The sequence below is a fragment of the Pseudomonas sp. RIT-PI-r genome (genome assembly GCF_001297015.1).
Taxonomy (GTDB): Bacteria; Pseudomonadota; Gammaproteobacteria; order Pseudomonadales; family Pseudomonadaceae; genus Aquipseudomonas.
Window position 1 is genome coordinate 167,972 of record NZ_LIGE01000047.1, and the last position, 57,070, is coordinate 225,041.

The following is a 57,070-nucleotide window of genomic DNA, read 5'->3' on the forward strand; positions in this document are numbered from 1 at the left end:
CAGGCCGGCGCCCTGACGACTGGCGACGATCACTTGCGGCTGAAAATCGCTGATCCCGTTCTGCGCGTTATAGAACGCTTGCGCCGCGTGGCTCTGGGCCAGAAGCAGAACGTCGTCACCGAGGTTCTGCCCCAGCAGCGAGGGGATCAACGAGCCATACAGGGGCCGTTTTTGCCGGGTGCCCAGCGGCGTAGTCAGGGCCCGGCTCGCGCGCTGCACAAACTGCAGCCAGTCGTCGACCGTGGCCCCGCTGTCTCTATCGATTCCGATCATGGGAGGCTCTTGAATCAGGGGCTGATAACGCGGCCCTGGTGATCGACCAATGGGCCGCTGAAGTGCACGCCCGAGGCGTCGATAGTCAGGCCGACGGCACCGAGTTGCAGGGTGATCAGTTGGGGTGTCATCGCTAACCGGGCCAGGCCGATGCTCAGCTCCAGCGAATCGCGTGAACCGCTGAAGGCTGCCGGGCCGTTTTGCCAGTGCAGAGTGTGCGAGGCGTCGTCGTAACCGCTTTCGCTGCCGTCCTGATGTACTCGACGGGTCAGCGTTGGCACGGTGGAGGCTGGCGGAAAGCGGTCGCTGTTCAAGCCGAACAACGCCACGCTCTGTGCGCCGCTTTCGCCGCTGCCGTAGTTGAACAACAGACACTGCTCACCCACGGTCGGAATCCGCGACTCACTCTGCGCACCGGCACTCGGATTGAAAAACTTGATGGCTGGCGTGAGCAAGCCACCGTGACTGACCTGACAGGTGTTGCTCGCAGCGTCGACGGTCTGGCAAATGCCGATGCGGCAGAAGCTTTCGGCGCGGCGGTGCAGGTCGTCGATTTCGGCTTCCATTTCGGCCAGGCGCTCGATGATCGGACCCAGTTGCATGCGCAGTAATGCATCGAACATTGGTCAGGCCTCCAGCGCGGTGTACTGGTCGGGGTCGTCGATGTTGCTGACTTCCCAGGTGCGAGCGAATTTCGGCGTACCCAGCGGATCATCGAGCAAGGTCGGGCCGAGGTAGAGGGTCTGGTTGAACGTCAGGGTCCAGGCCTTGTATTGCTGGTCGGCGCGGATGAGCAATGACGGCAAGCCATCGATGTTCATTGGCAGATCGCACTGGTCGCCGGGCAAGTTCCAAGCGTTGTCGGTGATCAGGTTTTTCAACACAGCGATCAGATCGCATGCTGCAAATGCGCTGGCGGCAAAGGCCGGGATAACTTGCAGCGACAACGTCATGACATGAGCTATGCGCCCATCAGCGGCGCGCACTCCGCTTGCATTGCGATCGAAGTCGATCAACACCCAGGCTTGATCGCCCGCGGCAGTGAAATCGTCGTGATTGCCGACATTGAGGTTGAGCCCGGCGGTGTTGCGCAGCGTCGTCGCGATGGCGGTGAACAGTTGCGACGGCTGCTGGATCGGTGTGGGCATACATGACCTCCTTTTCAATCGTCCACGCGAAACCCTGCCGCCAAAATGGCGGCACGGAGAATTGGTGTTGGTTAAGGTTGGTCGCGAGGCGGGACTTCGCAGACGCCGATGCGCTTCGCGGCCCAGCGCTCGTACAAGCCGATGGCGACGTCGGCGCCAGCCATCGCTGTCAGGCAACCAAACGCGCCAGCCGCCCAGATCGACATGCCAGCGGCATACAGCAGCATGATCGCCGACACGCCGCAGATCATGCAGGCGCCGGAGCGCAGGGCCAGACGGCGCAGCAGCGGCCAGCCACGTGCGCCCTCCTTGTCGGCGCGCCACATTTCGCCGGACACTCCGCCCACTACGGCGAGGAGGATGACCAGCCAGATTGGCATATCGGCCAATGCTTGTTGCTCGGTTGTCATGTCACGCCTCCTGAGAGCGTTGATGAATGAGGGGGTTGTGAGGATGCGACACCGTAACGGTGTCGCCTTTCACGCTTGGATAAAACGCCGTGGATCCACGGCGGTCGGAGTTACAAACGCTCAACAATGACGTTGTCGATAAAGGCAAAGTTGGCATACGGATTCTGCTCGTTGAAAAACGCCAACGTCGTCTGTGGAGTGATTGCAGTGAATTCGTAAGTGATGGTGTTCCACTCAACCGCGACGCCTTTGGCGGACGGTGTGTTAAAGGTGGCGGTCTGGCCGGCCACTTTCACTTGAATGAGACCATCACCGGAGCGGCTGGCGTAACGCGAGTTACCCGCGCTGAAGGTCAATCGGTACTTGGCGCCCACGGTGGTGGCGAAGTTCTGCTGAATCCCTCCCCCATTGCCGTAAACGTAGTTGGCCAGGTCAACGATCACCACGCCGTCCGCTGCCGCGGAACCACCAATCGAAGCCGGCATGTTGAAGTATTCGGCCCCGGACAGAAACGTCGTCCAACCGGTGATGAAATTGGCTTTCGCCGGGGTGTCCAGAATGCAGCTGCCGCTGCAGCCGGGCTGCTCAAAGCTGCCGTTGACCAACAGGTTAGCGGCAACCGCGCTACCGCCATTACCCAGCAGTGCAGCAGCGATCAGAAACGGTGCTGCGTATTTCTTCAAAGTGTTCATTTCTCTACCTATGAGTGGATTGATCAGGGTGTGCTGGCGATGCAGCACTCAAGTCGCTCACAGGCGATCGTTCGGGGCTCCTGGCCCTCACATGATTCAATGTTCCACATCGGGAACATTTGATCTGGAACTCGGTGTACTCACCCATCCGGGCGAGCAGTCTTTTGCACTTTCCACATCTGCAATCTTTCAACATCTGCAATGCCTTTTTGATGTCTGCCGACAACTTCCGTTGTGGGCGGGTCAAGCGATGAATCTGCAGACAGGTTCGATCTGCAAGCTGGAGGGCAGGCATTCCAAAAAGCCCGGCGACGATGCACCGGGCTTTTCAGTAATGCGCTCCTTCGCCTTCCTTCAAATCCTGTGTTCAAGAAGGAAGCTGACTTTTCGGCGCTACTGGCGCGGTACGAGTCCATTCAAATTGTTTTTCCGACCGCGGTCCCTGCCCGCCGGATAACTGCTTCTGGTGCTTTACGCTGCACACCCGGGTCAGTTGCCAACCCTCTGAACCGTTGAGGCCGGTTCATCGCTGCCTGTTCTTGTGGAACTAAAGAGCTTGTCTTGCCAGCCGCTTTGTCGAGCGGCTTGGTGGCAAGAATATGCATGGATGCATATACAGTCAATGCATAAATGCATTTATTTATGCACTGGAAATGCACGGATGCATGGAGGCCCCGTCCAGAAAGGCTTTGAGGGTTTTCTGCAGGCGAAAAAAAACCCGCCGGGAGGGCGGGTTTCATTTCAAGTCGATCAGATCAGCGGGCGTACATGCCCCACCAGAAGACGTGACCAAGGATGACGATTTGCTCTTCCTGGATTTCCTGGAAGCTGTAGTCCTCGTCCGGATGCTCATCGCGATTGAAGCTGCGCAGACGAATGCCGGTAGGCAAGCGGTAAAGCTGCTTTACGCGTAACTGGCCGTTGTGATTGATCGCGTACAGGTCGCCATCGATGATGTCGCCGATGCCGCACTTGCCCGCGTTGACGCCAACAGTGGCGCCATCACGCAACACCGGCAACATGCTGTTGCCGCGTACAGTCACGCATTTGGCCTGGTCGAACTGCACACCATTATGGCGCAGGCTGCGCTTGCCGAAGCGCAGGCTAGAGCGCTCGCTCTCTTCGATGACGAATCTTCCTGATCCTGCTGCCAATTCAACCTCGCGAAGGAACGGCACCGACACCTCGTCATCATCGACAGGCGTATCGTCGTCCCACAGCATTATGTCCTTGAGCTCCGCGTGCACGTCATCACGCACGGCACCGGCCGACGGCGTGACATCCGCGCGCCCGCGCAATTGATCGGTGCTCACGGCGAAGTACTCGGCGATCTTCGAGATGTGTTTATCCGAGGGATCGACGATCTTCCCGCTGAGAATTCGCGAGAGAGTTGATTGAGGCACGCCGGTGCGACGGTGGAGCTCCGTGGGGGAGATCCCGTGCTGGTCGAGCAGTGCTCTTAAGACGGAGGCTACGTTGCGTTTTTGCATAACGCGCATAGTGCTTGAAGTTATTCGTTAAGACAAATGCTGATTTGCATAATTAACGCATAAATATGAATTCAGCTGCAAAACGATATTGCCGGGCCATCATTCTGCATTGAATAACGGCCCAGCTCCAACGTGTGGTCAGCCTTTGACGCGACGTGCGGCAGCATTGGCTTTTTTAAGTCGATCGGTTCTGGCCTTCCTGTCGTAATCGTCCTTGGCGCCCATGATTCCCCCGGCAGCGTGCACCCAGTCGGTGGCGGTGCAGCCAGAGATCAGCACAGCAGAAGTAAAGACTGAAGAAAAGATAAGGATGTTTTTCATATTCGATTTCCCGGCGTCACTGATGAACACGTTGAATTGCAGGGTTGAAGAAAGAGCACCCCCTGCGAATCTTTGGCGGTGATTGACTCTTTACTCATCCATAAGCCTTTGCAGTTTTGTCTGAGCCCGTTCGAGCCTGGCTTCCTGTTTCTTGATGACTTTCACATCACCGTACTGACGCGCGGACTCCAGAAAGTTCTGTCTGCGTCGCACTTCGGCTGCGGCCTTTTGGATGGCGCTTGAACGGTCATCTTGCGCGGAGGGTTCTTGGCAATGGCGCTCGACATTGGCAAGTGCCTGCTGTAGACCGGACTTTCGATAAACATTGTCCGCCGCCTCAGCGCGCTCAATCTGCAACAAAAGTTCGGTACGCCGCTGCGCGCAACTTTCTCGCACACCAGCCCATGCACTATCGATGATTAAAACGCTAACAATCAGCAGAGACAGATTGCAAAAAAGATTCGATCTCACGAGACAAATCCCAGATAATTTTTTTCTCCAGCACGGCCACGGAAGTTGCTCACCCGAGACCATGCATTACGGCAACCTAACGTTTCTTGTACGCCAGAAAGTGCCGCCATCATCATGTCGCGACAGCGAGCTCTACACGTTGGAAAATGCTTGACCATCCACGCCACTGGTACGTAAACATGATCGAAACACAGCAGAACAGGAGTGCGATCACACAATGTGAAAAGACTCACATCCTTTTCTTTTCCAGCAATCACCGCTGGCACAAACACAATACCTTCCCGGTTAATTGCAATTGATCGCTTCCAGGCGGGAGACTTGGTTCCATGAGAACTGCGCAGGCAAAACCAGAGCATCTATAACGTTCCTCAACAGCCTAAACATCGTCATGTTATTCAAGGCAACTAATAGCCAAACTGCGCTGACTCTCCGGCAGTCGCAGGGGCTGTTGGCCTGACTCGAATCACATTAACAACGCAGGAGCGCTGAGGCCTTACTGGCGTCTTACTCAGTCTTACTTAATCGCCCAGAGGCCTTGCACCCCGGGGATTCTCCCTAGCGAGGGACGTGGCATACGCCGTTGATCAGGTTATTAATGTTGTAATAGTACTCGGTATCGGAGAAGTAATTGAATGTCACCATACCACCTTGAAAACCTCTTTCCATAAACGGAAGCTCATCGCCGGCGGTGTCCGCATCAAACTTTACAATCGAGCGGGTCTTGAACAGAAACCTGGAAGTATCCAGATGCGTTAGTACAATTTCGAACTTACGATCATAAGTATAGACTTTGCCTTCAGGGGTCTTAACGACGTAGTGCACATAGAGAGCGCCTTCCCTTGGGTCGATCGTCATTTCCCCAACGCCATGCCAACGAACTTTGTGATCATAAGTATGGACAAAATCGATGGATGCAAAACAAGGTGCCCCTGGAATATCGCGACTGAGCAAATAAAAATGCTTTACAACCAGAATACCGAAGATAAATACCGACAAAGCAGCAATCACTGCGATTATTTTTTTCCAACGAGTTGGTAGTTCACGCATATGGCCTCCCCCTTGCTTTCCGGCTTGATGCACTTGACCAGTAATTGGGAGAGCGGTTTTCGCACGTAGTAGTTAATATCGGATAATACAATGGGTGGTTCGAACTCGCTGAGCGCTTTGACAATATCCTCTTTGGACATTCTTTCACTTTCTTCTACATACAATTTCGCTTCACCTTCTTGCCAGATGAGTTTCCACTCCTCCAGATCAGCAGGTTTTTTAACCACCAGATAAGCGTAAAAGACCGGAAGAGCAATCGCTGGCACCAGGATTGTCGGCAAAAGGAAGCGCCAGTAACGACTGAATGGCTTTTTCACCGTGGGAGCGTAGACGATGAAGGGTTCATCATCATTTACCAGCGCTGGCGGCGACTCAGAGGCTTGAGTCTGCGCGCTAACCAACCGAATTTCACACAACAGCACCACGCCACGGCGAGGCAAGGTCTTAAGACTGTCCCGAGGTAACCCGACGTCAGCGAAATGCGCGCGGAGCATGTGCAGCGTTTTGTAATAACTGCTGTCGGAAATCACCAGCCCCCGCTCCCCCCAGACCCTGGAGATGAGCTGTTCCTTATCGGTCACGCCGGCTATCAGCGCCAACAGCAGGTCGCTTTCATTGCTGCCCAGCACCGCTGCCTGCCGCGCCCGGCTGAGGGTCATTTTTTCTGCATCGTAGTAACAATCGCTCGCTGACGCTTGTGAGCCGATGCCCTCTGATTGTTCCAAGCTGCATCCTCAACTGATCTGCAATCCTCGAATTCCGATCATTCGATAGCTTTTCGGCACTATAGGACACAATGCCAACCCAAGCGGCCGCGCGTTGCTGCATCCACCTCAAAAAAACTTCATACTCAGCCCCACTGAATCAACCCACGGGCCGCATCGCTGGCAAACACTCGCCATTTCGTAGATGCAAACGACCCCGTTTTTGCCTTGTCACTTTTTCCGGTAAAGCTAAACCCCTGATGAATAAAGCTATTTCAGACCTGTCCTCCCACACTCCGATGATGCAGCAGTACTGGCGCCTGAAGAATCAGCACCCGGATCAGCTGATGTTCTACCGCATGGGCGACTTCTACGAGATCTTCTACGAAGACGCGAAGAAGGCCGCCAAGTTGCTCGACATCACGTTGACGGCACGCGGGCAGTCGGCGGGACAGGCGATTCCGATGTGCGGGATTCCTTATCACGCGGCGGAAGGTTATCTGGCCAAACTGGTCAAGCTTGGCGAGTCGGTGGTGATCTGCGAGCAGGTCGGCGACCCGGCGACCAGCAAAGGCCCGGTTGAGCGTCAGGTCGTACGGATCCTTACGCCAGGTACGGTCAGTGATGAGGCGTTGCTCGATGAGCGCCGCGACAATCTGATCGCTGCGTTGCTGGGTGACGAGCGTCTGTTCGGCCTGGCCGTGCTGGACATCACCAGCGGCAGTTTCAGCGTGTCGGAAATCAAAGGCTGGGAGAATCTGCTGGCGGAACTGGAGCGGATCAATCCGGTGGAGTTGCTGATCCCGGATGACTGGCCAAGGGACCTGCCGGCGGAAAAACGCCGTGGCGTCAGTCGTCGTGCGCCGTGGGATTTCGAGCGTGATTCGGCGTTGAAAAGCCTTTGCCAGCAGTTCTCCACCCAAGACCTGAAGGGCTTTGGCTGCGAGAACCTGACCCTGGCCATCGGCGCCGCGGGTTGCCTGTTGGCCTACGCCAAGGAAACCCAGCGCACCGCCCTGCCCCATCTGCGCAGCCTGCGCCACGAACGCCTGGATGACACCGTGGTGCTGGATGGCGCTAGCCGCCGCAACCTCGAGCTCGACACCAACCTCGCCGGTGGCCGCGACAATACCCTGCAATCGGTGGTCGATCGTTGCCAGACCGCCATGGGCAGCCGTTTGCTGACCCGCTGGCTAAATCGCCCGTTGCGCGATCTGACGGTATTGCTGGCGCGCCAGACCTCGATCACTTGCCTGCTCGATCGCTATCGTTTCGAAAAGCTGCAACCACAGCTCAAGGAAATCGGCGACATCGAGCGAATTCTCGCGCGGATCGGCCTGCGCAACGCGCGGCCTCGTGACCTTGCCCGGCTGCGCGACGCCCTTGGCGCACTGCCTGAACTGCAAGTGGCGATGACCGATCTGGAAGCGCCGCACCTGCAAGGTCTGGCGACCATCACCAGCACCTACCCGGAACTGGCGGCGTTGCTGGATACAGCCATCATCGACAATCCGCCGGCGGTGATCCGTGACGGCGGCGTGCTGAAAACCGGCTATGACAGCGAACTCGACGAACTGCAGTCGCTGAGCGAAAACGCCGGCCAGTTCCTCATCGATCTGGAAGCCCGTGAGAAAGCCCGCACCGGTCTGAGCCATCTGAAAGTCGGCTACAACCGCATTCACGGCTACTTCATCGAATTGCCGAGCAAGCAGGCCGAGTCGGCGCCAGCGGATTACATCCGTCGCCAGACACTGAAAGGTGCGGAACGCTTCATCACGCCTGAGCTGAAGGAATTCGAAGACAAGGCGCTGTCGGCCAAGAGCCGCGCCCTCGCCCGAGAAAAGATGCTTTACGAAGCGCTGCTGGAGGACCTGATCAGCCAGTTGCCACCGTTGCAGGATACCGCTGGCGCGCTGGCCGAACTGGACGTGCTGAGCAACCTTGCCGAGCGCGCGCTCAACCTTGATTTGAACTGCCCGCGCTTCGTCAGCGAGCCGTGCATGCGCATCTCCCAGGGTCGTCACCCGGTGGTCGAGCAAGTGCTGACAACGCCGTTCGTGGCCAACGACCTGAGCCTCGATGACAACACGCGCATGCTGGTGATCACCGGCCCGAACATGGGCGGTAAATCCACCTACATGCGGCAAACCGCTTTGATCGTGCTGCTGGCGCATATCGGCAGCTTCGTACCGGCGGCCAGTTGCGAACTGTCGCTGGTGGATCGCATCTTCACCCGAATCGGTTCAAGCGATGACCTGGCCGGCGGCCGTTCGACCTTCATGGTCGAAATGAGTGAAACCGCCAACATTCTGCACAACGCTACCGAACGCAGCCTGGTGCTGATGGACGAAGTCGGTCGCGGCACCAGCACCTTCGACGGTCTGTCGCTGGCATGGGCTGCGGCGGAGCGCCTGGCACACCTGCGTGCCTATACGCTGTTCGCTACGCACTACTTCGAACTGACCGTGTTGCCGGAAGCCGAGCCATTGGTGGCCAACGTCCACCTTAACGCCACCGAGCACAATGAACGCATCGTCTTCCTGCACCACGTGCTGCCCGGCCCTGCCAGCCAGAGCTACGGTCTGGCAGTGGCGCAATTGGCCGGTGTGCCGAGCGAAGTGATCGTACGTGCCCGCGAGCACCTGAGCCGACTGGAAGAAACCGCTTTGCCGCATGAAGCACCGAAACCGGTCGCCAAGGGCAAACCGGCAACGCCACAACAAAGCGACATGTTCGCCAGCCTGCCGCATCCAGTACTCGATGAACTGGCTAAACTTGATCTGGATGACCTGACGCCACGCCGTGCGCTCGAAATGCTCTATGCACTGAAGAACCGGATATAAGCACTGAAGAAGCGGATATAACGCAAACCGCTTCAAGCTGTTAGAATCTCGCGCGGTTTGGGATGCTGCTGGCTAATAGCCTGGCCAGCAGGTATCGCTCCCGAACCTGGCGACCCCAACCGTGAAGGGGCAACGCTGCCGCCGCCTGAGGAGAAAATTAGAAATGACCTTCGTCGTCACCGACAACTGCATCAAGTGCAAGTACACCGACTGCGTAGAAGTCTGTCCGGTGGACTGCTTTTACGAAGGCCCGAATTTCCTGGTGATTCACCCGGATGAGTGCATCGACTGCGCCCTGTGCGAACCGGAATGCCCCGCTGTGGCAATTTTCTCCGAGGACGAAGTCCCAGAGGACATGCAGGAATTCATTCAACTGAACGTTGATCTCGCAGAAATCTGGCCAAACATCACCGAGAAGAAAGAATCGCTGCCGGATGCCGAAGAGTGGGATGGCGTCAAAGGCAAGATCAAAGACCTCGAACGCTGATCTGTCTCGCGTTCGACAAAAAGGCCCTTAGGGGCCTTTTTTTGTCGCGCAATGCCTCCGACAGAGACGCCAAGCTGCGCATGCTGACTTTTCTACGGGCAAAAAAAAGGGGCGGTATGACCCGCCCACATTTTTTCCCTATTCCCTGTATTCCTTTTCATCGTCCTGATGAATCGCGTCCTGCGATGTCCGTTCCCCTCTTCCTTGAAGGGCGTGTCTGTCCGTCGACACAATTCAGATACTAGAGAGTTCTGCGGCGGGAGCAATCGACCATTGGCGCCGAAATCGTTTGTCATAACCGCTTCATATTTAAAATTAAGCTTATTTATCAGTCGGTTATTTCTAGTCGACTGACTGAGTAGTCGTCTACCGAAGTGTAAAAATAACGAACACCTACGGAAGAGTAAGCCAAGGCTTACAGCACAAGACTACAAACCCTCCCGTGCAGGAGCTGCCGAAGGCTGCGATCTTTTGATCTTGAACCAGGATCAAAAGGTCGCAGCCTTCGGCAGCTCCTGCACAAGCAACAGCACCGACATCAAAAGCAGCAGGCAACAAAAAGCCCCGAACCAGTCGGGGCTTTTTGCGGGCGGTCGTCCGAGGCGCTTACTGGAACAGCGACTCGCTCGACAGGCCATTCTTCTCGAGGATCTCGCGAAGGCGCTTGAGGCCCTCCACCTGGATCTGCCGCACCCGCTCCCGGGTCAGGCCGATCTCCAGGCCTACATCTTCCAGCGTGCTGCTCTCGTGGCCGCGCAGGCCAAAGCGGCGAATAACCACCTCGCGCTGCTTGTCGGTCAGCTCCGACAGCCATTGATCGATGCTCTGCGACAGGTCGTCATCCTGCAGCAGCTCGCAGGGATCGGTCGGACGATCATCGGTGAGGGTGTCCAGCAGGGTTTTATCCGAATCCGGACCCAGCGAGACGTCGACCGAAGAAACCCGTTCGTTCAGGCCCAGCATGCGCTTGACCTCACCCACCGGTTTTTCCAGCAGGTTGGCGATTTCTTCGGGTGAAGGTTCGTGGTCGAGCTTTTGCGTCAGCTCCCGTGCAGCCCGCAGGTACACGTTGAGCTCCTTGACCACATGGATCGGCAACCGGATGGTCCGGGTCTGATTCATGATCGCGCGCTCGATGGTCTGACGAATCCACCAGGTCGCGTAGGTCGAGAAGCGGAAGCCGCGCTCGGGATCGAACTTTTCCACTGCGCGGATCAATCCAAGGTTGCCCTCTTCGATCAGATCCAGCAGCGACAGACCCCGATTGACGTAGCGCCGGGCGATTTTCACCACCAGCCGCAGGTTACTTTCAATCATGCGCTTGCGCCCGGCGGGATCGCCACTTTGCGACAAGCGCGCAAAATGAACTTCTTCCTCCGGGGAGAGCAGTGGGGAAAAGCCGATTTCGTTGAGATACAACTGCGTGGCATCAAGTGCCCGCGTGTAATCGATGTACTTGTGTTGTTTAAGTGACGCAGATTGTTTGGATTTGGAACGAACGGAAGGTGGAGCAGCCCCTTCATCATTCGACATCGAAGAATCCGAATCGATGCCGGCCTCCATAAGGAGAACCTCATCGTCGATGTCAAACTCCGGCACTTCTTTACTGAGAGCCATTGTTATAGTCCTTTGGTGAGTTCGACCCCAAGCTCAAGCGACGCCTTTATCCTTGGCAGCGCTGGAGCCTGTCCCCTCTACGCGACGGAACAGGCTGGCTTACAAATCAACGTCTTGGCAGGAACTGCAGCGGATCCACAGGTTTACCTTGGCGGCGAATCTCAAAATGCAGTTTCACCCGGTCTGTACCCGTTGACCCCATTTCGGCAATTGTCTGTCCGACCTTGACCTGCTGTCCCTCCCGAACCAAAAGCCTGCGGTTATGGCCGTAGGCACTGACGTAGGTTTCGCTGTGTTTGATGATGACTAATTCGCCGTAGCCCCTTAAGCCACTCCCGGCGTAAACCACCGTCCCATCAGACGCAGCTAAAACAGGCTGTCCCAAATCTCCGGCGATATCAATTCCTTTATTCAAACTACCGTTTGAAGAGAATTTTCCAATCAGAATGCCATTAGATGGCCATCCCCAGCCGGTCGGGGCCGGGCCTGCGGGAGGCAGTGGAGCAGGCGCTGACTTGTTGCCGACGGACGGTGCAGCCCCCGTAGAACCGGTGGTTGTAGTGGTCGTCGTGCCATTTGCCTGGCGCCGGATTACCGTGGTTTTACTCGACGAGGAAGGCGAAGAACTGCTGCTGCTCACCACCGCGGTCGGCGTTGAACCGGTGCGGCCATCGAAGCGAATTGTCTGACCCGGATGGATCGTATACGGCGTAGGAATATTGTTCCGGGCCGCGAGGGCTTTGTAGTCCCAGCCGTAGCGAAATGCGATCGAAAACATCGTATCGCCCGGACGGACTACATACTGGCCAGTCGTTACGGTAGGACGCTGCGCCACCGCGTTGTTGCGATCGACCACGCGCACATTGTTCGATTTGGTGCTGGAGCAACCCACCAGCAAGGTGCTCAAGACAAGGCCAGTCACCAGGCGCTGAAAGCTCGTGTTACCCATACGCTGCGCAATGACTGTGAGACTCACCCGCCGCTCCCTTTGTGGTGGCTGAAAAATTTGGAATGCCGGATTTCGGCACGAGGTGTCGCAAGTATAACGGGCCGAATCGGCTTTACCTTTAATGTAGCGAAATCGCTTCGCGCACACGTTTGCAAGCTGACAATCTGCGCGTTTAAACCATCGTTGCCGGAGTAAGACATGGGCGAACGAAAGGAATTCAGCGCCTGCCAATAAATGCTCAGGCCAGTGGCCCGTTGAGCAAAGGCACGAAGCGAACAGCACCTAGAACATGTCGGGAAAAGCCATTTTCTTCGCGCACGATCAGCATCAGTTGCTGAACTTCTCCGGCGCCGACCGGAATCACCAGACGCCCACCCGGTGCCAGTTGATCGAGCAACGCTTGCGGTACATCGGTGGCTACCGCTGTGACGATGATGCCGTTGTACGGTGCCAGTGCTGGCCAGCCTTCCCAACCATCGCCCCAACGAAACACCACATTGCGCAGGTTCAATTCGACCAGGCGCTCCTTGGCGCGGTCCTGCAGTACCTTGATGCGCTCCACCGAGAACACCCGCTCGACAAGTTGCGACAATACAGCGGTCTGATACCCGGAGCCGGTGCCGATCTCCAGCACTTTATCCAGCGGTCCCGCCTCCAACAGCAGCTCGCTCATGCGTGCCACCATATAAGGCTGGGAAATGGTCTGGTTGTTGCCGATCGGCAGCGCCGTGTCTTCGTAAGCGCGATGAGCCAGCGCTTCATCGACGAACAGGTGACGCGGGGTGCGGCGAATGACCTCCAGCACTTTGGCGTTTGATACGCCTTCTTCATATAAACGCTGGATCAGGCGCTCGCGGGTGCGCTGGGAGGTCATGCCGATCCCGCTGCGCAATCGATCTTCGTGCTCACGGGCCATCAGCGCAGTCCCTCCAGCCAGCCGTCAAGGTTCCTGAAAGCATCGTTGAAGGTGCGATCGAGCTGCAACGGCGTGATGGACACATAGCCCTGCATCACCGCATGAAAGTCGGTGCCCGGCCCGCCGTCTTCGGCATCTCCGGCAGCAGCAATCCAGTAGCCGGCCTTGCCCCGTGGATCGACTACTTTCATCGGCGCCGCCGCACGGGCACGATGGCCGAGACGGGTCAGCTGGATGCCACGAATGTGCTCGATCGGCAGATTGGGAATGTTCACGTTTAGCACCGTGCGCGGCGGCAGATCAAGCCCGGCATGGGCCTCGACCAGTTTGCGCGCAAAGTAAGCCGCCGTTGGCAGATTATCCACCTGACGCGAGACCAGTGAAAAGGCAAATGACGGACGTTCGAGGAAGCGCCCTTCGAGCGCTGCGGCGACTGTCCCGGAATACAGCACGTCATCACCCAGATTGGCCCCGAGGTTGATCCCGGAAACCACCATGTCCGCCTCGCGCTCCAGCAAGCCGTTCAGACCCAGGTGCACGCAGTCGGTCGGTGTGCCGTTGAGGCTGATGAAGCCGTTGGCCAGATATTGCGGATGCAGCGGACGGTCAAGCGTCAGCGAACTGCTGGCGCCGCTTTTGTCCTGTTCAGGGGCGATAACCACGCATTCGGTGTAATCCGCCAGCGCAGCATAAAGCGCGGCAAGACCGGGTGCGGTTACCCCATCGTCGTTAGAAATCAGAATACGCATGGGCTGTCCGTCTGCCCCACCGGCACCAGATCAACGAGCTCGCGCACCAATACGGTGGCGAAGCATCCGGCCGGGAGGACGAATTCCAGTTGCAGAATGTCAGGCTGGGGATAATGCCACGTCAACTCGCCAATGGGCAGCCGCAGGATGCGACGTTCGTGGCTCATGCCGGCGTGAATCAACCAATCTCGCAGCTCGGCTTCACCGGCGGCAATTTCCTGCTCCAGTTCATGGACAGCGCCTGCGGTCGGCGAGTCACCTTCGCCCCACTGCGGACCTGTCGGGTGCAGATCGAGAATCGCCAGGCGCGGGTCACTGCATTCAGCTTCACCGGCCGGAAAAAAGCTGCGGCTGTCGGTGAACGCCAGCAGATCGCCAACCTGAGCTTTTTGCCAAGTGCCATCAGCCACACGCGCCGCCAGCACTTTGTTGAAGAGAAAGCTGCGCGCCGTCGACAGCAGACGCGAACGCACGTTGCGCTGCTCCGGCAAGGCTTTACGCGCTGCCCACGAACGCGCATCGACGACGTTACCGCCGTCATGGCCGAAACGCTGGGCGCCGAAATAATTGGGGATGCCTTGCTGGGCGATCAGTTGCAGACGTTGTTCAATCGCGTCTTTATCGCCAGTGAACTGAGTCAGGCGCAAGGTGAAACCGTTGGCCGAGTGCGCACCGCGTTGCAGCTTGCGTTTATGGCGAGTGGTCTTGAGGATCTTCAGCGTATCGTTTTCCGCCGCCGACAGGTCCGGATCAGCCTTGCCCGGCAGTTGCACGCTGAACCATTGGCGGGTCAGCGCCTGACGATCCTTGAGGCCGGCATAGCTAACGGTACGCAGCGGCACGCCGGCAGCCTTGGCGATACGCCGTGCGGCTTCTTCAGTGTTGAGGCCACGCTTTTCGACCCAGATCCACAGGTGCTCGCCGTCGCCGCTGAACGGGATATCGAGCACTTCATCGACCTGGAAATCTTCAGCGATAGCTTTCAGTACTGCGCTGCCGAGAGGTTCGCCATAAGCACGCGGGCCGAGCAATTGCAGTTCGTTCATGCGCGCAGCAACAAGGCAACGGAGTGCACGGCAATGCCTTCTTCGCGACCGACAAAGCCAAGCTTTTCGGTGGTGGTAGCTTTCACGTTCACTTGATCCAACTCAACTTGAAGATCCGCCGCGATCAGCGCGCGCATCGATTCGATATGCGGCGCCATTTTTGGCGCCTGAGCAACGATGGTGTTATCGACGTTGCCGACCTTCCAGCCTTTGCCATGGATCAGCGCGACCACATGACGCAGCAGCGCACGACTGTCGGCGCCCTTGAATTGCGGGTCGGTGTCCGGGAAGTGTTTGCCGATATCACCCAGCGCCGCAGCGCCGAGCAAGGCATCGCTCAAGGCGTGCAGCAGGACGTCACCGTCGGAATGAGCGAGCAGCCCGAAGCTGTGTGCGATGCGCACGCCGCCCAGAGTAATGAAATCGCCTTCAGCGAAACGGTGCACATCGTAGCCGTGGCCAATACGCATAAAAAAACGCCCCGATTTTTGTCAGGGCGTGATTCTACCTGCATTAACCGCGCAGGGCGCGTGCGTGATGCTGCAAGTGGTCGTCTATGAAGCTTGAGATGAAGAAATAGCTGTGGTCGTAGCCCGGTTGCAGGCGCAACGTCAGTGGATGGCCCGCTTGTTTTGCTGCTTGTTGCAAGGCTTCGGGTTTGAGCTGGGTAGCGAGGAAGTCATCGCGATCGCCTTGATCGACCAGCAGCGGCAGTTTTTCGTGCGCTTCGGCGATCAGCGCACAGGCATCCCACTCCTTCCACTTCGAACGGTCTTCGCCCAGAAAACGGGAAAAGGCTTTTTGCCCCCATGGGCAATCCATAGGATTGTTGATCGGCGAAAACGCCGACACCGATTGATAGCGACCCGGATTGCGCAACGCACAGACCAACGCACCGTGGCCGCCCATGGAGTGGCCGCTGATGCTGCGTTTGTCCGAAGCGGGGAAATGCGCCTGAACCAGTGAAGGCAATTCCTGCACGACATAGTCATGCATCCGATAGTGTCGCGACCAAGGCTCCTGCGTGGCATTCAGATAGAACCCGGCGCCTAGACCGAAATCCCACGCGCCATCCGGATCACCCGGTACATCCGGTCCACGCGGGCTAGTGTCCGGGGCGACAATGATCAAACCCAGTTCGGCGGCCATGCGCATCGCGCCAGCCTTCTGCATGAAGTTTTCATCGGTGCAGGTCAGGCCCGACAGCCAGTACAGCACCGGCAGTTTTCCGCCCTGCTCCGCCTGCGGTGGCAGGTACACAGCAAACACCATGTCGCAGCCGAGCACGTCGGAGCGATGGCGATAGCGTTTGTGCCAACCGCCGAAACTCTTCTGACAGGAGATGTTTTCCAGACTCATGTAAAGACTCCTACGCGGTCACGGCAACAAGCCTTCACGAATTGCTGCCATGTCCCAACGATTGATCAGAAATGAATGACGGTACGGATGCTCTTGCCTTCGTGCATCAGGTCGAACGCCTTGTTGATGTCTTCCAGGCCCATGGTGTGGGTGATGAACGTATCCAGCGGGATCTCGCCGCTCTGGGCCATGTCGACGTAGCTTGGCAATTCGGTACGACCACGAACACCGCCGAATGCCGAACCACGCCAGACGCGACCGGTCACCAACTGGAACGGACGGGTAGCGATTTCCTGGCCGGCACCGGCGACACCGATGATCACCGATTCGCCCCAACCTTTATGACAGCACTCAAGGGCTGCACGCATCAGTTGCACATTACCGATGCACTCGAAGGAGAAGTCGACGCCGCCATCGGTCATGTCGACGATCACCTCCTGGATCGGACGATCGAAATCTTTCGGGTTCACGCAGTCGGTTGCGCCGAGTTGTTTGGCGATCTCGAATTTGGCCGGGTTGATGTCGATGGCGATGATGCGCGCAGCCTTGGCTTTCACTGCGCCAATCACCGCTGACAGGCCGATACCACCCAGACCGAAAATGGCCACGGTGTCACCCGGTTTGACCTTGGCGGTGTTGAGCACGGCACCGATACCGGTGGTGACGCCACAGCCGAGCAGGCAGACCTTTTCCAGCGGTGCATCCTTGGAGATCTTGGCCACGGAGATTTCCGGCAACACGGTGTATTCCGAGAACGTCGAAGTACCCATGTAGTGGAAAATCGTTTCGCCCTTGTAGGAAAAACGCGAAGTGCCGTCCGGCATCAGACCTTTGCCCTGAGTGGCGCGAATCGCCTGACACAGGTTGGTCTTGCCCGACTTGCAGAATTTGCACTGACCGCATTCCGGGGTGTACAGCGGAATCACGTGATCGCCGACGGCAACCGAGGTCACGCCTTCGCCGATCGCTTCAACGATGGCGCCGCCTTCGTGACCGAGGATCGACGGGAAGATGCCTTCCGGATCCGCGCCGGACAGGGTGTAGGCGTCAGTGTGGCAAACCCCGGAAGCCACCACGCGCAGCAGCACTTCACCGGCCTTGGGCATGGCGACATCGACTTCTACGATTTCCAGCGGCTTCTTGGCCTCGAAGGCAACGGCGGCGCGCGACTTGATCATGCTGACTCTCCAGTGAATCCATTAAATAAAAAAACCAGACAAGGAGTGTAATACATGGCCTTACGATGAATAATCAGGACAAAAGCAAAACATTATTGCCATACAGGGATAATCCCGATGTCCGAAAATCGCTGGGAAGGTATCGACGAGTTCGTCGCCGTTGCCGAATGCAACCAGTTCACCGCCGCTGCCGAGCGCCTTGGGGTTTCTTCCTCCCATGTCAGCCGACAAATCGTACGATTGGAGGAGCGGCTTCAGACGCGTCTGCTTTATCGCAGTACCCGTCGCGTGACACTGACCGAGGCGGGGCAAACCTTTCTGCAACATTGCCAACGCTTGCAGGACGGTCGCGAAGAGGCGTTGCGAGCGGTCGGCGATCTGACCAGCGAACCGAAAGGCATGCTGCGCATGACCTGCGCGGTGGCTTACGGCGAACGTTTTATCGTGCCGCTGGTGACGCGTTTTATGGGGCTTTATCCGCAGCTGCGCATCGATATCGAATTGAGCAACCGCCAGCTCGATCTGGTGCATGAAGGATTGGACCTGGCGATTCGTTTGGGGCGGCTGCAGGATTCGCGGTTGGTCGCGACGCGGCTGGCGCCTCGTCGGATGTTTCTCTGCGCGTCACCGTCCTACGTTGAGCGGTATGGCCGCCCACACAGTTTGTCGGAACTGAGCCGGCATAATTGCCTGATCGGCAGCTCGGACATCTGGCAGCTTGAGCAGAATGGGCGGGAGTTTTCTCAGCGCGTGCAGGGAAACTGGCGTTGCAACAGTGGGCAGGCGGTGCTGGATGCGGCGTTGCAGGGCGTCGGGCTGTGTCAGTTGCCGGATTATTACGTGTTGGAGCATCTGCACAGTGGCGCGTTGATTTCGTTGCTGGAGGCGCATCAGCCGCCGAATACGGCGGTGTGGGCGCTGTATCCGCAGCAGCGGCATTTGTCGCCGAAGGTGCGCAAGCTGGTGGATTTTTTGAAGGAGGGGTTGGCTGAGCGGCCGGAGTATCGAGGTTGAAAAGCAAAAGATCGCAGCCTTCGGCAGCTCCTACAGAGGCATGCAATCCCATGTAGGAGCTGCCGAAGGCTGCGATCTTTTGATCTGTTAGCGGCGATTCGCCCAACGCTGGCGCAACCATTCGAGATCTTCCGGCCGGGTAACCTTGAGGTTATCCGCGCGCCCTTCGATCAGTCGCGGCTTCAGCCCCGCCCACTCCATCGCCGACGCTTCGTCAGTAATCACGGCATCCGCAACCAGACTGTCCGCCAACGCCCGATGCAACGCACCGAGGCGAAACATCTGCGGTGTATACGCCTGCCAGATCACACTGCGATCGACGGTTTCCACCACCCGACCGTGCTTGTCGACCCGTTTCAAGGTGTCGCGCGCAGGCACTGCGAGCAATCCGCCGACCGGATCATCCGCCAGTTCATCGAGTAACTTGTCGAGATCTTCGCGACTCAGATTCGGTCGTGCCGCATCGTGCACCAGTACCCAATCTTCATCATCGGCACCCTGCGCATGCAGGTGCAGCAAGGCATTGAGCACCGAGGCAGAACGCTCGGCCCCGCCTTCAACGCGCTGAATACGCGAGTCGCTGACGCAGGCCAGATTCGGCCAATAAGGATCATCAACAGCAAGACTGACCACCAAACCCTTGAGGCTTGGGTGATCGAGGAAACAGCCGAGGCTGTGTTCGAGAATTGTGCGCCCGCCCAGTTGCAGGTATTGCTTGGGACGGTCCGCGGCCATTCGGGCACCGACGCCCGCGGCAGGAATCACGGCCCAGAAGGCCGGCAGGGAATTGATCATTGGGCCAACTGGTAAAGGGTTTCGCCGTCCTTGACCATGCCCAACTCGTGACGAGCCCGTTCTTCAACGGTCTCCATACCTTTCTTCAACTCGCTGACTTCAGCGTCCATCACTCGGTTGCGCTCCAGCAAACCCTCGTTCTCGGCGTGTTGATCAGCAATCTGCTGATTCAGCTCGGCGACCTGCGCCAGACTGCCATTGCCCACCCACAGGCGGTACTGCAGACCGGCCAGCAGCAGGAGCAAAACGAGAAACAACCAGTAAGGACTGCGCATCGAATATCAGGTATCCAGTGAAAAAAGACAGCCACGCCAAAACTTTGAAGCATCTGATAGCACGAAGCCTGGAAAGATCCAGGCTTGTGCTTTAAGGCATCAGATTAGTGGCAAATCCATCGCTGTCACGACTTTTTCGACACAATCCGGTGTCCTTTTATCAGTTGGTACTCAGCCGCGGAACTCGCTGCGACCGTTGTACTTGGCTTTGCCATTCAACTGCTCTTCGATACGCAGCAGTTGGTTGTACTTGGAAACGCGGTCGGAACGGCACAGCGAACCGGTCTTGATCTGGCCAGCCGAGGTGCCCACAGCCAGGTCGGCAATGGTCGAATCTTCGGTTTCGCCGGAACGGTGCGAGATCACTGCGGTGTAACCGGCAGCCTTGGCCATCTGGATGGCTTCCAGGGTTTCGGTCAGGGTGCCGATCTGGTTGAACTTGATCAGGATCGAGTTGGCGATCTTTTTATCGATGCCTTCTTTCAGGATCTTGGTGTTGGTCACGAACAGATCGTCGCCCACCAGTTGAACCTTCTCGCCGATCTTGTCGGTAAGGATCTTCCAGCCAGCCCAGTCGGACTCGTCCAGGCCGTCTTCGATCGAGATGATCGGGTAACGCTCGGTCAGACCTTTCAGGTAGTCGGCGAAACCTTCAGCGGTGAACACCTGGCCTTCGCCGGACAGGTTGTATTTGCCGTCTTCGTAGAACTCGCTCGCCGCGCAGTCCAGTGCCAGGGTCACGTCGGTGCCCAGCTTGTAACCGGCGTTGGCGACAGCTTCGGAGATCACTTTCAGCGCGTCTTCGTTGGACGCCAGGTTCGGTGCGAAACCGCCTTCGTCGCCAACGGCAGTGCTCAGGCCGCGGGCCTTCAGCACAGCTTTCAAGTGATGGAAAATCTCGGTGCCCATGCGCAGACCTTCCGAGAAAGACTTGGCGCCAACTGGCTGAACCATGAATTCCTGGATGTCGACGTTGTTATCGGCGTGCTCGCCACCGTTGATGATGTTCATCATCGGCACCGGCATCGAGTAGACACCCGGCGTGCCGTTGAGGTTGGCGATGTGTGCGTACAGTGGCAGGTCCTGATCCTGCGCAGCAGCCTTGGCCGCAGCCAGGGACACGGCGAGGATGGCGTTGGCGCCCAGGGTCGCTTTGTTTTCGGTACCGTCGAGCTTGATCATCGCGTGATCCAGGGCTTTCTGGTCGCTTGGGTCGGTGCCCAGCAGCAGATCGCGGATCGGACCGTTGATGTTGGCTACCGCTTTGAGCACGCCCTTGCCCAGGTAACGGCTCTTGTCGCCATCACGCAGCTCGAGCGCTTCACGCGAGCCAGTGGATGCACCGGATGGCGCGCACGCGCTGCCGATGATGCCGTTGTCGAGAAGCACGTCCGCTTCCACGGTGGGATTGCCACGGGAGTCGAGAACTTCACGACCTTTGATGTCGACGATTTTTGCCATTGTTGTAAACACTCCAAAGTTGACGAAAACGACGCAGCTAGAGGAAATCTTTTTACCGTCGGCAAGGGGTGTGCAGCGGGCAGACTTGCAGACGATAACGCTCATGCCCGAGGGCATGAGCGACAAATCGTGCGGTACTTTACCGGAGAATTGAGTGTTACGCGGTTTCTACCGTCGGAAAACTCTTCACCAGTTCGTCCAAAGCTTTGAGCTGGGCCAGAAATGGCTCCAGTTTGTCCAGACGCAAGGCGCAAGGGCCGTCGCATTTGGCATTGTCCGGATCCGGGTGAGCTTCGAGGAACAGACCCGCCAGCGACTGGCTCATGCCGGCCTTGGCCAGATCCAGAACCTGTGCACGGCGACCGCCGGCGGAATCGGCACGACCACCCGGCATTTGCAGGGCGTGGGTCACGTCGAAGAATACCGGGTACTCGAACTGCTTCATGATGCCGAAGCCGAGCATGTCGACCACGAGGTTGTTGTAGCCGAAGCTCGAACCACGCTCGCAGAGGATCAGTTGATCGTTACCCGCTTCTGCGCACTTGTTCAGGATGTGTTTCATTTCCTGAGGCGCGAGGAACTGGGCTTTCTTGATGTTGATCACTGCATTGGTCTTGGCCATCGCGACGACCAGATCGGTCTGGCGCGACAGGAAGGCCGGCAGTTGAATGATGTCGCAGACCTCAGCGACGACCGCGGCCTGATCAGGCTCGTGGACGTCGGTGATGATCGGCACGCCGAAGGCTTGCTTGATGTCCTGGAAGATGCGCATGCCCTCTTCCAGGCCAGGACCACGATAGGAGGTCACAGAAGACCGGTTGGCCTTGTCGAAACTGGCCTTGAACACATAAGGGATACCGAGTTTCTCGGTGACCTTCACGTATTCCTCGCAAACCTGCATGGCCATGTCACGGCTTTCCAGCACGTTCATGCCGCCGAACAGCACCATGGGTTTGTCGTTGGCAATCTCGATGTCGCCGACGCGGATGATCTTCTGTGCCATCGGGGTTACGCCTTCTTCTGGTGTTGAGCCAACGCTGCTTTGACGAAACCGCTGAACAGCGGGTGGCCATCGCGTGGTGTCGAGGTGAACTCAGGGTGGAACTGGCAAGCGACGAACCATGGGTGATCGGCCGCTTCTACCACTTCAACCAGCGCTGCGTCAGCCGAGCGACCGGAGATTTTCAGGCCGGCTTCGATCAGTTGTGGCAGCAGCTTGTTGTTCACTTCGTAACGGTGACGGTGACGCTCGACAATCACATCCTTGGCGTAACAGTCATGCACCTTGGAGCCAGCTTCAAGCAGGCATTCCTGAGCGCCGAGGCGCATGGTGCCGCCCAGATCGGACGCTTCGGTACGCACTTCAACGGCGCCGGTCGCGTCTTCCCACTCGGTGATCAGACCGACAACCGGGTGACCGCTGGCGCGGTCGAACTCGGTGGAGTTGGCGTCTTTCCAGCCCATGACGTTACGAGCGAACTCGATGACCGCCACTTGCATGCCCAGGCAGATACCCAGGTAGGGAACCTTGTTTTCGCGAGCGTACTGCACGGCAGTGATCTTGCCTTCCACGCCGCGCAGACCGAAGCCGCCCGGTACGAGGATCGCGTCGACACCTTCGAGCAGCGCAGTGCCTTGATTTTCGATGTCTTCGGAGTCGATGTAACGCAGGTTGACCTTGGTGCGGTTGCTGATGCCGGCATGACTCATCGCTTCGATCAGCGACTTGTAGGCGTCCAGCAGTTCCATGTACTTGCCGACCATGGCAATCGTCACTTCGTGTTCCGGGTTCAGCTTGGCGTCAACCACCGCTTCCCACTCGGACAGATCGGCACTACCGCACTGCAGACCGAAACGCTCAACGACGAAATCGTCCAGACCCTGCGAGTGCAGGATGCCTGGGATCTTGTAGATGGTGTCGGCGTCTTCCAGCGCGATCACCGCACGTTCTTCAACGTTGGTGAACTGAGCGATCTTGCGACGCGACGAGATGTCGATCGGGTGATCGGAACGGCACACCAGCACGTCTGGTTGCAGACCGATCGAACGCAGTTCTTTTACCGAGTGCTGAGTTGGCTTGGTCTTGGTCTCGCCTGCGGTGGCGATGTACGGAACAAGCGTCAGGTGCATCAGCATCGCGCGCTTGGCGCCGACTTCGAAACGCAGTTGACGGATCGCTTCGAGGAACGGTTGCGACTCGATGTCACCGACGGTGCCACCGATTTCGACCATGGCCACGTCAGCATCGCCAGCACCCTTGATGATGCGGCGCTTGATTTCGTCGGTGATGTGCGGAATCACCTGGATGGTTGCACCCAGGTAGTCACCACGGCGCTCTTTGCGCAGCACGTGTTCGTAGACACGGCCAGTGGTGAAGTTGTTGTTCTGGGTCATGGTCGTGCGGATGAACCGCTCGTAGTGGCCCAGGTCCAGGTCGGTCTCGGCGCCGTCGTGGGTGACGAACACTTCACCGTGCTGGAACGGGCTCATGGTGCCCGGGTCAACGTTGATGTACGGATCCAGCTTAAGCATGGTGACCTTAAGCCCCCGCGCCTCCAGGATAGCCGCCAATGAAGCCGAGGCAATGCCTTTCCCCAATGAAGAAACAACACCGCCCGTGACGAATATGTAGCGCGTCATGAAAAACCCTAGAAGTCTGCGTTAAAGCGGTACGAGCCGCCGGGGAAAGCGAAGGAAGGCCGAAGCCCCCGATCACCTGCATTAATCACAGTGCACCTTTCAAAAAAACCGCCGCGTTGGGACAGACCGGCAGATGAAACGCCGGTACGTTGCTCGCTACACATTTTTTGGAATCGCCCAGCAAAGACTGCTTGGTAATCGGCAACTCCTGCAATTCAGGCGAATCCACAGAAGTTGTATCAAGAAGGGAGCGTAGTCTACCGGAATGCTCCTTTCAGCTCAAACCTTGATCTTCGTCTGTTGGCTGCCAATGCAATTTCCAACCGCCGTGCCCATCGCCATCAAGCCCCGGCAGGTTCGCCACCGCGAGCAATTCGTCACCGCGAAACAGCAGCGGCAATCTGCCACGCACGAACCCCGGTACCGCGCGCTCATTGAACAGGCGCTTGAGGTCGCGATGACCTCGATCGGCCAGTTGCATCACTTCGCCACCCTGACGAAAGCCAATGCGCAACGGCCCAGCGGGAGCCTGCCCGCTGAACATGACACGTCCGTTATCGGCCAAGCGTAGCGCTGACGACGGCGTCTGCCACTCACATCCGATCACTGGCGCGCACAACCAGGCATCGCTGAGCCACCAGACCCGACCGGCGCTGCGGTGCAGCTCGCCATCGGCCAGTCGCCAGATTGGCGAGGCATCATGAGCGGCCTCGCAGAGATCGCTCCAACCCGACCAATGGTCGGTGTCAGGCAAACGAGTCAGTGGCTCGAGCCAATGGCTGATCGCGTTTCGTTGACGCGCAACCGACAGAGCGGTCAGCGGTGTCAACTCCAGCGACGGTAATCCCAGCCATTGGAAATCATGGGAGGTCGCGGCCTGCGCCAGGTCCATCTGCGCCAGCTCATCGAGCAACCCCTGCGCTTCACGCTGATGCGCGGCACTGCGAGCCATGCTCGCCTGCGCTTGCGGCCAGCGCCCGGTCAGCAGCGGCATGACTTGATGGCGTAGATAATTGCGCGAGAATTGCCGATCCTGATTGGACGGGTCTTCGATCCAGTTCAATTGATGAGCCTGTGCGTACGCCTCCAGCTCGGCTCGGGAGATGTCCAGCAACGGACGAACGAGCGTGCCCTGCCCCACTGACCGCTGCGCCGGCATCGCAGACAACCCGCGTACACCCGCGCCGCGCAATAGCCGGAACATCAGTGTTTCCGCCTGATCATCGCGATGTTGACCGGTGAGCAACACATCATTGGCTTGCGTCAGAGAACTGAACACCGCGTACCGTGCATCCCGCGCCGCCCGCTCCAGGCTAGCACCCGATTGCACCTTCACCCGCTCGACCAGCAGGGGCACACCCAGCGCATCACAAACGGACTGGCAATGTTGCGGCCATGCATCAGCTACAGCCTGAAGGCCGTGATGGATATGGACAGCGCTTAGCGGAGGGAGGGATTCGGATTTCGCCAGAGAGGCAAGCAGATGGAGCAGGACAGTGGAGTCGAGGCCACCGGAGAAGGCGATACGCCAATGAGCGGCATTGCGCCAAGGCTCAAGGTTGAGCAACAGCCGGGAAGGCAAATCAATCATGGACTGACCCATATTTAACTCTTTGCCCCAAACAAATGTAGGAGTGAGCCTGCTCGCGATAGCGGTGTGACAGCCAACACATTGGTTGAATGTTACGCCCTCATCGCGAGCAGGCTCACTCCTACAGGGGTACTGCGTTCGACTTAGAGGCCGTAGCTCATCAGTCGATCATAACGGCGCTTCAACAGCGCTTCGTTATCGAACTTCTTCAGCATCGCCAGTTGCGAGCTCAGCTCGGCACGGATCGACGCAGCCGCAGCGGCTGGATCACGGTGCGCGCCGCCCAGAGGTTCGCCAATCACCTTGTCGACGATGCCCAGGCCTTTCAGACGCTCAGCAGTGATGCCCATCGCTTCAGCAGCATCCGGCGCTTTTTCCGCGGTTTTCCACAGGATCGACGCGCAACCTTCCGGCGAGATCACCGCGTAGGTCGAGTACTGCAGCATGTTCAGCTGATCGCAGACGCCAATCGCCAGCGCACCGCCGGAACCACCTTCACCAATAACGGTGGCGATGATCGGGGTCTTCAGACGCGCCATCACGCGCAGGTTCCAGGCGATCGCTTCGCTTTGATTGCGCTCTTCAGCATCGATGCCAGGGTAAGCACCCGGAGTGTCGATGAAGGTCAGGATCGGCATTTTGAAACGCTCGGCCATCTCCATCAGACGGCAAGCCTTGCGGTAGCCTTCCGGACGCGGCATGCCGAAGTTGCGGCGCACCTTCTCGCGCACTTCGCGGCCTTTCTGGTGACCGATGATCATCACCGGCTGGTCTTCCAGGCGGGCGATACCACCAACGATGGCGGCGTCGTCAGAGAAGTGACGATCGCCGTGCAGTTCGTCGAACTCGGTGAAGATGTGCTGAATGTAGTCGAGGGTGTACGGGCGTTTCGGGTGACGCGCCAGGCGTGCGATCTGCCAGCTGGTCAGCTTGCCGAAGATGTCTTCGGTCAGCGTTTTGCTCTTGTCCTGCAGGCGGGAGATCTCATCGCCGATATTCAGCGAATTGTCATTACCGACCAAGCGCAACTCTTCGATCTTGGCTTGCAGGTCGGCGATCGGCTGTTCGAAATCTAGAAAATTCGGGTTCATAGGCGTCCGTCTTGGGTCGTGTCCCAAATGAGCTTGGGCCGGCCGGTTGTCTATTCGCGCCCTACCTTAAGGGAGAGGCGCGCTGAGGTCGAGATTAAAAATTCAGGTTGCGGGCAAGCGCCATGAGGGCACTTGCCGGTCAACGGTATTGGAGGAAGACGTTGTCTCGCCCGAACTGGTCACGCAGTGCTTGAATCAACGCATCTGCCGGGTCGATCCGCCAGGTCTCGCCAAACTGCAGCAAGGTCTTCGCATCCGGGCTGGTGTATTCCATGGTCACCGGGCATGCACCGCGATGACGCTTGAGCAAATCACCCAACCAGCGTAGCTGATCGCCTTTCAGATCCTGGGTTTGCAGCTTCAGGCGCAAGCTCTCGGCAAGGTTGGTGCGCGCATCTTCCATGCTCATCACTCGCTTGACCCGCAGGCGCAGGCCACCGGAGAAGTCGTCGTTGCTGACCTCGCCTTCGACCACCACCATCGCGTCGGTCTGCAACAACGATTGCGCCGAATGGAACGCATCGGCAAAAAGCGACGCCTCGATGCGCCCCGAGCGGTCATCGAGGGTGATGAAACCCATCTTGTCGCCCTTCTTGTTCTTCATCACCCGCAGGGCAATGATCATCCCCGCGATGGTCTGGGTATCCCGGGCCGGTTTCAGGTCGATGATGCGCTGACGGGCGAAACGGCGGATCTCGCCTTCGTATTCGTCGATCGGATGACCGGTCAGATACAGGCCCAAGGTGTCTTTCTCACCCTTGAGGCGTTCCTTCAGGGTCAGTTCCTTGGCCTTGCGATGCACTGCGTAAACATCAGCGTCTTCCTCGACAAACAGCCCGCCAAACAGGTCGGCGTGACCACTGTCGTGAGTGCGCGCGGTCTGTTCTGCGGACTTGATCGCTTCTTCCATTGCAGCCAGCAGCACCGCGCGGTTGCGGTCGATGTTGGCCTGATAAGCCTTTTGCTCTTCATGGAAGAACGGGCCGAGACGATCCAGCGCACCGCTGCGGATCAAACCGTCGAGTGTGCGCTTGTTGATGCGTTTGAGGTCGACCCGCGCGCAGAAATCGAACAGATCCTTGAACGGCCCGTCCTCACGCGCCTCAGTAATCGCTTCAACGGGCCCCTCGCCCACACCCTTGATCGCGCCGAGACCGTAAATGATGCGGCCTTCGTCGTTCACCGTGAACTTGAATTCCGAAGTATTCACATCCGGCGCGTCGAGACGCAGCTTCATGGTGCGAATTTCTTCGATCAAGGTCACGACCTTGTCGGTGTTGTGCATGTCCGCCGACAGTACCGCGGCCATGAACGGTGCCGGGTAGTGAGTCTTCAGCCAGGCAGTCTGGTACGAAACCAGGCCGTAAGCGGCGGAGTGAGACTTGTTGAAGCCGTAACCGGCGAATTTTTCCACCAGGTCGAAAATGTTACCGGCCAGGTCGGCATCGATATTGTTGGTCTTGCAACCCTCAATGAAACCGCCGCGCTGCTTGGCCATTTCTTCGGGCTTTTTCTTACCCATCGCCCGACGGAGCATGTCCGCACCGCCGAGGGTGTAACCGGCCATGACCTGGGCAATCTGCATCACCTGTTCCTGATACAGGATGATGCCGTACGTCGGCGCCAATACCGGCTTGAGGCCTTCGTATTGATAGTCGGAGTGCGGATACGCCAGCTCGGCGCGACCGTGCTTACGGTTGATAAAGTCGTCAACCATGCCCGATTGCAGCGGGCCCGGACGGAACAGGGCCACCAGTGCGATCAAGTCTTCCAGGCAGTCGGGCTTGAGCTTTTTGATCAGCTCTTTCATGCCGCGCGATTCAAGCTGGAACACCGCTGTGGTTTCAGCTTTTTGCAACAGCGTGTACGTCGGCTTGTCGTCGAGCGGGATGAACGCGATGTCCAGCGGCGGCTCGTCGACCTTGGCACGGTCGCGGTTGATGGTCTTCAGCGCCCAGTCGATAACCGTCAGCGTCCGCAGACCAAGGAAGTCGAACTTCACCAGACCCGCGGCCTCAACGTCATCCTTGTCGAACTGGGTTACCAGACCGTCACCGGCCTCGTCACAATAGATCGGCGAGAAGTCAGTCAGCTTGGTCGGGGCGATAACCACACCACCGGCGTGTTTACCGACGTTACGCACCACGCCCTCGAGCTTGCGCGCCATCTCCCAGATTTCTGCGGCCTCTTCATCGACCTTGATGAAGTCACGGAGGATCTCTTCCTGCTCGTAGGCTTTTTCCAGGGTCATGCCGACTTCGAACGGAATCATCTTCGACAGACGATCCGCCAAACCGTAGGACTTGCCCTGCACCCGCGCCACGTCGCGCACCACAGCCTTGGCGGCCATGGAACCGAAGGTGATGATCTGGCTTACCGCGTTGCGCCCGTATTTCTCGGCCACGTAATCAATTACGCGGTCACGACCGTCCATGCAGAAGTCGACGTCGAAGTCGGGCATCGAGACCCGTTCCGGGTTAAGGAATCGTTCGAACAGCAGGTCGTATTCCAGCGGATCGAGGTCGGTGATCTTCTGCACGTAGGCCACCAGCGAGCCCGCACCCGAACCACGGCCCGGACCTACCGGTACGCCGTTGCTTTTGGCCCACTGGATAAAGTCCATAACGATCAGGAAGTAACCGGGAAAACCCATCTGGATGATGATATCCAGTTCGAAATTCAAGCGATCAACGTAGACCTGGCGCTTGGCTTCGTAGTCTTCGGTGGTGTCCTTGGGCAGCAGCACCGCCAGGCGCTCTTCGAGACCGTCGAAGGAGACTTTGCGGAAGTACTCGTCGATGGTCATGCCATCGGGAATCGGGAAGTTGGGCAGGAAGTGCGTGCCCAGTTTGACTTCGATGTTGCAGCGCTTGGCGATCTCGACGGTGTTTTCAATCGCGTCGGGAATGTCGCTGAACAGCTCGATCATTTCCTCGGCGCTTTTGAGGTATTGCTGATCGCTGTAATTCTTCGAACGCCGCGGATCGTCAAGGGCGCGGCCCTCACCGATGCAGACGCGGGTTTCGTGGGCGGCGAAGTCTTCCTGCTTGATGAAGCGCACATCGTTGCTCGCCACCAGCGGCGCACCAAGTTTGTCGGCAAGCGCTACGGCACCGTGCAGTTGCTCTTCATCGTTAGGACGATTGGTGCGCTGGATTTCCAGATAGAAACGATCCGGGAACACCGTCATCCATTCACGCGCCAAGGCTTCGGCTTCTGCCGGGTTGCCACCGATCAAGGCCATGCCGATCTCGCCTTCTTTGGCGGCGGACAGCATGATCAGGCCTTCATTGGCCTCGGCCACCCATTCGCGCTCGACGATGATCATGCCGTTGCGCTGACCTTCGATAAAGCCGCGCGAGATCAACTCGGTAAGATTGCGATAGCCCTTGGCGTTCATCACCAACAGGCTGAGCCGGCTCAGCGGTGCGTCCGGGTCTTTGTTCGACAGCCACAGGTCGGCGCCGCAGATCGGCTTGATGCCGGCGCCCATGGTGTTTTTATAGAATTTGACCAGGGAACACATGTTGTTCTGGTCGGTGACCGCGACCGCCGGCATGTTCATGGCGGTCAGCGCCTTGACCAGCGGCTTGATCCGTACCAGCCCGTCGACCAGCGAGTATTCAGTGTGCAGGCGTAGATGAACGAATGAAGCCGGCATAGTGATCCTGTCCAGTTACATAGAGACAACAAGGCCCGGATTGTACCGGGCCTCGAGCAAAACATCAGCCTTGCGACTAAACCTGCGTCAGGCCTTCGAGCACTTCATAAGCCTGACGCACCGGGGCGAACGAGCGCCGGTGAATCGGCGTCGGGCCAAGCCGCACCAACGCTTCCAGATGAACGGGCGTCGGGTAGCCTTTATGACCGCCGATGCCGTAACCCGGGTAGATCAATTCGAACGCGGCCATTTCACGATCACGACTGACCTTGGCCAGAATCGACGCGGCAGCAATGGCCGGCACCTTGCCGTCGCCCTGCACCACGGCTTCGGCGCGCATCGGCAGTTGCGGGCAACGGTTGCCGTCGATCATCGCCAGTTTCGGCTGGATGTGCAGACCGGCGACCGCGCGCTGCATGGCCAGCATGGTCGCGTGGAGGATATTCAGCTCGTCGATTTCTTCGACTTCGGCGCGGGCGATGCACCAGCTCAGGGATTTCTCGATGATCTCGTCGTAGAGCTTTTCGCGCTTGGCTTCAGTGAGTTTCTTCGAGTCGTTAAGGCCGAGAATCGGCCGGTTCGGATCGAGGATCACCGCTGCCGTCACCACGGCGCCGCACAACGGGCCGCGCCCGACTTCATCGACACCGGCGACCAGTTCTTCGACTTCGGCGACCAAGGTGAAATCCAGGCCCATCTGCATGCTTGTCTTGCTCATCGTGTCTGACCGATCAGGTTAAGGACGGCGTCCGCCGCCTGATTGGAAGCGTCCAGCCGCAGCGTGCGGTGGATTTCGTCGAAACCACGGGTCTGCTCTTCGCCGCCTTCAATCAGCGGCGACAAGGTCTGAGCCAGTGCTTCGACTGTCGCATCATCCTGCAACAATTCTGGCACCAGCAAGCGCTGGGCGAGGAGGTTCGGCAAAGACACGTACGGGCTCTTGACCATGCGCTTGAGAATCCAGAACGTCAGCGGTGCCAGGCGGTAAGCCACGACCATTGGCCGTTTGTACAGCAGCGCTTCGAGGGTCGCGGTGCCAGAGGCGATCAACACCGCGTTGCATGCGGCCAGCGCCAGATGCGACTTGCCATCGAGCAGGGTTACCGGCAGATCGCGGCCGGCGAGCAACTCTTCAAGCTGCGCGCGACGCTCCGGGTTGGCACACGGAATGACAAAGCGCACACCTGGGCGCATGGCGCGCAGACGTTCGGCGGTGTCGAGAAACAAGGCGCCCAATCGGGACACTTCGCCGCCACGGCTACCGGGCATCAACGCTACCAGCGGCCCGTCGGGCAGGCCCAACTCGGCGCGCGCCGCAGCGCGATCGGCCTCCAGTGGAATGGTATCGGCCAGCGTGTGGCCGACGAACCGCACCGGCACGCCCTTCTCTTCGTAGAATTTTGCTTCGAACGGCAGCAGCGTCAGCATCAGATCGCAGCCTTCGCGGATCTTCAGCACACGCTTCTGCCGCCACGCCCATACCGACGGGCTGACGTAATGCACGGTCTTGATCCCGGCCTGACGCAGCTTCAGTTCGATATTGAGGTTGAAGTCGGGGGCATCGATGCCGATGAACACATCCGGTTTCTCGGCGATCAGCGTGGCGATCAAGTCTTTGCGGCGCTTGAGCAGCTCGCGCAGACGTCCGAGGACTTCGACCAGGCCCATGACCGACAAACGCTCCATGGGAAAGTAGGAGGTCAGGCCTTCAGCCTGCATCAGCGGGCCGCCGACGCCGATGAACTCGACCGCCGGATGCTGTGCCTTGAGGGCCCGCATGAGACCCGCGCCGAGAATGTCACCGGAAGCTTCACCCGCCACCAGCGCAATACGCAGATTGGCCATGATCAGCGAGTGATGCCGCGAGTCGACGACTGGATGGAGTCACGGAATATCGCGACTTCCGGAAACTGTGCCGCCGGCTCAACCAGCTCAGCCAGTGCCTGCTCGACCGTCAGCCCTTGGCGGTACACGGTTTTGTAGGCGCGACGCAGGGTGTGGATGGCGTCTTCACTGAAACCACGGCGACGCATGCCTTCGAAGTTCATGCTGCGCGCTTCGGCCGGGTTGCCAAACACGGTGACGAACGCTGGCACATCCTTGCCGATGGCGGTGCCCATGCCGGAAAAGCTGTGGGCGCCGATGTGGCAATACTGGTGAACCAGAGTGAAACCGGAAAGGATCGCCCAGTCATCAACGTGCACATGGCCAGCCAATGCAGTGTTGTTGACCAGAATGCAGTGGTTGCCGATGACGCTGTCGTGACCGATGTGGGCATAGGCCATGATCAGGTTGTGATCGCCCAGGGTAGTTTCCGAACGGTCTTGAACAGTGCCACGGTGAATGGTCACGCCTTCACGGATGACGTTGTGGTCACCGATGACCAGACGGGTCTCTTCACCTTTGTACTTCAGATCGGGCGTGTCTTCGCCTACCGAGGAAAACTGGTAGATGCGATTGTGCTTGCCGATACGCGTCGGGCCTTTGAGGATTACATGCGGCCCGATCACGGTCCCCTCGCCGATTTCCACACCTGCGCCGATGATCGACCACGGGCCGACCTCGACGCCGTCAGCCAGAACGGCCGACGGATCGATGATTGCGCGAGGGTCAATCAAACTCATAGCTTGCGTTCCGCACAGATGATTTCAGCCGAGCAGACTGGCTTGCCATCGACCGAAGCCTGGCACTCGAACTTCCAGATCTGACGCTTGCAGCTGATGAACCGGGCTTCGAGGATCAACTGGTCGCCCGGCAGCACAGGCTGACGGAAGCGCAGTTTGTCGGAACCGACGAAGTAGTAAAGCGTGCCGTCGGCAGGCTTCACATCAAGCATTTTAAAACCGAGGATCCCGGCAGCCTGAGCCATCGCTTCGATGATCAGTACGCCTGGCATGATTGGATGCGCCGGGAAGTGACCATTGAAGAACGGTTCATTGATGCTGACATTCTTGTAGGCGCGAATGCGCTTGCCTTCAGTGTCCAGTTCCACCACCCGGTCCACCAGCAGGAACGGGTAACGGTGAGGCAGGTATTCGCGAATCTCGTTGATGTCCATCATTTCGGGGGGAAGCCTATGTAAAGATTGGGAGCGCGACTGACGCGCACTCCTCTAGCAAATCAAGGAGGCAGTCTAGAGGCTGTGCACACTTGATATGGAAATGGTATCAGCCATCTGATGAAGCATTGCCGTCAGGGGTCACTTCCCCTACGCGCTTTTCCAGCTGTTTCAAACGTCGCGCGATGTCATCGAGCTGACGGATGCGGGCCGCGCTTTTGCGCCATTCGGCCGCCGGTTGCATGGCTGTACCGGAAGAGTAGGCGCCCGGCTCGGTAATCGAGTGGGTCACCATGGTCATCCCGGTGAGGAAAACGTTGTCGCAAATATCAATGTGGCCAACCAGACCAACACCGCCGGCGAGCATGCAGTGCTTGCCGATTTTGGTGCTGCCGGAGATACCGACACACGCGGCCATCGCGGTGTGATCACCGACCTGGACGTTATGCGCAATCTGAATCTGGTTGTCGAGCTTCACACCATTACCGATTACGGTGTCGGCGAGCGCACCACGGTCGATCGCGGTATTTACACCAATCTCGACATCGTCGCCGATGGTCACGCCGCCAATCTGGGCGATTTTCTGCCAGATGCCTTTTTCGTTGGCGAAGCCGAAGCCCTCACCACCGAGTACCGCACCGGACTGGATCACTACACGCTTGCCGATGCGCACGTCGTGATACAGGGTCACGCGCGGCGCAAGCCAGCCGCCTTCACCAATTTCACTGCGCGCACCGATGAAGCAATGTGCACCCAAGGTCACTTGAGCACCGATCTGCGCACCTGCTTCGATCACCACGAACGGGCCGATGCTGGCGGTTGGATCAACCACTGCATCGTCCGCAATGACCGCCGATGGGTGGATACCCGCCGCGGCTTTTGGTTTGGGGTCGAACAAGTGCGAGATACGCGCGTACGCCAGATAAGGATCAGGCACGACCAACGCATTACCGGCGAAACCTTCGGCGTCAGCTTCCTTGAGCAACAGGGCTGCTGCCTGCGAACCCGCCAGGTACTTGCGATATTGAGGATTTGCCAGAAAGCTCAACTGAGCTGGGCCAGCCTCTTGCAAAGTGGCTAGCCCAGTAATTTGCTTCTCCGGGTCGCCACGCAGGGTGGCGCCGAGGAACTCGGCCAACTGGCCGAGCTTTATAGTCACGGTCATGGGTTACTTCAGCTGATTCATGCGCTCGATAACCTGGCGCGTGATGTCGTACTGAGGTTTGACATCGATCACTGCGCCACGCTCGAACACCAGGTCAAAACCACCTTTCTTGATGACTTCTTCCACTGCGCTATCCAGTTTCGGCTTCAGTTGCTTGAGCATTTCGCGGTCGGCAACAGCCTTGGCTTCGTTCAGTTCTTTGGACTGGAACTGGAAATCACGGGCCTTTTGCTTGAACTCCAGCTCCAGACGCTCACGTTCGCCTTGCTGCATCTTGTCGCCACCAGCCATCAGACGGTCCTGAATGCCTTTGGCGCTGCTTTCCAGGGTTTTCAGCTTGGTCAGTTGCGGACCGAACTTCTTCTCGGCATCCACGGCGTACTTCTTGGCCGCGTCAGATTCCAGCAAAGCCATCTGATAGTTCAGAACGGCGATTTTCATGTCGGCAAATGCCGGGCCTGCCACCATCAAGGAGGCCAGGAGAACCAATTGAGTCAACTTACGCACGATGCACTCCTACAAAATCCATTGTCGTTATCTTGGGTCAGACGCTTAGAACGTCTGGCCGAGGGAGAATTGGAACACTTGAGTTTCAGCGTCATCCGGTTTCTTGATCGGCATGGCCAACGCGAAGCTCAGAGGACCCAGTGCGGTGACCCAGGTCACACCCACACCCACGGAACTTGCCATGTTGCTCAGGCTGATGTCGTTGCACTTGGTGTTCGACGTCGAGCCGTTGGCATTGGTAGTGTCCTTGCACTGCGAGTCAAATACGTTACCCACATCCCAGAATACCGAAGTACGCAGGGAACGCTGATCCTTGACGAATGGCAGCGGGAACAGAACCTCGACACCACCCTGGATCAGGACGTTACCGCCGAACGGCAGCGGGTCCTGGTCCGGGTCAGCCAGCGTACCCGGGTTGGTGCCACGGCTTGGCGTACTGCGCGGACCGAGGGTGCTGTCCTTGAAGCCACGAACCGAGTTGAAACCACCAGCATAGTAGTTTTCATAGAACGGCAAGCCGTCAGTCGAACCGTAACCGTCGCCATAACCGAGTTCGGTATGCAGACGCAGGGTGTAATTCTCGGTGATCGGCTGGAACAGCTGACCACGGTAATCAAGTTTGAAGAACGACAGGTCACTGCCCGGAATGGTGGATTCCAGGGTCAGGCTCTGGGAACGACCACGGGTCGGCAATACGCCCTTGTTCAGGGTCGACTCGGACCAGCCGGCCGAAGCCTTGAAGTTCAGGTACTTGTCGCCTTCCTTGTTAACGAAGTCGAAAATCTCGTCAACGGTGTAAGTACCGGTCTTGATCTCGTCCTGCTGAGCGGACAGACCGAAGGTCAGGCGCGAAGTCTCGCTGATCGGGTAACCGATATTGACGCCAGCGCCCAGGCTGTCTACCGCATAGCTTGCTACGTCGACGTCGAGGTCTTTGTAGTCGGTGGTGCGATAGAACGCGTTGTAGCCCAGGCTCACGCCATCGGCGGTCCAGTACGGGTCAACGTAGCCGAAGTTGTAGCGGCTCTGGTATTCACTTCGGGTCAGGCCGACGCTGACGCGGTTACCGGTACCGAGGAAGTTGTTCTGGGTAATCGAACCACCAAGGATCAGACCGGCACTCTGCGCAAAACCGACGCTGGCGGTAATCGAACCGGAAGCCTGTTCTTCAACGGCGTAGTTCACGTCAACCTGGTCGTCGACACCCGGAACAGCAGGGGTTTCAACGTTGACTTCCTTGAAGAAGCCCAGACGCTCAAGACGGGTCTTGGACTGGTCGATCAGGTAGGTCGAAGCCCAGCCGCCTTCCATCTGGCGCATTTCACGACGCAGCACTTCGTCTTCGGACTTGGTGTTGCCACGGAAGTTGATACGGTTGACGTAGGCACGCTTGCCTGGATCGACAGCAAACAGGATGTCGACAGTGTGGTCTTCATCGTGTGGCTGAGGTACGCCGTTGACGTTGGCGAAGGTGTAACCCTCGTTACCCAGACGGCGGGTGATCAACTCGGAAGTGGTGGTCATCAGCTTGCGCGAGAACACCTGGCCTTTCTGTACCAGCAACAGGGACTTGACCTGATCTTCAGGGACTTTCAGATCACCGCTGAGCTTGACGTCACGAACGGTGTACTTCTCGCCTTCGGTCACGTTGACGGTGATATAGACGTGCTTCTTGTCCGGGGTGATGGACACCTGGGTCGAAGCGATATCCATGTTGATATAGCCACGGTCCAGGTAGTAGGAACGCAGACGCTCCAGGTCGCCGGAAAGCTTTTCACGGGCGTACTTGTCGTCGTTCTTGAAGAACGACAGCCAGTTGGTGGTTTTCAGTTCGAACAGGTCGGTCAGGTCTTCCTCGGGGAACACCGTGTTGCCTACCACGTTGATATGCTGAATAGCCGCAACGGTGCCTTCGTTGATCTTCACTTTCAGACCGACACGGTTACGCGGCTGCGATACCACTTCGGTATCGACGGTAGCCGAATAGCGGCCTTGCGCAACGTACTGACGTTGCAGTTCGTTACGCACGCCTTCGAGGGTGGCACGCTGGAAGATCTCGCCTTCGGCCAGACCGGATTGCTTGAGGCCCTTCATCAGGTCTTCAGTGGAGATCGCCTTGTTACCTTCGATCTCGATACTGGCGACGGATGGGCGCTCGACAACCGTGATTACCAGGACGTTGCCTTCGCGGCCCAGCTGGATATCTTGAAAGAAACCGGTTTTGAACAACGCACGAGTGGATTCCACCAGGCGACGATCATCCGCCTGCTCGCCGACGTTCAACGGCAAGGCACCAAAGACGCTACCCGCGGAGACCCGCTGGAGGCCATTGACGCGAATATCAGAGATAGTGAAGGACTCGGCGTGAACTTCGGCGATCATCAATACGGTGAGAACCGCAGTTAGCAGCAGACGTTTCATGAAGTCCTTTCTTATTCCAACTGGCAATAAACAAACTGCCGCAAAATGCGGCAGATTCGCAATTCAGCGAAGCGTTACAGTCGACCCAGATCGTTGACCAGAGCAAGCAACATCACTCCGACCACCAAACTGATACCGATCTGTATCCCCCAACCTTGCACCCGATCCGACAAGGGACGACCACGCGCCCACTCGATCAGATAAAACAACAAATGCCCCCCATCCAGTACAGGAATGGGCAGCAAATTCAGAACGCCCAGGCTAATACTCAGATAAGCAAGGAAATTCAGGAAATCAGCGACGCCCGACTGGGCAGAAGCGCCCGCCACTTTAGCAATGGTTATCGGTCCACTCAAGTTTTTTACCGAGAGCTCGCCGAAGAGCATTTTCTTCAGTGAATCCAGCGTCAGGATGCTCATGGTCCAAGTACGACGGGCGCCCTCGCCAATCGCGGCCAAAGGCCCGTAACTGACCTCGCGGATCATCTCCGGTGGCCAGTCGACAGCTTTTACACCAGCGCCCAGATATCCGCTTGGCGACTTGCTTTCACCGCGCGCCGCGAGGGTGACCGGGACGTCGATTTGAGCACCGTCGCGCTCGATGCGCAGCATGATTTTGGTATCAGGACGCGTACGAACGGTATCGACCACCTGCTGCCAGTCGTTCAGCGCCTGACCATCAAGGGCGAGCAAACGATCACCGGTTTTCAGACCCGCCGCCTGCGCCGGACCTTTCGGATCAAGTTCGGCAAGTACCGGCGGCAGTGCCGGACGCCATGGACGAATACCCAGCGAGCGAATCGGATCCGGCTCATCGGCACCTTTGAGCCAGTGATCCAGCGCCAGTTCACGCGGCGAATCCGCGGTGGAACCTTGATCGCGCACCATCAACTGCAAGGAACCGCTTTCGCCGAGACGACGCACCAACTGCAAATTGACAGCCGCCCAACCCGACGTCGGCTCTCCATCGATGGCGACAATTTCCTGGCCTGAAGTCAAGCCAGCCTTGGCGGCGATGCTGCCGGACTCGACCGCACCGATAACCGGACGTATCTGCTCGCTGCCGAGCATGGCCAGCACCCAGAAAAACACCAGGGCCAACAGAAAGTTGGCGATGGGACCCGCCGCCACAATAGCGATACGCTGACGCACGGACTTGCGATTGAACGACTGATCCAGCTGATCGACCGGTACTTCGCCTTCGCGCTCATCGAGCATCTTGACGTAGCCACCCAACGGGATCGCGGCAACAACAAACTCGGTGCCTTGCTTGTCGTGCCAGCGCAGCAGCGGCATGCCGAAGCCTACGGAAAAACGCAGAACCTTGACGCCACAGCGACGCGCGACCCAGAAATGGCCGAATTCGTGAAAAGTGACCAGCACTCCCAAGGCGATCAGGGTGCCGGCAATCATATAGAGCGCGCTCATCTACTTTCTCCGCAATCCTGTTCAGTGCCGCGTGTAGCCATTGTGTTGCAAAACCTATCGGTTGTGACGACTCAACCACTGTTCAGCCAGTACTCGCGCTTTCGCGTCCGCGATGAACACTGTTTCGAGATCATCCAGTGCGACCACCGGTTCGAGATTCAAGACTTCGTCGATGATACTCGCGATTTCGAGGTAACGAACCCGTCCGTCGAGAAACGCTGCCACGGCGACTTCATTGGCCGCATTCAACATCGCCGGCGCGCTGTCGCCTGCTTCAGCAGCTTGACGAGCCAGACGCAGGCATGGAAAGCGCTCTTCATCCGGCGCTTCGAAATCCAGCCGGGCAATCGCAAACAGATCCAGCGGCGCAACACCGGAGTCGATGCGTTCAGGCCAGGCCAGCGCATTGGCAATCGGTGTACGCATATCGGGGTTGCCCAACTGCGCCAGCACCGAACCATCCACGTAATCGACCAACGAATGGATCACGCTCTGCGGGTGAATCACCACCTCGACCTGCGCAGGCTTGGCATCGAACAGCCAGCAGGCCTCGATCAATTCAAGTCCTTTGTTCATCATGCTCGCCGAATCCACGGAGATCTTGCGCCCCATGGACCAGTTCGGGTGCGCACAGGCCTGATCAGGCGAAACGTGCGCCAACTCGGCCATTGGCGTCTGCCGGAAAGGACCACCAGAAGCGGTCAGCAAAATCCGACGCACCCCCACAGCACTCAATCCGCGAGCGAAATCCTGCGGCATGCACTGGAAAATCGCATTGTGTTCGCTGTCGATCGGTAGCAGCACCGAACCGCTTTTACGCACGGCTTGCATGAACAAGGCGCCGGACATTACCAGCGCTTCCTTGTTGGCCAGAAGAATCTTCTTGCCCGCCTCGACCGCCGCCAGCGTTGGACGCAGCCCGGCGGCACCCACGATGGCCGCCATGACAGCATCGACCTCAGGGGCCGCTGCGACCTGGCACAAGCCCTCCTCCCCGACCAGCACACGGGTCGGCAACCCGGCCGCCCGCAAGTCATCCTGCAGGCTGCGCGCCGCTTCTGCTTGCGGGACAACCGCGTACTGCGGCACATGACGCACGCACAAAGCGAACAACTCACTCAGTCGAGTGAAACCACTGAGCGCAAACACCTGATAACGCTCAGGATGACGCGCAATGACATCGAGAGTACTCAAACCGATCGAGCCGGTCGCCCCCAGAACAGTGATCTGCTGTGGACGGCTCAAGGTGCAGCCATCCACAACAACACTGCAAATACCGGAATGGCCGCGGTCAGGCTGTCGATACGATCGAGCACGCCACCATGGCCAGGCAGCAGGTTACTGCTGTCCTTGATGCCGGATTGACGCTTGAACATGCTTTCCGTGAGATCGCCCACAACCGAAATGAATACGATCAATGCAGCGCCGATCAGCCCTTTGAGCAACTCGGCCACCGTCCAGTCGCGCACCAGGCCGACAATCGCGGTAATCACCAGACTCAGCGCCAGACCGCCATAGACACCTTCCCAGCTTTTACCGGGACTGACGTGTGGCGCCAGCTTGCGCTTGCCGAAAGCCCGGCCGGAAAAGTAGGCACCGATGTCAGCACCCCAGACCAGAACCATCACCGCCATGATCAGCCAGTTACCCAGCGGGTACTGTTTGATCTGCACCAGACCTTGCCAGGCCGGCAGCAGAATCAACAGACCAATGACCAGTTTGCTCGCGGCACTGGACCAGTGCCCGCTCGAACGCGGATAGGTCAGTACCAGCCAGGTCGCCACCGCCCACCACAACACGGACGCACCCAACACCCATGGCGCAAGGCCCGGCAGGATGTACATGACGAACAGCATCAAGGCGACCACGGCGGCAAAGCCGACACGGAACGCTTGCGCAGTGAAACCCGCCAGACGCGCCCATTCCCAGGCACCCAGGCTCACGACCAGACCGATAAACAGTGCAAAGCCCGAACCTTCGAGCAGGAAAAACCCGCACAAGGCGATCGGCAGCAGGATCAGCGCAGTAATGATTCGTTGTTTAAGCATTAAACCCGGGCTCCAGCTTCGATCTGTTCGCTCGTTTTACCGAAACGACGTTGACGCGAAGCGTAATCAGCCAGCGCATTGCGCATGGCATCGTGTTTGAAGTCCGGCCAGAACAGGTCGGAGAAGTACAACTCGGCATAAGCCAGTTGCCACAGCAAGAAGTTGCTGATGCGATGCTCACCGCCAGTACGAATGCACAGATCAGGCAACGGCAGGTCGCCAGTTGCCAGACAGGTTTGCAGCAGATCCGGGGTGATGTCTTCCGGACGCAGGTGCCCGGCCTGGACTTCACGCGCCAGACGCTGAGCAGCCTGCGCAATATCCCACTGACCGCCATAATTGGCAGCGATCTGCAGGATGAAACGGTTGGCACCCGCCGTCATCGCTTCAGCTTCACGCATTGCTGCCTGAAGTTCCGGATGAAAGCGCGAACGATCGCCGATGATGCGCAGGCTTATGTTGTTGTCGTTGAGGCGCTTGGCCTCACGACGCAACGCCTTGAAAAACAGATCCATCAAGGCACTGACTTCATCGGCCGGCCGCTGCCAGTTCTCACTGGAAAACGCGAACAGGGTCAGCACCTCGACCTTGGCCTCGGCACACACCTCGATGACGGCACGCACAGCATCCACGCCCGCTTTATGCCCGGCGACACCCGGCATAAAGCGTTTTTTCGCCCAGCGATTATTGCCATCCATGATGATCGCGACATGGCGCGGCACCGCGGACGGCGCAGTCTGCTTGGTCTTGTCCATTTAAAGCTCGACCCTTATACGGCCATCAGGTCTTTTTCTTTCTCGTCCGTGGCCTTGGTGATCTGGGCCTCGGCATCTTTGGTCAGCTTGTCGATATCAGCGACAGCACGACGCTCTTCGTCTTCGCTGATTTCCTTGTCCTTGACCAGCTTCTTCAGATCACCCAGCGCATCGCGACGAATGTTGCGCACCGCAACACGGGCGTCTTCCGCTGCGCTACGCGCCTGCTTGGTGAAACCTTTGCGGGTTTCTTCGGTGAGGGCAGGCATCGGGATCAACAGCAACTCGCCAAGGTTGGTCGGATTGAGGTTCAGACCAGCGCTCTGGATCGCTTTATCGACGGCAGCGAGCATATTGCGCTCGAAGGCCACGACTTGAAGAGTGCGCGAGTCTTTCACGGTGACGTTGGCGACGCCGCTCAGCGGGGTATCAGTGCCGTAGTAAGGCACCATCACGCTACCCAGAATGCTTGGGTGAGCCTTGCCGGTACGAATCTGACCGAAAGCGTGGGCCAGAGAGTCCAGGGATTTCTGCATGCGCTCTTGAGCGTCTTTCTTGATTTCGTTGATCATTGTTGACCTTCCTCGATCAGGGTGCCTTCAGCGCCGCCGTGTACGATGTTCAGCAGAGCGCCGGGCTTGTTCATGTTGAATACGCGCAGCGGCATCTTGTGGTCGCGGCACAGGCAAATAGCTGTCAGATCCATTACACCCAGCTTGCGATCCAGCACTTCATCATAAGTCAGATGATCGAACTTCTCGGCATGCGGGTCTTTGAACGGGTCAGCGGTATAGACGCCATCGACCTTGGTCGCTTTGAGCACGACATCGGCATCGATTTCGATTGCACGCAGGCAGGCTGCCGAATCCGTGGTGAAGAACGGATTACCGGTACCGGCCGCGAAAATCACCACGTCCTTGGAGTTCAGGTGGCGCATGGCTTTGCGGCGATCATAATGATCGGTCACGCCAACCATGGAAATGGCCGACATAACGATGGCCGAAATATTGGCACGTTCCAGCGCGTCGCGCATGGCCAGGGCGTTCATCACAGTGGCCAGCATGCCCATGTGGTCGCCTGTCACTCGATCCATACCGGCTTTGCTCAATGCTTCACCGCGGAACAGGTTGCCGCCACCGATCACCAGACCGACCTGCACGCCGATGCCAACCAGTTGGCCGACTTCCAGCGCCATGCGATCAAGAACTTTCGGATCGATCCCGAACTCTTCCGAGCCCATCAGGGCCTCGCCGCTAAGCTTGAGTAGAATGCGTTTATAGCGAGCCTGATAACCACTGCCCTGCTGAGCCATTGCGAATCTCTCCTGCGGCGTATTTAAAAATTCTTTGCGAGCTGTTTACAGCTGGCGTTCACTCTAGCTTGGCGCTGCTTCAGCGCCATCGGAACATGGCTTTGTAAGTCAGTTCCAAGTGGAAACCAATTAAAAATTGGCAACCCCATCTGAAAAGAGGCTGCGCGCGTAAGCGGGCAGCCTCTTTCGGGCGACAGTTGGAAAACCGTCTTATTGCTTGGCGGCAGCCAGCTGGGCAGCAACTTCTTCAGCGAAGTTGTCGACCGGCTTCTCAATGCCTTCGCCTACTTTGTAGTAAGTGAAGGAAACGATTTCTGCGCCGCCTTTCTTGGCCAGCTCGCCAACCTTGATTTCAGGGTTCTTGACGAACGCCTGCTCAACCAGGCTTGCTTCTGCCAGGAACTTGCTGATACGGCCTTTGACCATATTCTCAACAATGTTTTCCGGCTTGCCTTTGATTTTCTCTTCGTTCAGCTGCAGGAACACAGCTTTTTCACGCTCGATCGCTTCAGCCGAAACCTGCGAAGGCAGCAGGAACTCAGGGTTGCTTGCAGCTACGTGCATCGCGATGTCTTTAGCCAGCTCGACGTCACCGCCTTTCAGAGCCACAACCACACCGATCTTGTTGCCGTGCAGGTACGAACCTACAACGTCACCTTCGATACGGGTCAGACGACGGATGTTGACGTTTTCGCCTACTTTGGCAACCAGTGCTTCGCGAGCGGCTTCTTGAGCAGCGATCAGCGGAGCAGCTTCGGTCAGTTTGTCAGCGAACGCTTTTTCAACGCTGGCAGCAACAAAGTTTTTGAAGTCGTCTTGCAGAGCCAGGAAGTCGGTCTGCGAGTTCACTTCCAGGATAACGGCAGCTTTACCGTCGTCCTTGATAGCGATTGCGCCTTCAGCGGCAACGTTGCCAGCTTTTTTCGCAGCTTTGATCGCGCCCGAAGCACGCATGTCATCAATGGCTTTTTCGATGTCGCCGTCAGCCTTTTCCAGGGCTTTCTTGCAATCCATCATGCCTTCGCCGGTACGCTCGCGCAGTTCTTTAACCAACGCTGCAGTAATTGCTGCCATTTTCAAATTCCTCTTGGATAGGTTTTCAACCATTCCACCCGATCGAACGGGCGTTCAATTCTTCCCGAACCACCCTTGTTAGCTGCCGCACATTACAAATAGTGCCGCGGGCGCCGACAAATGGTTTTCGAGGTGGCAAAAAGGGGGCCAAGCCCCCTTTTTGCTTACTGAGTCAACGCCAGGGCGTCAATTACTCAGCTGCAGCCTGAGTTTCTTCAGCTGCGAATTCTACAGTGCCGCCGGAAACATTGTTGCGACCGCGGATCACTGCGTCAGCCATCGAACCCATGTACAGCTGGATAGCGCGGATTGCGTCATCGTTGCCTGGGATGATGTAGTCAACGCCTTCCGGGCTGCTGTTGGTATCGACAACGCCGATTACCGGGATGCCCAGCTTGTTGGCTTCGGTGATCGCGATGCGCTCGTGGTCAACGTCGATCACGAACAGTGCGTCTGGCAGACCGCCCATGTCCTTGATGCCGCCCAGCGAACGATCCAGCTTTTCCAGGTCACGGGAGCGCATCAGCGCTTCTTTCTTGGTCAGCTTGGCGAAAGTACCGTCTTCGGCTTGAACTTCAAGGTCACGCAGACGCTTGATGGAAGCACGAATGGTTTTGAAGTTGGTCAGCATGCCGCCCAACCAGCGGTGATCGACGTACGGCGAACCGCAACGTGCTGCTTCTTCAGCAACGATCTTGCCAGCGGAACGCTTGGTGCCGACGAACAGAATCTTGTTTTTGCCCTGGGCCAGACGCTCTACGAAAGTCAGAGCTTCGTTGAACATTGGCAGGGTTTTTTCAAGGTTGATGATGTGAATCTTGTTACGCGCGCCGAAAATGTACTTACCCATTTTCGGATTCCAGTAACGGGTTTGGTGACCGAAGTGCACACCGGCCTTCAGCATATCGCGCATATTGACTTGGGACATGATAGTTCCTTAATAAGTCGGGTTTGGCCTCCACGTATCCCAATGACCAACCAGTGGCATAAAGCCAAAAGCACCCAGGTCATCGTGTCGACACGTGTGTGGATTTAAGCTTCTCGGGGTATCCCCGGAAAGCGGCGCATTTTATACCACAGGGTGCGCAGAAACGGAACACGAAATCTGTATTCGCACCAAGGACATGGGCGCAGCCCCCTTGGAATCGGCTTCAGGGGCACCATTGTATAGAGAGAAGCGATGCACGCAGGCGCTGAATTGCGCCGCGCGTCTGTTAGAATCGCGTTTTTCAGGGTCGCAAAACGAACACTTGCCACCCCATTCGTACCAGCAAGCGCCGCCGAGCGCAGAGAGAGCCTGTATGACCGTCAACCTCAAAACTCCCGAGGACATCGCTGGCATGCGTGTCGCCGGCAAACTGGCCGCCGATGTGCTGGAAATGATTGCCGAACACGTAAAACCGGGCATCACCACCGATGAGCTGAACCAGATCTGCCACGACTACATCGTCAACGTGCAGCAGGCCATCCCTGCCCCGCTGAATTACAAGGGCTACCCGAAGTCGATCTGCACCTCGATCAACCACGTGGTCTGCCACGGCATTCCGAACGACAAGCCGCTGAAAAACGGCGACACCCTGAACATCGATGTAACCGTAATCAAGGACGGCTACCACGGCGACACCAGCCGCATGTTCCACGTCGGCGAAGTACCGGTCTGGGCCGAGCGCCTGTCTCAGATCACTCAGGAATGCATGTACAAGGCGATCGAAATCGTCAAACCCGGCTGCCGCCTCGGCGACATCGGCGAAGTGATCCAGAAACACGCTGAAAAGAACGGCTTCTCGGTGGTTCGCGAGTTCTGTGGGCATGGCATCGGCAAGGTTTTCCACGAAGAGCCGCAGATTCTGCACTACGGCCGCGCCGGCACCGGCATGGAACTGAAGGCCGGCATGACCTTCACCATCGAGCCGATGATCAACCAGGGCAAGGCCGACACCAAAGTATTGGGTGACGGCTGGACCGCAATCACCAAGGACCGCAAGCTGTCGGCGCAGTGGGAACATACCCTGCTGGTCACCGACACCGGCTACGAGATCTTCACCCTGCGCGCTGACGACACCATCCCGCGCGTCTCGGCCTGATCTACACAACGCTCCCAGCCTTATAAAAGGAAAGCCAATCGATGCCGCAGGTGGATCCCGAACTCTTCGACCGCGGCCAGTTCCAGGCTGAACTGGCCCTGAAAGCGAGTCCTATCGCGGCGTTCAAGAAGGCGATCCGCCAGGCTCGCGAGGTACTCGACACGCGTTTTCGCAATGGCCGCGACATTCGCCGCCTGATCGAAGACCGCGCCTGGTTCGTCGACAACATCCTGCAAAAGGCCTGGGACCAGTTCAACTGGAGCGAAGACGCCGACATCGCGCTGGTCGCGGTCGGCGGCTATGGTCGCGGCGAGCTGCACCCTTATTCCGATATCGATCTGCTGATCCTGCTGGACAGCGCCGATCACGAAGTCTTTCGCGACTCCATCGAGCGTTTTCTGACGCTGCTGTGGGACATTGGCCTGGAAGTCGGTCAGAGCGTGCGCTCGGTCGATGAATGCGCCGAAGAAGCCCGCGCCGATCTGACCGTGGTTACCAACCTGATGGAAAGCCGCACCATTTGCGGCCCCGAGCGCCTGCGCCAGCGCATGCTCGATGTCACCAGCACCGCCCACATGTGGCCGGCCAAGGAGTTTTTCCTGGCCAAGCGCGCCGAGCAAAAAGCCCGCCACCACAAATACAACGACACTGAATACAACCTGGAACCCAACGTCAAAGGCTCGCCGGGCGGACTGCGGGATATTCAGACGATTCTCTGGGTTGCGCGTCGCCAATACGGCACGCTCAACCTGCGCGCCCTCGCCGGTGAAGGCTTCTTGGTCGAGAGCGAAAACGCCCTGCTCGCCTCCTCTCAGGAATTTCTCTGGAAAGTGCGCTATGCGCTGCACATGCTGGCAGGTCGCTCGGAAGACCGCTTGCTGTTCGATCATCAGCGCACCATTGCCGGTTTGCTCGGTTTTGAAGGTGACGACGCGAAACAAGCGGTCGAAAACTTCATGCAGCAATACTTTCGCGTGGTGATGAGCATCGCCCAGCTCAGCGACCTGATCATTCAGCATTTCGAGGAAGTCATCCTCGCGCCGGAAGACGAAGCCCCGCCACAGCCGATCAACTCGCGCTTCCAGCTGCACGATGGCTACATCGAAGCGCGAAACGACAATGTGTTCTGCCGCACACCGTTCGCCATGCTCGAAATCTTCGTGCTGATGGCCCAGCAGCCGGAAATCAAAGGTGTGCGCGCCGATACCATTCGCCTGCTGCGCGAGAACCGTCATCTGATCGACGACACTTTCCGCAACGATATTCGCAACACCAGCCTGTTCATCGAGCTGTTCAAGTGCAAGATCGGCATCCATCGCAACCTGCGCCGGATGAACCGTTACGGCATTCTCGGGCGTTATCTGCCGGAGTTCGGCTTTATCGTCGGGCAGATGCAGCACGACCTGTTCCACATTTATACCGTCGATGCGCACACGCTGAACCTGATCAAGCACCTGCGCAAATTGCAGTACACGCAAGTGTCGGAAAAATTTCCGTTGGCCGCCAAACTCATGGCCAAACTGCCCAAGCCCGAACTGATCTACATGGCCGGTCTGTACCACGACATCGGCAAGGGGCGACACGGCGACCACTCGGAGATCGGCGCGGTCGATGCCGAAGCGTTCTGCCAGCGCCATCAGTTGCCGGTGTGGGACAGCCGACTGATCGTCTGGCTGGTGCAGAACCACTTGGTGATGTCGACCACCGCCCAGCGCAAGGACTTGTCCGATCCGCAGGTGATTCACGATTTTGCCCTGGCGGTCGGCGATGAAACCCGTCTCGACTACCTCTACGTGCTGACCGTGGCCGACATCAACGCGACCAACCCGACGCTGTGGAACTCGTGGCGCGCCAGCCTGTTGCGTCAGCTCTACACCGAAACCAAACGCGCCCTGCGTCGTGGTCTGGAAAACCCGGTGGATCGCGAAGAGCAGATCCGCCAGACCCAAAGCGCGGCCCTGGATATTCTGGTGCGAGGCGGCACCGATCCGGACGACGTCGAGCAGTTATGGGCGCAGTTGGGTGATGACTATTTCCTGCGCCACACCGCTGGCGATGTGGCCTGGCACAGCGACGCGATCCTGCAGCAGCCCGTCGATGGCGGGCCGCTGGTACTGATCAAGGAAACCACTCAGCGCGAGTTCGAGGGCGGCACGCAGATCTTCATTTATGCACCGGATCAGCATGACTTCTTCGCCGTGACCGTGGCCGCGATGGATCAGCTCAACCTGAACATTCACGACGCCCGGGTCATCACGTCGAGCAGCCAGTTCACCCTCGACACCTACATCGTGCTCGACAACGAAGGCGAATCCATCGGCGACAACCCGGCGCGGGTCAAGCAGATCCGCGAAGGCCTGACCGAAGCCCTGCGCAACCCGGATGACTACCCGACGATCATTCAGCGCCGGGTGCCGCGCCAGCTCAAGCATTTCGCCTTTGCGCCGCAAGTGACGATCCACAACGACGCGCAACGCCCGGTGACGGTGCTGGAATTGACCGCACCTGATCGCCCGGGACTGCTGGCGCGGATCGGCGGGATATTCCTTGAGTTCGACCTGTCGCTGCAGAACGCCAAGATTGCGACCCTGGGCGAGCGAGTGGAAGACGTGTTCTTCATCACCGACGCGCACAATCAGCCGCTGTCCGACCCGCTGCTGTGCAGCCGCTTGCAGGATGCGATCGTTGAGCAGTTGAGCGTCAATCAGGAACCCGATATCAAGCTTTCGCGTATCAGTATTTGAATTGAAGTAACCATTACTCCTGTGGGAAGGAAGACTACGATACCAGCCTGTTCAACAAACCCCTTGTAGGAGTGAGCCTGCTCGCGATAGCGGTTCATCAGCTGCATAGATATTGAATGAGCCTTCCTCATCGCGAGCAGACTCACTCCTACAGGTTTTGTGGATGGCGGGTATTGAGGCAATCCCTCCCACATTCAACGAGGCCCCCATGAACAACGCTCTGAACCAGCTCCAGCCTTACCCGTTCGAAAAGCTCCGCGCCCTGCTCGGCACCGTGACCCCGAACCCGGACAAACGCCCGATCGCCCTGTCGATCGGCGAGCCGAAACATCGCTCGCCGAGCTTTGTCGCCGAAGCGCTGGCGAACAACCTGGATCAGATGGCGGTCTACCCGACCACTCTCGGCATCCCGGCCCTGCGCGAAGCAATCGCCGGCTGGTGCGAGCGTCGCTTTGGCGTGCCAAGCGGCTGGATCGATCCGGCGCGTAACGTACTGCCGGTCAACGGCACCCGCGAAGCGCTGTTCGCCTTCACCCAGACCGTAGTCAATCGCGGTGATGACGCTCTGGTAGTCAGCCCGAACCCGTTCTATCAGATCTACGAAGGTGCGGCGTTCCTCGCCGGGGCCAAACCGCACTATCTGCCGTGCCTTGACGAGAACGGCTTCAACCCGGATTTCGATGCGGTGTCGCCAGACATCTGGAAGCGCTGCCAGATCCTTTTTCTGTGCTCTCCAGGCAACCCGACCGGCGCGCTGATCCCGGTCGATGTATTAAAGAAACTGATCGCCCTGGCTGACGAATACGACTTCGTGATCGCCGCCGACGAGTGCTACAGCGAACTGTATTTCGAAGAACAGACCCCGCCGCCGGGCCTGCTGACGGCCTGCGTTGAGTTGGGCCGCAAGGATTTCAAACGCTGCGTGGTGTTCCATAGCCTGTCCAAACGCTCCAACCTGCCGGGCCTGCGTTCCGGTTTCGTTGCCGGCGACGCCGATATCCTCAAGGGCTTCCTGCTGTATCGCACCTACCATGGCTGCGCGATGCCGGTACAAACCCAATTGGCCTCTGTTGCCGCCTGGAACGATGAAGTCCACGTTCGCGCCAACCGCGCGCTGTACCGCGAGAAATTCGACGCCGTGCTGGCAATCCTCAGTCCGGTGATGGACGTCCAGCGTCCGGATGGCAGCTTCTACCTGTGGCCGAACGTGCAGGATGACGATGCTGCGTTCTGCCGCGATCTGTTCGAACAGGAACACGTGACCGTAGTCCCGGGTTCTTACCTGTCCCGCGATGTCGATGGGGTCAACCCGGGCGCAGGTCGCGTGCGCATGGCGCTGGTTGCGCCGCTGGCAGAATGTGTCGAGGCTGCGGAACGTATTCGCGACTTCATCAAGCGTCGCTAACAAGCGTTTATATATTTCCGCACGACGCAATGTCGTGCGGAAACAAACACTACGCAACACATCAACTCTTCTTTCATCTTCCTATCTCCCCCATCGATACTTACTCTGTCCGCTCAAGCTGAACCTGGTTGTTTAAATATCAAATCCCATTAATAAACCAAACAGCAAATCATCAACTACGGAAAGTAATTCATGGATGATATAAAAGATTGTCTTGTTAAAGCACCGCAAGACATTAATGTGTCCTACCAAGCGGCCATCAACGAGAACTCCGCCAATCGCGGTACGTCCGGCGGTCGTCAGAAAAGAGCCGCGATCAAGCACCGCAAACTCTGGGCACCCGGCCGAACCCTGCGCGTTCGCGTGCTAGCGGGTGACGCAGCCTACAAGCAAGCCATCCGCGCGGCGGCAGCAACATGGACAGCGTTTATCAATCTGAACTTCGACTTTGTTGATGAAGGCGATGCCGAGATTCGCATATCCGATGACAACGGCGACTACTGGTCGTTGATCGGTACTGACGCATTGACCCAAGATGATCAAAGCGAAGCAACCATGAATCTTTCGCCTGATCACAACTTGTCGCCCAAGTTCTTCATGGCCAATGCCTTGCATGAGTTTGGTCACGTACTGGGTGCCGAACATGAACATCTGCACCCACAAATGACCATTCCCTGGGACAAGCAAGCCGTCTACGAGCACTTTGGCGCAGAAGATGATGATGATGATCTGGCTCGCAGCAACATCGACGAGCGCTATTTCAATCTTCTCGATGCCAGTGAAGTCGACAACTCGACTTACGACCCGAAGTCCATCATGCACTACGCCATCCGCCAGAGCTGGACCCAGGGTGACTTCCAGATTCAGCTGAATCTGCAGCTCAGCGACAAAGACAAGGCTTTCATGGCCGCCGCTTATCCACACCCCGATGCCTGACAGGACGTCAGGCTTCATCAAAACCACCTACCTCATGCATTACTTAAAAAGGACTTCAAGAATGCCAGACTGCAAAATCTGCACGACACTGCCGCCGAAAAGCCAAAGTCTTTCCTATCAGGCCGCGCTTGCCGAGAACCCTGCCAACGTCAGCAGGCAGGGTATTTCCTTACTGGGCGTGGCCCTTGATGGAAAGGTATGGAAAGCGTTCAGGACGCTTAGCGTCACGTTTCTCGATAACCTGACGAACGAAGAGCAAACGCAGTATCGGGAAGTCATTCGGGAATGGGGTAACCATATCAACCTGGATATCGTGTTCACGAGCGAGCGCGATGCCGACATTCGCATCAAGACCAAAACCAGTGACAACAGCTCTGCCGTTGGCACAGACGCACTCACCGTCGATGTGCAGAATCCAACGATGTACATTGCCGAAAAGCCAGGCAGCAGCAGATTCAGAACGGTATTACTGCACGAGTTCGGCCACGCCCTGGGCTTCGAACACGAGCATTTGCACCCGTACGCCAACATCCCCTGGAACAAGCAAAAGGTTTACGACCACTTCACTCGACTCGGCATGAGCAGAGCCGCCATTGACGAAAACTTCTTCACCAAGATCAATCAAAAGATGTCTGTGACCGCTTATGATCAAAAGTCGATCATGCACTATCCGATAGAAAAAACCTTCACCGACGGAGTATTTGAGGTCACTGAAAACACCGAACTAAGTAGATTGGATATACACATGGCGCGAACCGTTTATCCCCGATAAAACCCGCAATCCGATCAACACCCATGCGGGACTACTTCAACGTTCCCAGATTGGCCTCACTCAAATCAAGCTCACCTAATACCTCGCGCAATACGTCATCACCGATCTGGTGATGACGGCTGAGGCTGTAGAGTTCCAGACGTTGCGCGCGCAGTGCCTTGAGGCGTAAACGACGCTCGAGCAGATCCATCTGAAACGCCAGGGCCTGTGCTTCGGCCGAGTCGTTGAAGACATCGAGCTGATGGCGGTACTCGGACATGATCCGCGCCTTGAGTTCTGCCGCGAGTGCGGCCTGCGCTGCATCCTGCGGGCCGACCTCCTCGGTTTCCAGCGCATGAATCGCTGCCTCGGCGGTCTTGCGCCAGGCGTCGCGCACTTCCTGGCGCCGCTTGTCGTCCGGGCTTTTCTCAATGCCGCGCAAAAGCAACGGCAAGGCGATGCAGGCGCAGACCAGCGACAGCAGAATCACCCCGGCAGCGATGAAGATCAGCAGATCACGCTCGGGAAACGCCTCCGCGCCCATCAACATCGGCACCGACATCACACCCGCCAGCGTCACCGCACCGCGCACGCCGCCGACCGTCAACAGCCAGCAGGAGCGCGCTGTCGGCACCTGAGTCAGCTCGTTCTTGCCACGCAAACGCCGCAGCAGCACCGACAAGCGCCAGATGCTCTGTACCCAGATGAACCGCAGCAGGACCAATGCAAGAAAGATCGCCACCACGTCGAGACAGCGATAGAACAGGGTCGGCCATAACGTCGGCTCGTGACTGACCACCGCTTTGATGATGTCCGGCAATTGCAGGCCCAGCAGCAGAAAGATCAATCCGTTGAAAGCAAATTCCAGAAGCGACCAGACACTGCGGTTGAGCAGGCGGGTGCCCGTCTGCCGTGGCAGCAGATCGAGCCCGCGCTGCATCACCCCCGCCGCCACCGCCGAAAGGATACCCGAGGCACCCAGTCGCTCGGCCAGTACATACGCGGCGAACGGCAGCAGCAACATGAACACCACGTGGGTGGCCGGATCGTCCCAGCCCCGGGCAATCATCCACGCGCGCAAGCGCCCGACCAGCCAGCTCAGTGCCACGCCGACTGCCAGCCCGCCGACTGCCACCAGCACAAACGTCAGGCTGGCATTGGCCAACGAGAACGCCCCGGTGATCGCCGCGGCCAGCGCGAATTTGAACGTTACCAGGCCCGAGGCGTCGTTCATCAACGCTTCGCCCTGCAAGATATGCATGAGCGGCGTCGGCAAGCGATTCTGTGAAATCGCCGAGACCGCCACCGCGTCGGTCGGCGACAGCACAGCGGCGAGTGCGAAGGCCACCGCCAGCGGAATGCTCGGCATCAACCAATGAATGAAGTAGCCGGCACCGACCACGGTGAACAGCACCAGACCCACCGCCAGCGTCAGGATCGGCCCGCGCAAATGCCAGAACTCGCGTTTGGGCATGCGCCAGCCATCGGAAAACAGCAGCGGTGGCAGGAACAGAAACAGGAACAGTTCGGGATCAAGGGCCACATGCAGACCGAGGGTCGGCCAGGCGAGCAAAGCGCCGGCGGCGATTTGCACCAGTGGCAGTGGCAACGGGATGACCCGTCCGACCAGACGCGAGACGCTGACCAGCATCAGCAGGATCAGGACGGTGTAAGCGGTTTGCATAAAGCGGAAATCTCACACAATCGACAGCGTTGAACTGCCATATTAGCCGTTTAGCATGCGTCTGACCCTTGCACCTATGTCGCAGCTGCTGGAACGCAGTCCCCTTGTGGGAGCGAGCCTGCTCGCGAATGCGGTGTGTCATTCAACAGAGATATTGCCTGACACGGCCCCTTCGCGAGCAGGCTCGCTCCCACAGGTTTTACAGCGTTACGACAACCGTGGCCGACGAAACCGTTTGGTCATGGCATAATCCGACACCATTTTTCTCCAGCACCTGTAAAGGGGGCAATTCCTTGACCGTTTCAAGTAAAACGTTGCACCTTTTCGGCATCAAAGCCTGCGACACCATGAAAAAGGCGCGCACCTGGCTTGATGAGCACGCTGTCAGCTACGACTTTCACGATTACAAAACCGCCGGCATCGACCGTGAACACCTGACCCAATGGTGTGACGAGCATGGCTGGCAAACGGTGTTGAACCGCGCAGGCACGACCTTTCGCAAACTCGACGACGAACGCAAAGCCGATCTCGACCAATCGAAAGCCATCGAACTGATGCTCGCTCAACCCTCGATGATCAAGCGCCCGGTGCTCGATCTCGGTGACCGAACCCTGATTGGCTTCAAGCCAGATATCTACGCGGCCGCTCTGAAGTAAGCAGCCCGTCACTCTTTGTAGAGGTGTATTTACATGTCCAATTCCCTGTTCAGCATCGCCTTTGGTGTCGGCACTCAGAACCGTCAAGGCGCGTGGCTGGAAGTGTTCTACGCACAGCCACTGCTCAACCCATCGGCCGAGCTGGTCGCGGCGGTTGCGCCAATCCTCGGTTACACCGAAGGCAACCAGGCCATCACCTTCTCCACCGCTCAGGCTGCGCAACTGGCCGAAGCCGTGAAAGGCATCGATGCCGTGCAAGGCAAGCTGCTGACCCGTCTGGCTGAAAGCCACAAGCCGCTGGTCGCCACCCTGCTGGCCGAAGACGCACAGCTGACCTCGACACCTGAGGCCTACCTCAAGCTGCACCTGCTGTCGCACCGTCTGGTCAAGCCACACGGCGTGAGCCTGGCCGGGATCTTCCCGCTGCTGCCGAACGTCGCGTGGACCAGCCAAGGCGCCATCGACCTGAGCGAACTGGCGGAAATGCAACTGGAAGCCCGTCTGCGTGGCGAGCTGCTGGAAGTGTTCTCGGTGGACAAGTTCCCGAAAATGACCGACTACGTGGTTCCGGCCGGCGTGCGTATCGCTGACGCCGCGCGTCTGCGTCTGGGCGCTTACGTCGGTGAAGGCACCACCGTGATGCACGAAGGTTTCATCAACTTCAACGCCGGCACCGAAGGCCCGGGCATGATCGAAGGCCGCGTATCGGCTGGCGTGTTCGTCGGCAAGGGTTCCGATCTGGGCGGCGGTTGCTCGACCATGGGCACCCTGTCGGGCGGCGGCAACATCGTGATCAAGGTCGGCGAAGGCTGCCTGATCGGCGCCAACGCCGGTATCGGTATTCCGTTGGGTGACCGCAACACAGTTGAGTCGGGCCTGTACGTGACCGCTGGTACCAAGGTGGCGCTGCTCGACGAAAACAACAACCTGGTTAAAGTCGTGAAGGCGCGTGAACTGGCCGGTCAGACTGATCTGCTGTTCCGCCGCAATTCGGAAACCGGTGCTGTGGAGTGCAAAACCCACAAATCGGCGATCGAGCTGAACGAAGCGCTGCACGCTCACAACTAAGTGCTTGGATAATCCATTGTAGGAGTGAGCCTGCTCGCGATGCCTTTAGCGCCCTTACGGACGCCATCGCGAGCAGGCTCACTCCTACAGGATTTGGCGTACATCCCGCCCCTCTTCACCAGGGCTAAAGACCGTGATGATTCCCTCCCCGTGGCGCGCCGACTTCCCGGCCATCGCCGCACTGCAACGGCAAGACCAGACCTATCTGGACAACGCCGCCACCACGCAAAAACCCCAAGCACTGCTCGACGCACTGACGCATTACTACGCCAACGGCGCAGCCAATGTGCACCGTGCGCAACACCTGCCCGGCGCTCACGCGACGCAGGCGTTCGAAGACAGTCGACTCAAGGTTGCCCAGTGGCTGAATGCCGGTGACAGCGGGCAGATCATCTTTACCCACGGCGCCACCAGTGCGCTGAACCTCCTGGCTTATGGCCTGGAACATCTTTTCCACCCGGGCGATGAAATTGTCATCAGCGCCCTGGAGCATCACGCCAACCTGCTGCCGTGGCAGCAACTGGCGCAACGGCGCAATCTGAAGCTGGTGATTCTGCCGCTGGATGCCGACGGTCTGATCGACCTTGCTGCCGCTGTGCACCTCATCGGCCCGCGCACGCGATTGCTGGCGGTCAGCCAGTTGTCCAACGTGCTGGGTTCGTGGCAGCCATTGCCGGCCTTGCTGGGCATGGCCAAGGCGCAGAACGCGCTGACCGTGGTCGATGGCGCGCAAGGCGTTGTCCATGGTCGGCATGACGTGCAGGCGCTGGGTTGCGACTTCTATGTGTTTTCCAGCCACAAGCTCTATGGCCCCGATGGCCTCGGCGTGCTGTTCGGGCGCAACGCTGCGCTTGAGCAGTTGAAGCCTTGGCAGTTCGGCGGCGAAATGGTGCTGGAAGCCAACTATCACGACGCGCGTTTCCGCCCTGCTCCGCTGGGTTTTGAAGCGGGTACGCCGCCGATTGCCAGCGTGATCGGCCTCGGTGCGACGCTGGATTATCTGGCCGGGCTCGATCAGGACGCAGTGTCGGCCCACGAAGCGGCGCTGCATGACTATCTGCTGCGTGGACTCGCGGCGCGTAACGGCATTCGCTTGCTTGGCAAGCCGCAACTGGCGTTGGCGAGTTTTGTCGTTGAAGGTGTGCATAACGCGGATCTGGCGCATTTGCTGACCGAGCAAGGCATCGCCGTACGCGCTGGGCATCACTGCGCGATGCCGTTGCTGAAAAGCTTCGAACTGGCTGGGGCGATTCGGGTGTCGCTGGCGCTGTACAACGATTCCGAGGATCTGGAGCGGTTCTTTGGGGCGCTGGATCAGGCGCTGGAGTTGTTGCGATGAGCCTGCCGGTCGAGGCAGCTGAAGCGCTGCAGACTTTTCAGAATGCAGCGGGCTGGGAACAGCGGGCGCGGTTGTTGATGCAGATTGGTGATCGATTGCCGGCGCTGGATGACGCGCAAAAGTGCGACGCAAACCGGGTGCATGGCTGTGAGAGTCAGGTGTGGCTGGTCGGGGCGTTGCGCGATGGTCACTGGCAGTTCGCGGCGAGTAGCGATGCACGGATGATTCGCGGGTTGGTGGCGTTGTTGCTGTTGCGGGTCAACGGCTTGTCGGCCGCTGAATTGCAGCAGGTTGATCTGTCGGACTGGTTCAATCAGTTGGGCCTTTCGCGGCAGCTATCGCCGTCGCGCAGCAATGGCCTTAACGCCGTGCTCCAGCGGATGAATGAGTTGGCGCTTTAAAGCGGCT

The 57,070-nt window shown here is 58.2% G+C and carries 57 protein-coding genes (1 of these 57 only partly in view); 12 read left to right on the forward strand and 45 right to left on the reverse strand.

Annotated features, from left to right (window positions below):
- The 13 genes from AK821_RS28130 to AK821_RS28175 form a co-directional block, all read right to left on the reverse strand.
- Nucleotides 1-273, reverse strand: partial view of a phage baseplate protein gene (locus AK821_RS28130; RefSeq protein WP_064393155.1) — the 5' portion only. The gene continues 60 nt to the left of window position 1, outside the view; only the first 273 of its 333 coding nucleotides appear in the window; it begins with the start codon at nt 271-273; the stop codon falls past the left edge of the window.
- A 14-nt stretch (nt 274-287) separates the two neighbouring features.
- Complete coding sequence (locus tag AK821_RS28135) at nt 288-896, reverse strand: phage baseplate assembly protein V (RefSeq protein ID WP_064393156.1); 609 nt, start codon at nt 894-896, stop codon at nt 288-290.
- Between the two features lie 3 nt (nt 897-899).
- Nucleotides 900-1,421, reverse strand: a complete 522-nt coding sequence (locus tag AK821_RS28140; RefSeq protein WP_064393157.1) for a hypothetical protein — start codon at nt 1,419-1,421, stop codon at nt 900-902.
- Between the two features lie 71 nt (nt 1,422-1,492).
- Entirely contained in the window at nt 1,493-1,831 is a 339-nt protein-coding gene (locus tag AK821_RS28145) for a phage holin family protein (protein ID WP_064393158.1), read from the reverse strand.
- Between the two features lie 110 nt (nt 1,832-1,941).
- Complete coding sequence (locus AK821_RS28150) at nt 1,942-2,523, reverse strand: DUF642 domain-containing protein (RefSeq protein ID WP_064393159.1); 582 nt, start codon at nt 2,521-2,523, stop codon at nt 1,942-1,944.
- Nucleotides 2,524-2,527: 4 nt separating this feature from the next.
- Nucleotides 2,528-2,719 carry a Com family DNA-binding transcriptional regulator gene (locus AK821_RS29745; RefSeq protein WP_082355508.1) on the reverse strand — a complete coding sequence of 64 codons (192 nt, stop codon included), beginning with the start codon at nt 2,717-2,719 and terminating at the stop codon, nt 2,528-2,530.
- A 220-nt stretch (nt 2,720-2,939) separates the two neighbouring features.
- Nucleotides 2,940-3,263: a hypothetical protein gene (locus tag AK821_RS30715; protein WP_152974202.1), complete on the reverse strand. Its 324-nt coding sequence runs from the start codon at nt 3,261-3,263 to the stop codon at nt 2,940-2,942.
- Between the two features lie 15 nt (nt 3,264-3,278).
- Entirely contained in the window at nt 3,279-4,013 is a 735-nt protein-coding gene (locus AK821_RS28155) for an XRE family transcriptional regulator (protein WP_064393160.1), read from the reverse strand.
- Nucleotides 4,014-4,151: 138 nt separating this feature from the next.
- Nucleotides 4,152-4,334: a hypothetical protein gene (locus AK821_RS28160; protein WP_064393161.1), complete on the reverse strand. Its 183-nt coding sequence runs from the start codon at nt 4,332-4,334 to the stop codon at nt 4,152-4,154.
- 90 nt (nt 4,335-4,424) lie between these two features.
- Nucleotides 4,425-4,805 (reverse strand): DUF1090 family protein, encoded by a 381-nt coding sequence (locus tag AK821_RS28165; protein WP_064393162.1) that lies wholly within the window; start codon nt 4,803-4,805, stop codon nt 4,425-4,427.
- On the reverse strand, nt 4,802-5,161 hold the full coding sequence (locus AK821_RS30720; protein ID WP_146117546.1) for a hypothetical protein: 360 nt from the start codon (nt 5,159-5,161) through the stop codon (nt 4,802-4,804). The genes AK821_RS28165 and AK821_RS30720 overlap by 4 nt, the downstream gene beginning before the upstream one ends.
- A gap of 199 nt (nt 5,162-5,360) precedes the next feature.
- Entirely contained in the window at nt 5,361-5,852 is a 492-nt protein-coding gene (locus AK821_RS28170) for a hypothetical protein (protein WP_064393163.1), read from the reverse strand.
- Nucleotides 5,819-6,577: a winged helix-turn-helix domain-containing protein gene (locus tag AK821_RS28175; protein ID WP_064393164.1), complete on the reverse strand. Its 759-nt coding sequence runs from the start codon at nt 6,575-6,577 to the stop codon at nt 5,819-5,821. Before AK821_RS28175 ends, AK821_RS28170 begins: the two co-directional genes overlap by 34 nt.
- A gap of 251 nt (nt 6,578-6,828) precedes the next feature.
- Here AK821_RS28175 and mutS point away from each other — a divergent pair, with 251 nt between their 5' ends.
- Both mutS and fdxA read left to right on the forward strand, forming a co-directional pair.
- On the forward strand, nt 6,829-9,399 hold the full coding sequence (gene mutS / locus AK821_RS28180; protein ID WP_177330991.1) for a DNA mismatch repair protein MutS: 2,571 nt from the start codon (nt 6,829-6,831) through the stop codon (nt 9,397-9,399).
- A gap of 163 nt (nt 9,400-9,562) precedes the next feature.
- On the forward strand, nt 9,563-9,886 hold the full coding sequence (gene fdxA / locus AK821_RS28185) for a ferredoxin FdxA (RefSeq protein WP_064393166.1): 324 nt from the start codon (nt 9,563-9,565) through the stop codon (nt 9,884-9,886).
- 606 nt (nt 9,887-10,492) lie between these two features.
- Here the strand turns inward: fdxA and rpoS are convergent.
- The 8 genes from rpoS to AK821_RS28225 form a co-directional block, all read right to left on the reverse strand.
- On the reverse strand, nt 10,493-11,503 hold the full coding sequence (gene rpoS / locus AK821_RS28190; protein ID WP_064393167.1) for an RNA polymerase sigma factor RpoS: 1,011 nt from the start codon (nt 11,501-11,503) through the stop codon (nt 10,493-10,495).
- A 106-nt stretch (nt 11,504-11,609) separates the two neighbouring features.
- Complete coding sequence (locus tag AK821_RS28195; protein WP_064393168.1) at nt 11,610-12,479, reverse strand: peptidoglycan DD-metalloendopeptidase family protein; 870 nt, start codon at nt 12,477-12,479, stop codon at nt 11,610-11,612.
- Between the two features lie 211 nt (nt 12,480-12,690).
- Nucleotides 12,691-13,326 carry a protein-L-isoaspartate(D-aspartate) O-methyltransferase gene (locus AK821_RS28200; protein WP_177330992.1) on the reverse strand — a complete coding sequence of 212 codons (636 nt, stop codon included), beginning with the start codon at nt 13,324-13,326 and terminating at the stop codon, nt 12,691-12,693.
- A 41-nt stretch (nt 13,327-13,367) separates the two neighbouring features.
- Nucleotides 13,368-14,117 carry a 5'/3'-nucleotidase SurE gene (surE, locus tag AK821_RS28205; protein WP_064393170.1) on the reverse strand — a complete coding sequence of 250 codons (750 nt, stop codon included), beginning with the start codon at nt 14,115-14,117 and terminating at the stop codon, nt 13,368-13,370.
- Nucleotides 14,105-15,163, reverse strand: coding sequence for a tRNA pseudouridine(13) synthase TruD (truD, locus tag AK821_RS28210; protein ID WP_064393171.1), 1,059 nt, complete (start codon nt 15,161-15,163; stop codon nt 14,105-14,107). The genes surE and truD overlap by 13 nt, the downstream gene beginning before the upstream one ends.
- Entirely contained in the window at nt 15,160-15,633 is a 474-nt protein-coding gene (gene ispF / locus AK821_RS28215) for a 2-C-methyl-D-erythritol 2,4-cyclodiphosphate synthase (protein ID WP_064393172.1), read from the reverse strand. Before ispF ends, truD begins: the two co-directional genes overlap by 4 nt.
- Nucleotides 15,634-15,676: 43 nt before the next feature.
- Nucleotides 15,677-16,522: an S-formylglutathione hydrolase gene (gene fghA / locus AK821_RS28220; RefSeq protein ID WP_064393173.1), complete on the reverse strand. Its 846-nt coding sequence runs from the start codon at nt 16,520-16,522 to the stop codon at nt 15,677-15,679.
- A gap of 65 nt (nt 16,523-16,587) precedes the next feature.
- Nucleotides 16,588-17,700, reverse strand: coding sequence for an S-(hydroxymethyl)glutathione dehydrogenase/class III alcohol dehydrogenase (locus tag AK821_RS28225; protein ID WP_007908835.1), 1,113 nt, complete (start codon nt 17,698-17,700; stop codon nt 16,588-16,590).
- 117 nt (nt 17,701-17,817) lie between these two features.
- Between AK821_RS28225 and AK821_RS28230 the strand changes: the two genes are divergently transcribed.
- Nucleotides 17,818-18,714 (forward strand): LysR substrate-binding domain-containing protein, encoded by an 897-nt coding sequence (locus AK821_RS28230; RefSeq protein ID WP_064393174.1) that lies wholly within the window; start codon nt 17,818-17,820, stop codon nt 18,712-18,714.
- Between the two features lie 87 nt (nt 18,715-18,801).
- Here AK821_RS28230 and ispD read toward each other — a convergent pair whose 3' ends face one another.
- The 23 genes from ispD to rpsB form a co-directional block, all read right to left on the reverse strand.
- Nucleotides 18,802-19,509 carry a 2-C-methyl-D-erythritol 4-phosphate cytidylyltransferase gene (gene ispD / locus AK821_RS28235; RefSeq protein WP_064393175.1) on the reverse strand — a complete coding sequence of 236 codons (708 nt, stop codon included), beginning with the start codon at nt 19,507-19,509 and terminating at the stop codon, nt 18,802-18,804.
- Nucleotides 19,506-19,784, reverse strand: a complete 279-nt coding sequence (gene ftsB / locus AK821_RS28240) for a cell division protein FtsB (RefSeq protein ID WP_007908838.1) — start codon at nt 19,782-19,784, stop codon at nt 19,506-19,508. Before ftsB ends, ispD begins: the two co-directional genes overlap by 4 nt.
- Before the next feature lie 171 nt (nt 19,785-19,955).
- Nucleotides 19,956-21,245 carry a phosphopyruvate hydratase gene (gene eno / locus AK821_RS28245; RefSeq protein WP_042557893.1) on the reverse strand — a complete coding sequence of 430 codons (1,290 nt, stop codon included), beginning with the start codon at nt 21,243-21,245 and terminating at the stop codon, nt 19,956-19,958.
- A 157-nt stretch (nt 21,246-21,402) separates the two neighbouring features.
- Complete coding sequence (kdsA, locus tag AK821_RS28250) at nt 21,403-22,248, reverse strand: 3-deoxy-8-phosphooctulonate synthase (RefSeq protein ID WP_064393176.1); 846 nt, start codon at nt 22,246-22,248, stop codon at nt 21,403-21,405.
- A gap of 5 nt (nt 22,249-22,253) precedes the next feature.
- Entirely contained in the window at nt 22,254-23,885 is a 1,632-nt protein-coding gene (locus AK821_RS28255) for a CTP synthase (protein ID WP_053117648.1), read from the reverse strand.
- Nucleotides 23,886-24,159: 274 nt separating this feature from the next.
- Entirely contained in the window at nt 24,160-25,488 is a 1,329-nt protein-coding gene (gene tilS, locus AK821_RS28260) for a tRNA lysidine(34) synthetase TilS (protein ID WP_064393177.1), read from the reverse strand.
- Nucleotides 25,489-25,619: 131 nt separating this feature from the next.
- Nucleotides 25,620-26,567 (reverse strand): acetyl-CoA carboxylase carboxyltransferase subunit alpha, encoded by a 948-nt coding sequence (locus tag AK821_RS28265; protein WP_064393178.1) that lies wholly within the window; start codon nt 26,565-26,567, stop codon nt 25,620-25,622.
- 139 nt (nt 26,568-26,706) lie between these two features.
- Nucleotides 26,707-30,228 carry a DNA polymerase III subunit alpha gene (gene dnaE / locus AK821_RS28270; RefSeq protein ID WP_064393179.1) on the reverse strand — a complete coding sequence of 1,174 codons (3,522 nt, stop codon included), beginning with the start codon at nt 30,226-30,228 and terminating at the stop codon, nt 26,707-26,709.
- A 76-nt stretch (nt 30,229-30,304) separates the two neighbouring features.
- On the reverse strand, nt 30,305-30,931 hold the full coding sequence (rnhB, locus tag AK821_RS28275; protein ID WP_064393180.1) for a ribonuclease HII: 627 nt from the start codon (nt 30,929-30,931) through the stop codon (nt 30,305-30,307).
- A gap of 11 nt (nt 30,932-30,942) precedes the next feature.
- Nucleotides 30,943-32,073 carry a lipid-A-disaccharide synthase gene (gene lpxB / locus AK821_RS28280; protein WP_064393181.1) on the reverse strand — a complete coding sequence of 377 codons (1,131 nt, stop codon included), beginning with the start codon at nt 32,071-32,073 and terminating at the stop codon, nt 30,943-30,945.
- Between the two features lie 2 nt (nt 32,074-32,075).
- Nucleotides 32,076-32,852 (reverse strand): acyl-ACP--UDP-N-acetylglucosamine O-acyltransferase, encoded by a 777-nt coding sequence (gene lpxA, locus AK821_RS28285; protein WP_064393182.1) that lies wholly within the window; start codon nt 32,850-32,852, stop codon nt 32,076-32,078.
- Complete coding sequence (gene fabZ / locus AK821_RS28290) at nt 32,849-33,289, reverse strand: 3-hydroxyacyl-ACP dehydratase FabZ (protein ID WP_025110881.1); 441 nt, start codon at nt 33,287-33,289, stop codon at nt 32,849-32,851. The genes lpxA and fabZ overlap by 4 nt, the downstream gene beginning before the upstream one ends.
- Nucleotides 33,290-33,395: 106 nt before the next feature.
- Nucleotides 33,396-34,451, reverse strand: a complete 1,056-nt coding sequence (gene lpxD / locus AK821_RS28295; RefSeq protein ID WP_064393183.1) for a UDP-3-O-(3-hydroxymyristoyl)glucosamine N-acyltransferase — start codon at nt 34,449-34,451, stop codon at nt 33,396-33,398.
- Between the two features lie 3 nt (nt 34,452-34,454).
- Nucleotides 34,455-34,958 carry an OmpH family outer membrane protein gene (locus AK821_RS28300; RefSeq protein ID WP_007908849.1) on the reverse strand — a complete coding sequence of 168 codons (504 nt, stop codon included), beginning with the start codon at nt 34,956-34,958 and terminating at the stop codon, nt 34,455-34,457.
- A 45-nt stretch (nt 34,959-35,003) separates the two neighbouring features.
- Nucleotides 35,004-37,379: an outer membrane protein assembly factor BamA gene (bamA, locus tag AK821_RS28305; RefSeq protein WP_064393184.1), complete on the reverse strand. Its 2,376-nt coding sequence runs from the start codon at nt 37,377-37,379 to the stop codon at nt 35,004-35,006.
- A gap of 74 nt (nt 37,380-37,453) precedes the next feature.
- Nucleotides 37,454-38,806, reverse strand: a complete 1,353-nt coding sequence (gene rseP, locus AK821_RS28310; protein WP_064393185.1) for a sigma E protease regulator RseP — start codon at nt 38,804-38,806, stop codon at nt 37,454-37,456.
- A 54-nt stretch (nt 38,807-38,860) separates the two neighbouring features.
- Nucleotides 38,861-40,051 (reverse strand): 1-deoxy-D-xylulose-5-phosphate reductoisomerase, encoded by a 1,191-nt coding sequence (gene ispC / locus AK821_RS28315; RefSeq protein WP_064393186.1) that lies wholly within the window; start codon nt 40,049-40,051, stop codon nt 38,861-38,863.
- On the reverse strand, nt 40,048-40,854 hold the full coding sequence (locus AK821_RS28320; protein ID WP_064393187.1) for a phosphatidate cytidylyltransferase: 807 nt from the start codon (nt 40,852-40,854) through the stop codon (nt 40,048-40,050). Before AK821_RS28320 ends, ispC begins: the two co-directional genes overlap by 4 nt.
- A complete protein-coding gene (gene uppS / locus AK821_RS28325) occupies nt 40,854-41,609 on the reverse strand; it encodes a polyprenyl diphosphate synthase (protein ID WP_064393188.1) in 756 nt (251 codons plus the stop codon). The genes AK821_RS28320 and uppS overlap by 1 nt, the downstream gene beginning before the upstream one ends.
- A 14-nt stretch (nt 41,610-41,623) precedes the next feature.
- On the reverse strand, nt 41,624-42,181 hold the full coding sequence (frr, locus tag AK821_RS28330) for a ribosome recycling factor (protein ID WP_064393189.1): 558 nt from the start codon (nt 42,179-42,181) through the stop codon (nt 41,624-41,626).
- Nucleotides 42,178-42,921 carry a UMP kinase gene (gene pyrH, locus AK821_RS28335; protein ID WP_003222124.1) on the reverse strand — a complete coding sequence of 248 codons (744 nt, stop codon included), beginning with the start codon at nt 42,919-42,921 and terminating at the stop codon, nt 42,178-42,180. Before pyrH ends, frr begins: the two co-directional genes overlap by 4 nt.
- 210 nt (nt 42,922-43,131) lie before the next feature.
- Nucleotides 43,132-43,995, reverse strand: coding sequence for a translation elongation factor Ts (gene tsf / locus AK821_RS28340; protein ID WP_064393190.1), 864 nt, complete (start codon nt 43,993-43,995; stop codon nt 43,132-43,134).
- Nucleotides 43,996-44,185: 190 nt separating this feature from the next.
- The gene (gene rpsB, locus AK821_RS28345) at nt 44,186-44,923 is read right to left on the reverse strand and encodes a 30S ribosomal protein S2 (protein ID WP_064393191.1); all 738 of its coding nucleotides are present in this window, start codon (nt 44,921-44,923) and stop codon (nt 44,186-44,188) included.
- A 373-nt stretch (nt 44,924-45,296) separates the two neighbouring features.
- Here rpsB and map point away from each other — a divergent pair, with 373 nt between their 5' ends.
- From map to AK821_RS28370, 5 genes are all read left to right on the forward strand, one after another.
- Nucleotides 45,297-46,079 (forward strand): type I methionyl aminopeptidase, encoded by a 783-nt coding sequence (map, locus tag AK821_RS28350; RefSeq protein ID WP_064393192.1) that lies wholly within the window; start codon nt 45,297-45,299, stop codon nt 46,077-46,079.
- Between the two features lie 41 nt (nt 46,080-46,120).
- Entirely contained in the window at nt 46,121-48,823 is a 2,703-nt protein-coding gene (locus AK821_RS28355; protein ID WP_064393193.1) for a [protein-PII] uridylyltransferase, read from the forward strand.
- Nucleotides 48,824-49,031: 208 nt separating this feature from the next.
- The gene (gene dapC / locus AK821_RS28360) at nt 49,032-50,228 is read left to right on the forward strand and encodes a succinyldiaminopimelate transaminase (RefSeq protein ID WP_064393194.1); all 1,197 of its coding nucleotides are present in this window, start codon (nt 49,032-49,034) and stop codon (nt 50,226-50,228) included.
- A gap of 240 nt (nt 50,229-50,468) precedes the next feature.
- On the forward strand, nt 50,469-51,164 hold the full coding sequence (locus AK821_RS28365; protein ID WP_236708345.1) for a hypothetical protein: 696 nt from the start codon (nt 50,469-50,471) through the stop codon (nt 51,162-51,164).
- A 61-nt stretch (nt 51,165-51,225) separates the two neighbouring features.
- Nucleotides 51,226-51,936, forward strand: coding sequence for a M12 family metallopeptidase (locus tag AK821_RS28370; protein WP_064393196.1), 711 nt, complete (start codon nt 51,226-51,228; stop codon nt 51,934-51,936).
- A 31-nt stretch (nt 51,937-51,967) separates the two neighbouring features.
- On the opposite strand, the gene AK821_RS28375 is transcribed toward AK821_RS28370, so the two are convergent.
- Nucleotides 51,968-53,599: a Na+/H+ antiporter gene (locus tag AK821_RS28375; RefSeq protein WP_064393197.1), complete on the reverse strand. Its 1,632-nt coding sequence runs from the start codon at nt 53,597-53,599 to the stop codon at nt 51,968-51,970.
- A 293-nt stretch (nt 53,600-53,892) separates the two neighbouring features.
- On the opposite strand from AK821_RS28375, the gene AK821_RS28380 reads away from it, so the two are divergent.
- The 4 genes from AK821_RS28380 to AK821_RS28395 all read left to right on the forward strand — a co-directional run bounded on the left by AK821_RS28380 (nt 53,893) and on the right by AK821_RS28395 (nt 57,063).
- Nucleotides 53,893-54,255: an ArsC family reductase gene (locus AK821_RS28380; protein ID WP_003222107.1), complete on the forward strand. Its 363-nt coding sequence runs from the start codon at nt 53,893-53,895 to the stop codon at nt 54,253-54,255.
- 33 nt (nt 54,256-54,288) lie between these two features.
- On the forward strand, nt 54,289-55,323 hold the full coding sequence (dapD, locus tag AK821_RS28385; RefSeq protein ID WP_064393198.1) for a 2,3,4,5-tetrahydropyridine-2,6-dicarboxylate N-succinyltransferase: 1,035 nt from the start codon (nt 54,289-54,291) through the stop codon (nt 55,321-55,323).
- Between the two features lie 133 nt (nt 55,324-55,456).
- Entirely contained in the window at nt 55,457-56,662 is a 1,206-nt protein-coding gene (locus tag AK821_RS28390) for an aminotransferase class V-fold PLP-dependent enzyme (RefSeq protein ID WP_064393199.1), read from the forward strand.
- Nucleotides 56,659-57,063 (forward strand): SufE family protein, encoded by a 405-nt coding sequence (locus AK821_RS28395; RefSeq protein ID WP_064393200.1) that lies wholly within the window; start codon nt 56,659-56,661, stop codon nt 57,061-57,063. The genes AK821_RS28390 and AK821_RS28395 overlap by 4 nt, the downstream gene beginning before the upstream one ends.
- Nucleotides 57,064-57,070 lie beyond the last annotated feature (7 nt).

What these genes read in the sequence shown, in the direction of transcription:
- AK821_RS28135 (WP_064393156.1), bottom strand. Translation starts at nt 896, where the DNA reads ATGTTCGATGCATTACTGCGCATGCAACTGGGTCCGATCATCGAGCGC.
- AK821_RS28140 (WP_064393157.1), bottom strand. Translation starts at nt 1,421, where the DNA reads ATGCCCACACCGATCCAGCAGCCGTCGCAACTGTTCACCGCCATCGCG.
- AK821_RS28145 (WP_064393158.1), bottom strand. Translation starts at nt 1,831, where the DNA reads ATGACAACCGAGCAACAAGCATTGGCCGATATGCCAATCTGGCTGGTC.
- AK821_RS28150 (WP_064393159.1), bottom strand. Translation starts at nt 2,523, where the DNA reads ATGAACACTTTGAAGAAATACGCAGCACCGTTTCTGATCGCTGCTGCA.
- AK821_RS29745 (WP_082355508.1), bottom strand. Translation starts at nt 2,719, where the DNA reads ATGTTGAAAGATTGCAGATGTGGAAAGTGCAAAAGACTGCTCGCCCGG.
- AK821_RS30715 (WP_152974202.1), bottom strand. Translation starts at nt 3,263, where the DNA reads ATGAAACCCGCCCTCCCGGCGGGTTTTTTTTCGCCTGCAGAAAACCCT.
- AK821_RS28155 (WP_064393160.1), bottom strand. Translation starts at nt 4,013, where the DNA reads ATGCAAAAACGCAACGTAGCCTCCGTCTTAAGAGCACTGCTCGACCAG.
- AK821_RS28160 (WP_064393161.1), bottom strand. Translation starts at nt 4,334, where the DNA reads ATGAAAAACATCCTTATCTTTTCTTCAGTCTTTACTTCTGCTGTGCTG.
- AK821_RS30720 (WP_146117546.1), bottom strand. Translation starts at nt 5,161, where the DNA reads ATGCTCTGGTTTTGCCTGCGCAGTTCTCATGGAACCAAGTCTCCCGCC.
- AK821_RS28170 (WP_064393163.1), bottom strand. Translation starts at nt 5,852, where the DNA reads ATGCGTGAACTACCAACTCGTTGGAAAAAAATAATCGCAGTGATTGCT.
- fdxA (WP_064393166.1), top strand. Translation starts at nt 9,563, where the DNA reads ATGACCTTCGTCGTCACCGACAACTGCATCAAGTGCAAGTACACCGAC.
- rpoS (WP_064393167.1), bottom strand. Translation starts at nt 11,503, where the DNA reads ATGGCTCTCAGTAAAGAAGTGCCGGAGTTTGACATCGACGATGAGGTT.
- AK821_RS28200 (WP_177330992.1), bottom strand. Translation starts at nt 13,326, where the DNA reads ATGACCTCCCAGCGCACCCGCGAGCGCCTGATCCAGCGTTTATATGAA.
- surE (WP_064393170.1), bottom strand. Translation starts at nt 14,117, where the DNA reads ATGCGTATTCTGATTTCTAACGACGATGGGGTAACCGCACCCGGTCTT.
- truD (WP_064393171.1), bottom strand. Translation starts at nt 15,163, where the DNA reads ATGAACGAACTGCAATTGCTCGGCCCGCGTGCTTATGGCGAACCTCTC.
- ispF (WP_064393172.1), bottom strand. Translation starts at nt 15,633, where the DNA reads ATGCGTATTGGCCACGGCTACGATGTGCACCGTTTCGCTGAAGGCGAT.
- fghA (WP_064393173.1), bottom strand. Translation starts at nt 16,522, where the DNA reads ATGAGTCTGGAAAACATCTCCTGTCAGAAGAGTTTCGGCGGTTGGCAC.
- AK821_RS28225 (WP_007908835.1), bottom strand. Translation starts at nt 17,700, where the DNA reads ATGATCAAGTCGCGCGCCGCCGTTGCCTTCGAGGCCAAGAAGCCGCTG.
- AK821_RS28230 (WP_064393174.1), top strand. Translation starts at nt 17,818, where the DNA reads ATGTCCGAAAATCGCTGGGAAGGTATCGACGAGTTCGTCGCCGTTGCC.
- ispD (WP_064393175.1), bottom strand. Translation starts at nt 19,509, where the DNA reads ATGATCAATTCCCTGCCGGCCTTCTGGGCCGTGATTCCTGCCGCGGGC.
- ftsB (WP_007908838.1), bottom strand. Translation starts at nt 19,784, where the DNA reads ATGCGCAGTCCTTACTGGTTGTTTCTCGTTTTGCTCCTGCTGCTGGCC.
- eno (WP_042557893.1), bottom strand. Translation starts at nt 21,245, where the DNA reads ATGGCAAAAATCGTCGACATCAAAGGTCGTGAAGTTCTCGACTCCCGT.
- kdsA (WP_064393176.1), bottom strand. Translation starts at nt 22,248, where the DNA reads ATGGCACAGAAGATCATCCGCGTCGGCGACATCGAGATTGCCAACGAC.
- AK821_RS28255 (WP_053117648.1), bottom strand. Translation starts at nt 23,885, where the DNA reads ATGACGCGCTACATATTCGTCACGGGCGGTGTTGTTTCTTCATTGGGG.
- tilS (WP_064393177.1), bottom strand. Translation starts at nt 25,488, where the DNA reads ATGGGTCAGTCCATGATTGATTTGCCTTCCCGGCTGTTGCTCAACCTT.
- AK821_RS28265 (WP_064393178.1), bottom strand. Translation starts at nt 26,567, where the DNA reads ATGAACCCGAATTTTCTAGATTTCGAACAGCCGATCGCCGACCTGCAA.
- dnaE (WP_064393179.1), bottom strand. Translation starts at nt 30,228, where the DNA reads ATGCCGGCTTCATTCGTTCATCTACGCCTGCACACTGAATACTCGCTG.
- rnhB (WP_064393180.1), bottom strand. Translation starts at nt 30,931, where the DNA reads ATGCAGATGGGCCTGGATTTCACCTTGGTCGCCGAAGTCGAAGAACTG.
- lpxB (WP_064393181.1), bottom strand. Translation starts at nt 32,073, where the DNA reads ATGGCCAATCTGCGTATTGCGCTGGTGGCGGGTGAAGCTTCCGGTGAC.
- lpxA (WP_064393182.1), bottom strand. Translation starts at nt 32,852, where the DNA reads ATGAGTTTGATTGACCCTCGCGCAATCATCGATCCGTCGGCCGTTCTG.
- fabZ (WP_025110881.1), bottom strand. Translation starts at nt 33,289, where the DNA reads ATGATGGACATCAACGAGATTCGCGAATACCTGCCTCACCGTTACCCG.
- lpxD (WP_064393183.1), bottom strand. Translation starts at nt 34,451, where the DNA reads ATGACCGTGACTATAAAGCTCGGCCAGTTGGCCGAGTTCCTCGGCGCC.
- bamA (WP_064393184.1), bottom strand. Translation starts at nt 37,379, where the DNA reads ATGAAACGTCTGCTGCTAACTGCGGTTCTCACCGTATTGATGATCGCC.
- rseP (WP_064393185.1), bottom strand. Translation starts at nt 38,806, where the DNA reads ATGAGCGCGCTCTATATGATTGCCGGCACCCTGATCGCCTTGGGAGTG.
- AK821_RS28320 (WP_064393187.1), bottom strand. Translation starts at nt 40,854, where the DNA reads ATGCTTAAACAACGAATCATTACTGCGCTGATCCTGCTGCCGATCGCC.
- uppS (WP_064393188.1), bottom strand. Translation starts at nt 41,609, where the DNA reads ATGGACAAGACCAAGCAGACTGCGCCGTCCGCGGTGCCGCGCCATGTC.
- frr (WP_064393189.1), bottom strand. Translation starts at nt 42,181, where the DNA reads ATGATCAACGAAATCAAGAAAGACGCTCAAGAGCGCATGCAGAAATCC.
- pyrH (WP_003222124.1), bottom strand. Translation starts at nt 42,921, where the DNA reads ATGGCTCAGCAGGGCAGTGGTTATCAGGCTCGCTATAAACGCATTCTA.
- tsf (WP_064393190.1), bottom strand. Translation starts at nt 43,995, where the DNA reads ATGGCAGCAATTACTGCAGCGTTGGTTAAAGAACTGCGCGAGCGTACC.
- rpsB (WP_064393191.1), bottom strand. Translation starts at nt 44,923, where the DNA reads ATGTCCCAAGTCAATATGCGCGATATGCTGAAGGCCGGTGTGCACTTC.
- map (WP_064393192.1), top strand. Translation starts at nt 45,297, where the DNA reads ATGACCGTCAACCTCAAAACTCCCGAGGACATCGCTGGCATGCGTGTC.
- AK821_RS28355 (WP_064393193.1), top strand. Translation starts at nt 46,121, where the DNA reads ATGCCGCAGGTGGATCCCGAACTCTTCGACCGCGGCCAGTTCCAGGCT.
- dapC (WP_064393194.1), top strand. Translation starts at nt 49,032, where the DNA reads ATGAACAACGCTCTGAACCAGCTCCAGCCTTACCCGTTCGAAAAGCTC.
- AK821_RS28370 (WP_064393196.1), top strand. Translation starts at nt 51,226, where the DNA reads ATGCCAGACTGCAAAATCTGCACGACACTGCCGCCGAAAAGCCAAAGT.
- AK821_RS28375 (WP_064393197.1), bottom strand. Translation starts at nt 53,599, where the DNA reads ATGCAAACCGCTTACACCGTCCTGATCCTGCTGATGCTGGTCAGCGTC.
- dapD (WP_064393198.1), top strand. Translation starts at nt 54,289, where the DNA reads ATGTCCAATTCCCTGTTCAGCATCGCCTTTGGTGTCGGCACTCAGAAC.
- AK821_RS28395 (WP_064393200.1), top strand. Translation starts at nt 56,659, where the DNA reads ATGAGCCTGCCGGTCGAGGCAGCTGAAGCGCTGCAGACTTTTCAGAAT.